Source organism: Alphaproteobacteria bacterium (genome assembly GCA_018667735.1).
Lineage (GTDB): Bacteria > Pseudomonadota > Alphaproteobacteria > Rickettsiales > JABIRX01 > JABIRX01.
Genome location: JABIRX010000049.1, coordinates 1 through 56,783, shown reverse-complemented (window position 1 = coordinate 56,783; position 56,783 = coordinate 1). Strand labels below are relative to the sequence as shown.

The following is a 56,783-nucleotide window of genomic DNA, read 5'->3' as shown; positions in this document are numbered from 1 at the left end:
TCTTTTAAATCTCCATCCGAAACAAAAATAATTTCAGAATATTTTCTTAACTCCTTAAGATAATCTATAACATAATCATCTATGATATTCTGTTTATCAAAATGAGCAAATATTGTAATTCTTTTCATAAGTAATTTATTTTATATTAAAATGCGCTAATTTTGCAACAAAGTTATAGTTAATAAATTTAAACTTAAACATATATAATCTTATTTTAATTTTTTGAACAAGAGCAAATTAGATATCCCCCCTTTAGCCCTGGCAAATCTTATAATAAATCTTCTAAAAGAAAAACATGCTAGATATAAGAAGGAAGATAATAGCTGAAAAACAAGACTAATAAATATATCTATATTTGCTTTACCCCTCTTTCTTTTTAAATAAACCCTACTCCAGCCCATATGACTATATCTTTTATATAGTAACAAATATTTTTCTAGCATGCCTTTTGTCTTAGTTGCACTATGTTCCTGGTGATACACAAAAGCCGTTTTGACTTGGATAATTTTATATTTATTAGCAATAACCCTATCACATAATTCTTCATCTTCGCCATATAAAAATAAATTTTCATCAAAAAAACCAAGCTTAATAAAAACAGACATATTAAGTAGCATATACCCCCCACAAATAAAGCTTGTTTCGATCAAATCTTGATTTTCTTTTATTATCTCTACTGTCTTTTTGTGATTATTTACCGCATTAATAATCTCATCTTTACTTGGATCTATTTTTTTTACATCAAATGCCCCAGCTAAAGCAATATTCTTATCTTTTTCCATATAATGGATTAACTTTTCTAACGCATCACCAATAATAAATGCATCTGGATTTAACAAAAAAGCATATTTTGTTTTAATCCTAGCAAGAGCAATATTATTTGCTCTGCCAAAGCCAATATTTTTAGGTAACTTTATTAACTCTATTTCTTTGTTGGAATATTCATCTGCAATAATATTCTCTAAATTATCCCTACTATCATTATCAATAATAATAATTCTAAAGCCCTTATTAATAATCTTCTCTAGTGCTTTTGATATAATGTGAGCACTCTTATATGTGACAATTATAATTGTAACTAGATTATTATTCACAGATAATCGTACAAATATTTATTATTTAAAAAATTTAGATACATAATTTTGGTATTTCTTTAGTCTTGATCTAATTTTATGCAACACTGTTTTACCACTATAAGTTTTAGCAGCTTTACCATTATAAAAGTCTCGCTGATATAAAGACGAATTCATTGATTTGTAACCATTTACAACGTAATCAGACAATCTTGAATCTTGTTTTATGTAACTTAGGCATTCAGTATTTTTCTGTTTGATTTCATCATATGTTTTTCTTAAATTACCCTTCTTATACTCTTCATATGCTTGCCTAATATGCGCTCCAATAGTATAGTTAAATCTAGGGTTCCTCTCTAATGCTTGCGCCCCATTTATAATCTTTTTCTTATAATGATTATATGACCTGACTGAAAAGTGAAATATAGTAATCTGAGTGGATATTTTAGCTTTACGAAAAAATGGAAACATTTTTACATTATGATTACCTTTATAAATTTTTTTATATCCTTTTGCTGCAAACATACATTTAAAAGGTCCTGAGGCTTTACCGGAAATATATTTGGGTATTTTAAATTCCCCTTCATAATCGACAGGATCAGAATGTAGAGCACATACAAATAAAACCTTAGTATTATCAATATAAGGTAATGCTAATTTTAGATTTCCTGAATCTGAATACCAAAACTCATCAGCATCAGAATTAATAATCCAGTCAGCATCATATTGCTTTCTAGCAATTTTAATCATTTTATCAACCCATTTATCCTGATTGTAATTATGATCTTTTTCTTCTATTAAATGTAGTACGCCTTTCTCCTGATACTTCAAAAAGATATCTTTTGTTTTATCGGTAGAGCCATTATCAGTTGCAATAAAAAAATCTACACCATGACTCAAATGAAATTTAATATGCTGATCTATTATGTCCTCCTCGTTACGAGCAAGAATTGTCATAACTAGCTTTCTTTTGAGCTGGTCTTTTAGCATATAAAAAAGTGAATAATTGAAAACAGTATAAATTAAGAAACTTCAATAACCAACTATTATTTCAAGCTACCAATTCCATTTTTCTACTTGTGTAAAAGAGTTAACAAATTCTCCTCAACTATCTTTAAAGAGAAATTTTCTTCTAAGGTTTTTTTAGCATTTTTAATAACATTATTTCTAGCCTCAAAGCTTAAATCATAGCATCTAAGCATTTCATTATGTAAACTAACAAATGATTTAGAATCATTATATAAAAAGCCATTATATTTATGCTCTATAATCTCTTTTAACCCACCAACATTTGAGCTTATCACAAACTTATTATGTTGAAATGCTTCCAATATAACTAGGCCAAATGCCTCCTTATTAGAGGAGTGAACTAGAACATCTATTTGCTGAAAAAACTTTTTGATATTTTCCTGATGACCAAGAAATACTATCTTATCTCCTAAATTATGCCTAGTTACATAATTTTTTAAGTAAGCATCTTCGGGCCCCTCTCCTGCAATTAATAATTTAGATTTGCTCACTTTTTTAGAAAATAGGGCAAAAGCTTTAATAGCCGTTATAATGTTTTTTTCTGCTGATAACCTCGATAATGTGCCAAATATGACATCTTTATTTTGATTAACAATTTGATTTTTAAAAGTTATTTTACCTAGCGAAATTCCATTATAAATAACTTTAATCTTCTCATGATTTATATGTGGGTATTTTTTAATTATCTTAGCTTTTAAATGCTGTGCTACAGTTATGATATAATCAAAATTGATTAGTCTTTTAGGGTTGCCACCATGACTAACTGCAATAGTTTTAAATGAAGCTTTTCTTATTAGTAATTTATATAAATTTAATAAAGCAAAACATCTACCATTATGCGCAAATATTAATTTAGGCTGATATTTTCTAACTAAAAAAGCGAATTTAACAAAAGCGAAAAAATCAAAATGACCTTTAATATTTAAGATTTCATATTTTATATTTTGCTGCTTTAATTCTTTAATATGCACAAAGTTTTTAGATACTAAACATATAAGTTCATATTTCTTAGCTATAATTTTGCTATAGTCTAAATACATATTTTCAAGACCACCATTAATATTGCTTTGTACAAGATTAAATATGACTTTCTTTTTGTGCATCTTTATTTTTATTTATAAAATTAAGCAACAGAGCTTTTATAATGCTCAACTATGTTTGAAGTTTCAAATAAATCTGTTTTTTCCCAAGCGAAAGCTCCATTATTAGCATTATAATTTCTACCAAAATGGCCATAACTAGCAGATTGCAAATAAATAGCTTGGTTTAAATTTAGCTTTTCTCTAATAGCTTTTGGGGTTAAATCTATTTTTTGTTTTATTAATTCCACAATTTTTTGATCTGAAATTTTGCCTGTACCGTAAGTGTCAACATAAATTGAAACTGGCTCAGCTACACCAATAGCATATGATAATTGAATTAAGCATTTATCCGCTAATTTACTTGCAACAATATTTTTAGCTAAATATCTCGCAATATAAGCTGCTGATCTATCCACCTTAGTTGGGTCTTTCCCTGAAAAAGCTCCACCACCATGCGGTGCCGCACCTCCATAAGTATCGACTATAATTTTTCTTCCAGTAAGACCAACATCACTTTCAGGCCCACCAATAACAAATTTACCAGTTGGATTAAATAAAAATTTTGTTTCACTAGTAATTAAGTTTTTAGGCACAGATTTATAAATAATTGGCTTTATTTGCCTAACTATATCATCTTGGGAGATGCTTTCTGCATGCTGTATTGAAAGTAATATAGTATCAACATAACTTATTTTACCATTATTATCATAAGCTAAGGTTACTTGACTTTTTGCATCAGGGCCAAAACCAATTATAGTGTTCTTTGCTTTCTCAGTATAAATATTTTCTAAAATTTTATGCGCAAAAATTATCGCAGCAGGCATATATTCTGCGGTTTCATTAGTTGCATAACCAAACATTATGCCCTGATCACCTGCACCCTCACTAATTCGATCACCCGCATCTACACCTATTGCTATATCTGCTGATTGCTCATTTAACAAAAACTCAATTCCTATATTTTTTGCTGAGAATTTACCTTTAATATAACCTATATCAGCTATTAAAGCTCTAATTTCACTTTCCAATTCTTCATGACTTGGAGTAAAATTCGCTCTTATTTCCCCTGCAACCACTACTTTATGAGGTGTAACTAAAGTTTCAGCTGCAACTCTTGCCTCACTATCTTTAGCTAAAAAATAATCTAATACTAAGTCTGAGATTTGATCTGCTATTTTATCTGGATGTCCTCTGGACACAGATTCTGATGTAAATAATTTCATAATTTGATAAAAATTACATTTTAATGCTTTATTAATTATATACAAGATTATAAAATTATACTAAAATAATCTTTTAGTTTTACACTTATCTGTGAAAAAGCTATACACTGCTTTAGCAAAAAAGTTATCAAATAAGCTTTTTATAATTCAATGTTTTTTTGTTTTTAATTATAAATTGTCAATTATGTATTTTATTAATAAACAGCCTCTTCCCTTTGTATTATTATGCAAAATATATCCTTTTCTTTTAAATTCTAATTATAATGTGCTACTTAGCAAATCTTCAAAAATATTTAACTTTCTCAATCTCTGTTATTTTTGCTTCTTTGGAAAAACAATCTCTACCTAATAAATTTGCTATTGAGCCAATTGCTATAGCTAATCTAATAACAGCTTGCTTTGGTTGTAGCTTAAATAAATATAATATGCTTAAAGCAAAGCGGTGTAAAATTTTTAGCCAAATTTTAATTATATTTTTTTTCTGCCTTTTTAAATAAGTTTTACCCCAACCCTGATGCCAATATCTAAAAAACAATAATTTATAATCTTCAAAAACATTCTTAGTCGCTACTGAATGTTGGTTTGCATGATAACAAAATGAATATTTAGAAATTGCGTTCTCAAAACCATTATTTAATGCAAGAGCAGATATTTGATCATCTTCTCCATATAAGAAAATTTTACTGTCAAAAAAACCTATATTTCTGTATATATTCATATTCATTAACATAGCCCCACCACACAAATATGATTTTTTTTCTATTTCTAATGACTCATTATTATTATTTTTACCAATCAAGTTTTCATTAGTAAATATAGGGTTAAGCAGCGCAATATTTTGCTTCTGCTCTGCTATTTTTACCATTAAATCAAGAGAATGTGGCATCATTATTGCATCAGGGTTTAGCAAAAATGCATATTTTGTATTAACCCTCTCCAAAGCTAAATTATTTGCTCTACCAAAACCAATATTATATTTTAATTTTATCAATTCGATATTACTAGATTTGCAGTTTTTATCCAAAACATCTTCAATATTATCTTTACTACCATTATCAACAATAATAATTCTATAACCTTGTTTAATTATATGTTGCAAAGCATCTATTACAATATGAGCGCTTTTATAAGTTACTATAATTACAGTAAGTTGCTTGTAATTATCAGTTATCTCAATTGCAAAATCTTTTTTTATTTTACCACTATCCAAAGCGCCATTCAAAGGTCTTGCTGCTTTCGTTTTAAATTCACTACTTGTAACTGGAATTATTTTTAAATTCTCTTTAGAGATAATCTTTTTACTTAATTCACAGTAAGAATAAAAGTTTTTATTTGCTAAATGATATATAGCTGATTTAAATTTGCTTTGCTCTTCAATCTTTTTTATTATTTCAAATGTATTAAATGCAATATCATAGCTATTGGTTGGATTGGTAATTTGGTCATTTACTATTTTTAGCTCTTTTCTACTTTCTGCTAATTTTCTAATTTTAGCGACAAAATTATTTTCCTTATTAAGATTAAAAACCGTAGCTACACGAAAAATCAAATAAGCACATTTTGACTTTTCTATTGCTTGCTCTCCTAATAATTTGCTTTTCCCATAATATGATAATGGTTTAAGATTTTTGTTATTAGTTTCTTTGTAAGGCTTATTACCCTCACCATCAAAGACATAATTTGTTGAATAATGTATTAACCTTATATTGTGCTCTTTACAATATTCTGCTAACAACTTTACTGCTAGATGATTAATATTATTTGCTCTTTCTTGCTCCTCTTCTGCTTTATCAACTTCATTATAGGCGGTAGCATTTATAATATAATCAGCTGGTGCTAAATTTTTTAATTTATGCTTTAGTGATCCAAGATCTGCAAAATCAAACTCTTTACTAGAATAATAATTAAAAGAAAATTCTTTTTGCTGCGCTAAGATTAAGCGAAGCTCTGTTGCAACTTGACCATTTTTACCAAAAATTATGATGTTTTTCATTTTAAAACTTTCTTCCATTACCATTATTATCAAAAGCAGACTTGCCCATTAAATAAGCAAAAGAGCCACTAATTACTGCCTTTTCCTTATTAGTTAATTTTCTAAAATTAAATAATTTAACTATAAAAATAATCATAATTCTAATAATATTTTTAGCAGCATTGAATTTTGCTATAAATTTATTATGTACACACTCACTATAATAACATTTACTATAGCCAAATCTATGCCAATTAATAGCTTTGTTCATACTACTATCTATTTCCTTGGTTGAATTTCCACTTAAGTGAATTTGCTTAGAGTTTTTAACTACTATAATTTTATAATTTTCTTTATTCATCCTTTTACATAATTCATTATCTTCACAATATAAAAAGAAACCATCATCAAACAAACCAATTTCCCTAAAAATATTAGTTTTGCCGAGCATAAAGCAGCCACTGATAAATTTAGCCACAAAATATAATTTCTCTTCTCCAATATAATTTTTTTCAGCTATTAAATCGGCTTCTACATTAGCAATATCATATTTATTATTTAATTTAGCGCCATAAGCTCTAGCCCCAGCAAGGGCAATATTTTCATCTAAATTAATTACTTTTATTAACTCTAAAATTGAATTATTATCAATAAAACAATCAGGATTTATTAGGGCAAATAAATCTGTTTTTACTTGCTTAAAAGCAATATTGTTTGCTCTTGCAAAACCTATGTTTTTTTTATTTTCAATTAAAGTAATATTTGGATATTTCTGTTTAATAATTGCTATAGTATTATCTGTACTACCATTATCTGAAATAATAACTTTATATTTTTCTTGATCAATTTTACTTAAAGCTAGGTCAATGATTTGCTCACTATTATATGTAACAAATATAAAGGTAAGTGCTGCCATTAAGCTAAAATATCTTTAATTAACCTTAAAATACCTTGACGAAAATTTATCTGCAACTCAAAACCTAGCTCTTGCTCAATTTTATTTGAATTAATTGCATATCTAAGATCATGCCCTTTACGGTCTGTTACATAAGTAATTTGCTTTTTGTAGGATAAACCATCTTTTTTAGGATAATTTTCATCTAAAGTTTCACAAATTATATTTACAACTTCATTATTATTTAATTCGCAATTACCTCCAATGCAATAAGTCTCACCTATTTTACCTTGGTTTAAAATCAAATGTACCGCCCTATTGTGATCATCTACATGTATCCAATCTCTAACATTCTTACCATCGCCGTAAATTGGAATATCAAGACCATTAACTGCTTTCCTTATTATAGTTGGAATTAATTTTTCTTCATGCTGCCTTTCACCATAATTATTACTGCAATTACTAATAGTTATAGGTAAATTATAAGTTCTAAAATAACTTCTAACTAAATGATCACTTGCTGCCTTAGAAGAAGAATATGGTGATGAAGGATTATAAGCGGTTAATTCAGAAAATTTACTTCCATCATTTAAAGGCAAATCACCAAACACTTCATCTGTAGATATATGATGAAAATGAAATTTATTATTTTCCTTAAAATATCTCAAACTAGCTGCAAGCAAAGAAAATGTGCCATTAATATTAGTTTCTATAAATTCAGTTGGATTTTCTATTGAATTATCTACATGGCTTTCCGCGGCAAAATGTACTAATTTATCAATTTTATGAGTAAATAATAATTCCTCAACTAATTTTTGTTCATTAATGTCAGCTACCACTAATTCATAATCTCCATTTATCCAATTGATATTCTCTTTTTTACCAGCATAAGTTAATTTATCTAAAATAATTACTTTATTACCCAATTTAGCTTGCTGCGCCACAAATGAGCTGCCAATAAAACCGGCTCCACCGGTAACTAATAAATTTTGTGTTTTTTGCATAATTTAGTTACTTATTATTTTTAAAAAAATACTGGATTTTTTATATATTCTTGTAAAGTCTGTTGTTTTTTATCACGCTTGGAAATTTGCGCATCAGCAACAGGCCAGTTTATATTTATCTCTGGGTCATTCCACATAATTCCGCCCTCTCCTTCTGGGTTATATTCCCCGCCAGTGATTTTATAATATAAATCAGCTGGTTCATCTGATATAGCACAAAAGCCATGCGCAAATCCAGCTGGAATCCATAGCAAAGTTTGTTGATCTAAATTAAGGCCAAACCATTTGCCAAAAGTTTTAGAATTAACCCTTAAATCTACGGCTACATCAAAAACTTCACCTTTAGTGCAACCAACCAACTTACCTTGAGCGGGTGCAAACTGATAATGTAAACCTCTAACTACATTTTTTTCTGATCTAGAGTGATTATCTTGTACAAAATTTGTAGGTAAATGATGTTTCTTAAAATCTGCTAATTTAAATCTCTCAATAAAAAAACCTCTATCATCACCATATTTTGCTAATTTGATAATTTTTAAATCTGGAATAAAGCAATCTTCAACTTTTAACATAATTTAACTATTTAACAAAATTACCTTTCTTAAGTAATCTCCGTAGCTATTACCTATTTTGAATTTATTTGCTAACTCTTCTAATTGAGCCAAATTAATAAAGCCCCTATTAAATGCCACTTCTTCTATACAACCTATTTTTATAGCCTGACGATTTTCTACCACTTCAATAAATTGTGAAGCCTGATAAAGCGAATTATGCGTGCCAGCATCAAGCCAAGCAAAACCACGATTCAAAGTAATAACTTTTAATTTTTGGGCTTTTAAATAATGATTATTAATATCTGTAATCTCCAATTCCCCCCTATCTGATGGCTTAATATTTTTTGCGATATCAACTACTTGATTATCATAAAAATACCAACCAGTAACTGCAAAATTTGATTTAGCTTTAGCTGGTTTCTCTTCAATCGACAATGCCATATTATTATTATCCAATTCCACCACACCATAGCGCTCAGGGTCTGACACTTGATAAGCAATAACATAAGCGCCATCCACATTTTGGCTAGCTGACTTAAATTTGTGATCAACTTCTTTACCGCTCACTTCGCTGCCATAAAAAATATTATCACCTAAAATCAAACTAACATTATCATTCCCAATAAAATCGGCGCCAATTATAAACGCTTCTGCAATGCCATTAGGCCTATCTTGTATTTTATAGCTTATATTTACGCCTATAGCACTACCATCACCAAGTAACTCTCTAATTCTTGGCGTATCTTCTGGCGTACTAATAATTAAAATATCTTTAATACCAACATTGATTATATTACTTAAGGGGTAATATATCATTGGCTTATCATAAACTGGTAATACTTGTTTACTTGTGATGTTGGTTAAGGGAGCCAATCTGGAACCGCTTCCCCCTGCTAATATTATTGCTTTCATAAAAAATTTAAAAGTTAATTATCAAGGTCTGTTACTAATGCAAATTGCTTCTCATATAAATTAGCATAATCTCCCTTTTTCTCAATTAATTCTTTATGCGTTCCCTCTTCTGTAATTTCACCATTCATAACCACACAAATTTTATTAGCATGCATCACAGTTGACAAGCGGTGCGCTATGACAATAGTGGTTTTACCTTTCATTAATTTTTGCAAAGCATTTTTAACTAAATGCTCAGAAATAGGATCTAAAGCCGAAGTTGCTTCATCTAATAATAATATTGGCGAATTATATAATACAGCTCTGGCAATTGCTATTCTTTGTCGCTGCCCGCCAGACAACATAATACCATTTTGCCCAACTAAACTATGATATTTATCTGGCAACTCATTAATAAATTCATGTGCCTCTGCTATTTTAGCGGCTTCTTCTATCTCTTTTTCTGTTGCTCCAGAATTTCCATATCTAATATTTTCTAAAATTGTATCATCAAAAAGCATTACCTCTTGATTTACTACAGACATTGCGCTTCTAAGTGACTTTAGACTAATATTCTTTAAATTATGTCCATCTAAACTAATTTTACCTGATTTAGGGTCATAAAATCTAAGCATCATACTCATAATAGTTGACTTACCTCCACCAGAAGGACCGACTAATGCAACCATTTCTCCTGGCTTAACTTCTAAATTAATACTATTTAGTGCTGTTCTGTCTTTTGTGTAATTAAATATAACATTTTCGAATTTTATATTACCTTTAGGGTCTTTTAATTTTTTAGCATTTTTTTTATCAGTAATAGCTGGCTTTTTATCTATTTCTTCAAAATATCTTTCTGTAGCACCAAGACCTAATTGAATACCACTATTCATACCAGATACAGATTTTAAAGGCTTATAAGCCATCATCATGGCTGTAAAAAATGAGAAAAATGCACCTGGCGTAGTTTCGCCATTTAAAACTTGAAAACCACCATACCAAATTACTGCAGCCACACCAACACCACCTAGCATCTCAACAAATGGTGAAGAAATAAGCGACAATCTTGATATTTTTCTACCCAATTTAGTAATACCAAAAATGATATTGGACATTCTCTTTGCTTCAAATTCTTCACAATTATATGCTTTTACTAGCTTGCCATACTGCAAACTATCATCCATTTGCGAAATAAATTTTTGCGCCATAGCCTGGTCACCAAAAGATAAATGTCTTAGTTTCTTACCAATTAAATAAACTGGATAGACAGCTAATGGAAAGCCAATAAAAGCAATCAAAGCAAGCTCTAAACTTTGATAAAACATAACCCCTACAAGAGCCACCAAGGTAATTAACTGCTTAAAAAAGCCATTCACAAAAGTTGAAATACCACCTGTTATTCTGTTAATATCCATCATTATTCTCGAGATCATTTCACCAGATGAGGTGCGGTTTAAAGTAGAAATATCACAATAAACAAAGTGGCGATAAAGCACATTCCTAAGACTTGCCGTTATATCTAGATTGATATAGCTCATAATGAGCAATTGGAAATAACTAGATAGTGCTTTAACAATAGTAATCAACATAATTACAACTGGTATTACAACTAAAAGAGCCGTATTTTGCTTTACAAATACTTCATCTAAAGCGGGTTTTACCATATAAGCATGACCTGCTGTGGTCGCCGCTACTATGATCATTAAAAAAATAGAGAAAAAGAACCTAATCTTGTGCGGCAAGACATATTCTTTGAACAGTCTTTTGCTGAGGTAAAAATTATCTTTGTAATTTGGTTGTTCCATACTGTTTTTTTTAAATAAAAAATTATAATAGTAATTTCTATATTTTTTGCAATCATTAGTTATTTCTACTAACTTTTATATTTCTTTAAGTCATTAGCTATTTAAAATAACCCTAGCTTGATCAGTTTAAGTCTATATGTTACTATTAACATACAAATAGATATTTTATAGCAATTAATATAACCATAGATATGTATGAATCTTACCCTAAACCAATACTAAAAATAATATCAGATTGTTTATTACAGTTAAAAAAAACAACACGCTTTTCTAAAGCGGAAGCTATATTATTAGAAAATAAAATCAAGGAGCTTAAGCCTTTGATAACATTAGAACAGCAAAAAAACAATTCTATGTTTTTATTCCAACAGGCTAATATAGCATTTAGAGAGGTGGCACAAGAATATGAAGAACATGGCCAGGAATTAAAAGCGCTAAAACAACAATTAAGCATAAACGAAACAAGTTTAGCTGAACAATTATATGAAGAGGAAACAAGTAGTTCTAGAGGGAGTCTGTCTCTAGATAGCGAGCAAAATATAGAATATATGCAAGAAATGAAAGAGCTCAAACTAGAAAGAACCAAGCTAAAAATTTCCAATCAAAAAGAAGACTTAGCTAAAAGACAAGAAATGATTACTCAAATAAATCTGAAATATCATAAGTTGAAACAAATAAATGATAGAGCGTATAAAAAACAGCAGAGCGCTCTTGAAACATTTAATAGAAAAGTTGATTTGGTTAAACAAATTTCTCTAATAAAGCATGAATTTACAGATAATGTAAGGGTCGAACTAAGCAACGCTAAACATATTAAAATGCTAGAGAATATTCGTGAAGAAATATCTTTTTTAGAAACGGAATTATTAGAATTTAATCGACAAAAAGAGATGTCAGTACAAGCATTCGTACAAGCAGAAAGTTTAACCAAACAAGCTAGTGCTGATCAATTACTTGCACAAGGAAAACATCAAAGAAAATCTGACTTTTCTTTGAGATCTTTGGCACCAAAAGGTAAAATTGCTTTACTTACTCAACCATCACATCACCCCGTTCAAGCTGACCTTAAAGGAGAAATTAAAAAAAAATTAATCGAGCATCGAGATATTGAATTTCTTATGGTAAATAATACTAGATATTCAATCACACACCTAAAAGAAGGTGACAAGCCAATAGTTAATATCAGACCTAAAATAGATCTTCAGAATCCAACCTTGATGCAACAATTACTAGATGCTGTAAACAAGAAAATAACTACCATAGAAGCAAGAAGAAAAGAACCACAATATTTAGAAAAATCAGCAAGTGAAGAACTCGATAAATCAGAATTTCCCAAGCAAAAACTAATTAAAGAGATAGATAAACTATGTCTTGGCTTATATGATATAAAATATTCAACATTACATGCTGAAGATTTGTATAAATTACCTAATGTAGATTTAGAAATAATAAAAGCACAGCTAAAAAGTGCTCTTACGGCAAAGAAAAACTATGTAGTTAATTTTATTAAAGCGCTTCTTCCAGAAGATGGTAGCGAAATTTCAATTGCTGGCCACACAATTCGAGACCAACAAGTTATTTTTCCTTTCAAAGCAAAGTTAATTGATCCTGTTTCAGGAGATATAACCAGAGAAAATGCCAAAGCAAATCTTAATCAACTAAAACTTACATCTCTAATCAAAATTAAAACTGCCTTAAGTAATAAATTAGAGGAAAAAACACAAAATCATCTTAAAGCAATTGACAAATTGATAGCACAAATACAAATATTGCAAACAAATATTGAAACAGAACTAATAACAATAGACCAAGTTAATGCAGCGCAAGATGTAGCAGGTGGAGGTTATGCATTAAAGCTAGATTTTTTAGAACAACAATTAGCAGAGCAAAAAAGAACCCTTGCTAACATCACAGAAGAATTGCAAACTGCATTAGCAAACAAAGAACAGCTGGTAGAAAAATCTGCAGATCCAGATTTACGGCAAGGATTAGCAGAAGAAGTAAAAATTTTAACCATTGCTAAAAATTATGCCTTAAACACCCTAGAACCCACAACAACAAAGCCAGATGTTCCAGAAGTGCCAAAAGAGAAAGATACACCTATTCAAAAGCCACAAGAAAATTCGCCAAAACCTAATTCTAGGCAAATAAGAAAAGCTACAAGATATGAAAAGGATAAACCAGTCACATTTGAGGAGCGTGAACAAGCTAGGCAAAAAAGCAAGACTCGTTCAATAGAATTATAAAAATATTTAATTCTACTAATTTTTATGTTACACTAAATATAAGAGAGTAATGAGGTAATGATGGCATTTAATGAGAGTGTAAGAACACAATTATCAGATCTAAAAACAAGCTTGGGTGAAATTAAAACAGGCTATTTTAAAGGAAACAGAATAACAAAGACAGCATCAATGCTAATCAGTAAGATAGATAAGGTACCAGCAGATGGTGAGATAACTATAGACATAGCTCTTAAGCTGAGAGAAACTCTTCAAGAACCAATCAACGCCAAACAAGTTGAAAGCCCAAAAAAATATACAGAAGTATCTGAGGCTTTTGAAAGTTTCAAACTTCTAGTAAGCGAAGAAGAACAGCGGATAGAATTAGAAACAAAAATTACTTTATCTCAAGAAATTAATCAGTTATCTGCTCAGCTACCAAACAACCCTATTAGCATTGACCTAAGAGCTCAAACTGTTACAGTAATGCACGCTGAAAGCAATGAGAAAAGCTCCTTAGCAAGATTTTCACTTTCAGATTTATCTACTATAAAACTAGATCTAACAGCAAAAATTACAGCTATAGCTGAATTAAAACAAAATTTAATCGAGCATCAAGATATTGAGTACTTAATGGTAAAGGGCTCTCCATATACAATAACACGCACAAACGAAGCAGGAAAACCAGTAGTTGAAATTAAACCTAGAATAGATACCAATAATCTAGAAAAGATAAATGAATTATTAGATGCTACAAAGCAGACAATAGTAGAAAAATATTCTCTGTTAAGTAGAGCAGAAATAGAGGCACCCTCTAAAAGAGTAAGAATAGAGCCATCTTCTGCATTAGTAGCAGCAAGAAAATTATGGCAGGAAAATCAACTAAAAGCAGAAATTATTGGAAAAATTAGTGCAAATGCTGAAATAGATACTCTAATAACCTCTGATGACTTCTTTAAAATAATAAAGCATGATGATGAAGTCTCTTTCACAAGCATGACAACGGATACAACATCACAGCTAAACTCTGCACCAAAGAAATTATTGGAAAAGCTTAATAGTGCTTTAGATACTGTAATTAAGCAAAAACAAGATATCAGTACTACATCTGAAAGGCAATATCGTGATGATAAAGTTGAAGCTGTATTAGAAAGTTATGCCGAAGAAAACACTCATATAAAAATATGCAAACCAATTACAAGTGACATGGATGAAGATTTTAAAAAAATAATAATTAACCCATATACAGATTCGTTAGCTGAAGGACAAACTTTATTTATCCCAGAACTAACTGGTACATCTGAGCTGGATTCTCACTTTGTATTAAATATAGTAACCAAGGATAGTTCTAACAATATATCCATAAAGCAATATGATCCTTTACATGGTATAGAGGGTGAATTTGATAAATTTCCACCATTACAAGCAAGAGGAACTAATGTAGATTGTGGTCCATTAATATGTGAAGCTGCTTTGCAAATTATATTAGATGGTCAGATTACAAACCCTAATGTAAATATAGACGATTTAAGGGCTGAGCATACAGAAATTTTAGCAGCTGGAGCTGAAGCTACAAAACCAACAAAAACTGCCCTAGGACCTCATACCGCGAAGTTACATGAACAACAAAAGCGAGCAGAAGAAAAAGGGATTAAAACATATCCTATATAAAATAATATTTTGCTACAAAGCTAGAAAATGTTATAGTTAAATTATAAGATATATTTGAGAGATAAGATGAATGATTTTTTTAACAAAATCTTGGTAAAAACCAGTGAGCTATATAACAAAATCACAGGAAAAAACGAAATTAATCCTATCTTTAGTGGTGAAGATCCTCAAGAACATGGAAATTCAGAAAGCTTAGAATCTAGTCGAGGAGATAAAATAATGAAAGGCATGCAATTTCCTAGAGAAAATGAACCCGAAAGCCAATTGGAAAATACAAGAGAGCAAGATGTTTTTCCGAGAGAAGCAGGAGAGATTTTAAAAGGTTTAAAAATAGAATCTTCTATAGCTGGTGATCAAGTATCAGCTCCAAACACACCATCTGAGCCTAGTGCAGGTCGCTCCATTAATCTCTAATGTAAAAAGAGCTAGCAAATAACTAAGTAACTTGCTAAATTAACGTTATTTTAAATAACTGATATCATAAATTTATGTTAAATAACCAAAATAGCTTAAGCAAATATTTAGAAGCGCACCATGCTGGACAAATTGAATTTCATCAGGCAGTAGAAAATTTTTATCAAGATATTGCAGAAATCTATAATGACAACTTAAATTACCAACAAGAAAATATTTTAGCTCGTTTGATTGAGTCTGATCGTATTATAAGTTTCAGAGTGAATTGGCGTGATGATAATGGTATAGTTAGAGTAAATAGAGGCTATAGAGTGCAACAAAATAACGCCCTCGGCCCTTACAAAGGTGGTTTGCGTTTTGACCCTTCAGTTAATCTTAGTATTTTAAAATTTTTAGCTTTTGAACAAATTTTCAAAAACTCTCTTACTAACTTACCTTTAGGTGGGGGTAAAGGTGGCCTTGATATTGATCCAAAAAATTTATCTTTTGCTGAAAAAGAGCGAATTTGCCAAGCATATATGCAAGAGCTACACAAATATATAGGTGAAAACCGAGACATACCAGCAGGTGATATTGGAGTATCTGCTACAGAAGTTGGCTTATTATATGGTCAATATAAAAAAAATACTAATCAAGTTACAGGCAGCTTAACTGGTAAGCCGCTTTTATTTGGTGGTAGCTTGGTAAGAACTGAAGCAACTGGTTATGGCTGTATTTATTTTCTTAAAAATATTTTAGAGGCACATGATCTTGAGCTTAAAAATCAAAACATAACTATTTCAGGAGCAGGTAACGTAGCAATTTTTGCTGCTGAGAAAGCCATTATGGAAGGTGCTACTGTGCTTACTTTATCAGATTCTAAAGGTATGCTTTATTGCAAACATGGCCTTACTTTAGCAGAATTAAATTCTTATAAGGCGGCTAGAGCCAAGGGCAAGAGATTAGCTGATTTTTGTCTTGATAATAAAAATTGTGCATATGTAGAAAAGCAAAAACCTTGGGTTATAGAATGTGATGTTGCAGTGCCATGCGCAACACAAAACGAACTTAATCTTGCAGATGCTAAAATATTAGCTAAAAACGGCTTAAAAGCTGTATCTCCAGGTGCTAACATGCCGTTAACTTCAGAAGCGGCCACATATCTTAGCAACAATCAAGTAATAGTAGCGCCAGCAAAAGCAGCTAATGCAGGTGGAGTTGCGGTGTCTGGTCTTGAAATGAGTCAAAATGCACAACATTTGAGTTGGGAATTTGACGAAATTGACCAAAAACTAAAAAATATTATGTCCAATATTCACGCAGGCTGCATTGCAAATATTAAGCGTGAAAATGGTATTTATCCATATAAGAAAGGAGCAAATATTGCAGCTTTCATTAAAGTAGCAGACGCAACTATTGCACAAGGAAGTTAACATTAATGAAACTGTAACAAATAGGAAATAAATATATTGGCTAAATTAAATGGTTAAGGGCTAATATATAATAAAAGAACCAAGCTTTCTTACTTATAAAGCTAAATAAGACAATAGAACAACACTTAATGAGTTTTTAGCACAAGAAGGTTCTCCAACCATAGCAGAAAATTTTGGAGTTGATGTAAATCAGGCTAACACTTATGGAGTAACACCTTTATATGATTGCAGCACGACAAGGTCAACTCGATGTAGTAAAGCTATTACTAGATAACAGAGTAAAGGTAAATCTGCCTCCAGCTAATGAACCTTTTGGAGGAACAACGCCTTTATTTATTGCAGCACGACATGGTCAACTCGATGTAGTGCAGCTATTACTAGATAACGGAGCAGAGGTAAATCTGGCTCCAGCTAGTGGGGTTTTAAAAGGAGCAACGCCTTTATTTATTGCAGCACAAACAGGTCAACTCGATGTAGCACAGCTATTAATAGAAAGAGGAGCAGTGGTAAATCAGGCTAACACTAATGGAGTAGCGCCTTTATTTATTGCAGCACAACAAGGTCATCTCGATGTAGCTAATTTAATCAAAAAGCAAATAACTAAACAAATCTTACCTAAAATTAACCGAGAGTCTGTATGCTGCATATCTAATGAAGTTATATCTGAAGATGGAACAATAGATAGTGAAATAGCATATTCTACAGGTGGACAACATTTATACAAAAAAACTCAAATAGAAGAATGGCTTAGAAGAGGAGAAGGACAGGCGCTTGATCCAATTACTAGAAAACCTTTTAGAGTAGAAGATTTAATAGACCTAACAGATGAAATAAAACAGCATTTTAAAGCAATAAAGATTCAAGCTTTAGTTAGAGGAAGACAAGGTCGAGATACAGTAAGAGCTTTAACTCAAGAAAGAAGATTACCAGTAGAAGATCTTCAACCAGACTATCCAGCAGAACTAATCACTAAATTAAATGTTTTATTGGAATCAAACTTACCTGATAATATAACTAAAAATGGCGATGGAACATATACATATCATTATGATGCAGGAAATGGAGCAGCTGAATTGGCTGAAAAACCATTACATGAACTTACAGAAAGTGAGTTAACTGAGCTTAATAGTCAAATAGAAGCTAGATTGGCAGGACAGCAAGCAGCAGCACAAGAAGCAGAGCAAGCAGCAGAAGATAGCCAACAAGATCCCACTCATGTTGCAAGACTAGCTGAGCAAAGAGCACAATCGGCAGCAACAAAGATTCAAGCCTTAGTTAGAGGAAGAAAAGGGCGAGAAAAAGCGCAGGAAGCAAAAGCACAAACCGCACAAAACGAAGAACCTGATGATAGCTGGTTATTTGGCCCTGTAGAGCAAAATGAGGTAACAGTGCAAACTGGCCAAACTCGTGCAGCAATGCTAGATGCACAAAGATCTGCAGAATTAACAAAAAGCTGGTCACTATAGCTCAATTTTAGATAAATCATAAAAGTAAAACTCTCTAAATATTTCATCATTTTTAGAGAACTGCTTTATTAGATGAGTGAAATTTATAAATTAATAAACTAGTAACTAACTCTTAAGTTATAACAATATAACAAGGCTCTACTCGCTTATTTTTATATAAAAAAACATAGAAAAAGTAAAATTAGACTATATTAGCATGATTTTTGCTTTTCCAAACTATATAAGCATCTTATAATTTCTGCATATTTTGCCTTACAAATAATCTTTCTAGGCTGGATCTATATGTATAATTACTTCAGCATTATCTGCCAAAGCTTCTATTTTTTTCTCTAAATTATCCGCAACATCATGCGCTTCTTTTAAATTTAAGTTGGCTGACATTTCAATATGAAGTTGCACAAACTTTTTACTACCTGATCTTCTAGTTTTAAGCTTATGGTAATCAATAATATTTTTTTCTTCTTCAATTAACTTAATAATTTTCTCTGTAAAAACAAGAGGTAGCTCTTTATCCATTAAATTATCAAATGCTCTAAAACCAATCTTAAATGCAGCACTTAAAATATAACAACCAATAAAACAAGCCATTAAAGGATCTGAAAAAGCATAATCTGTTTTACTTGCAAAATATAAAGATACAATTATTGAGCCATTAACCACAAAATCTGTTGAATAATGCAATAAATCAGCTTTCAAAATTAATGACTTAGTTTTTTTTGCAATAATAGTTTGAATTATAATAATTGCTAAAGTTGCAAGCATTGATAATAGAATAATTTTGATTCCAATTTCTGCTTCCTGGATAATTTGCGGGTTATTAAACCTTGATGCAGCTTCATAAAACAAAAACAAACCAGATGCTGCTATAAAACTGGCTTGCACTAAACCTACAATATCTTCTATTGAATTATGGCCGAATTTATGATCTCTATCAGCAGGTCTAGCAGCGTAAATGACTGCTAAAATATTTAAAACTGAGATTAAAACATCTAAAGATGAATCTAACAAAGATGATAAAAAGCTAACTGAGTCAGTTGCAAACCAACCATAAGCTTTAAGTAAAACCAAAAAAATTGAAACTAAAATTGAAAAAATTAAGGCTTTGCAATTTAGTTGATAATTATGACTTTGTTTTTTTTTACTCATTGAAAATAATCCTATCTTTATTTTTTATAAACGTAATAATTATTATAGCAAAGAATTTAGTTATATCATGGATCCACTCTCACAAGCATTTTTTGGCGCTGCAGCTGCCACCGCAATTAGTAAAAAAACTGAGCTAAAAAAAGCTTTTTGCTGCGGTATAATTGCAGGGCTTGCCGCTGATTTGGACATATTTATTAAATCTAATACAGACCCCCTACTTGGCCTTGAATTTCATCGCCACTTTACCCACTCACTTTTCTTTATACCATTTGCAGCATTATTAGTGGCAGCTTTTTGCTTTTTATTTTATCGCAAAGATTATAAAAAATTATATTTATATAGCTTTGTTGCTTATGCTACACATGGCTTCTTAGATAGCTGTACCAGCTATGGCACAATGTGGTTATGGCCATTTTATACTAGTAGAATAGCTTTTGATAATATTTCTATTATTGATCCATTATTTACTCTACCCATAATTATCTTAACTATTTTTGCAGTAATAAAAGTAAAACCTAAAATAGCTAAATATGCCTTAATTTATGCGTTTGGCTATTTAGCTCTTGGCTATCTACAAAAATTACGTGTAGAAAATTTTATCACTAATATTGCCAAAGAAAAGCAACAAGTAATTGAAGCTCTAAAGCTCAACCCAACTTTAGGTAATATAGTTTTATGGCGTAGTGTTTATGAAGTAGAAGGAAAATATTATGTCAATGCAGTAAGGCAACCTTTATTTGGTGAAGCTAGAATCTATCAAGGTAAAGTTATCCCTAAATTAAACCTGAATGAATTACTTAAAAATATGCCAAGTGACTCTAAATTAACAAATGATATTTTAAGATTTCACCATTTTTCACAGGGTTTTATTTACTATAATGACCAACAGAAAAATATTATAGCTGATTTAAGATATGGAACTTTACCCAATAATTTAGACTCTCTTTGGGGTATAGAAATAAATAAAGCGCAACCAGATCAACATGCTAAATATTTGTTTTTAAGAAATTTCAATAAAGAGAAAATTAATATCTTTAAAAAAATGCTCCTAAATAAAAAGCTTTAGTTTTTAAATTCTTGCAGGTCAGGAATACGTGTAAAAGCTATTTTGGTACCAGAAAAACTCTCTGCCTGTTCTGGCAAGCCACCCATTATAATACTATCTTTACCAAATTTGTGATTAATGCCATCCATGGCTAATGAGAGTTTTTCAAAAGTTTTTTGCTTTTTGAAAGATGAATCTCCACTTAATTCAAAAAAATTATTTTCTATTTTATCCTCCGCAACTAAATGATCGAAAGTAACTGAGATTTTCTTTATAGCTCTGGGCTTATGTATCTGCACTAATGCCGACCATAATTTACTTGCTTCCCTACTTAAAGTTACATTATCACATGAACGATAAAAACTGGTTTCTAATTTTAACTTTTGCCCATTTTCAATTCTTACCCCTAAAATCATATGTTTAGTATAATATTTTTTACTTCTAAGTCTGGTTGCAGCTTTTAACAATAATTTGCGCATTACATGTCTTGCCTTTACAACTGGACGCCAGCTGGGCTCCAAAACATGGCTATGACCTAATGAACTACAGCTAGTTTGAACATCTGGTAAATTATAACCTCTTAATAAGTACCAAAATCTTTCACCTAAAACACTTCCCCAAATTCTCCTCATATGTTTTGGTTCTAACGTAAAAAGCTGCTTAATAGTAAAAATACCAGCTTTATTTAATCTATGTTCCATCGCCTTACCAATTCCAGTTAAGTCACTTAATTTAAAGTGAGCTATACGCTCTGGCATATCCTTAGCATAAATAACTTGTAAGCCATCTGGCTTTTCTAAATTACTTGCTGTTTTAGCTAAAAATACATTTTCAGCAAGACCAATAGAACAGCGTAAATATTTACCTATATTTTTACTTAAACCTAATTTTATCGCTTTAGCTAGGTTAAGAGCATTAGTTTCATTAGTTTGACTACCTAATAATTTACACGCAACTTCATCAATAGAATATGATTTTTCTATAGGTATATATTTATTAATTTCGTTTAAAATAAGATGGTGATAATGCACATAATTTTCATGCTTACCAACCACACAAATTAAATCTGGACATTTAAGCTTAGCTTCATAAATTTTCATACCTGTTTTGACCCCATAGGCTTTAGCTTCATAGCTAGCCGCAATAGCTGAGGTACTATCTGTTAAGCTTGGAACAATAGCAACTGGTCTGTGCCTTAATAAAGGCTGCAATTGCTGTTCTACACTAGCAAAATAGCTATTTAAATCTAAATAAAGCCATTTAAGTGACATGATTTTTATAATATTATAATGGAATATAGATAATATATTGTAAAACTACTTATCTAAATTGGCAAAATAATTTATATTTTTTTTATGTTGATGATTTTTTAGCTGCAATATAGCTTCGATTCATTACTACTTCATAATGTGGATCTGAAGCTGTAGATCTTTCAATGATGCAGCCTGACTTTTCTAGTAAATTAGCACAATCTGGACTTAGCTTTTTAAATCTAATAACCTTGCCTATTTTACTATATTTCTGTGCTAACTTTTCTAATGCCTCTATACCAGAATGATCCCAAACTCTACTATGCTCAAAATTTACAGTTACATTTTTAGGATCAGTTTTAGGATGAAACAAATCTTTAAATGATGCTACAGAACCAAAGAAAATAGGCCCATATAAATCATATGTTTTAAGTTTTTTTTGGTTATCTCGATCAGTAATTGCTGTAATGTGATGTGCATTATTCCAAGCATAAACTAATGCTGATACAATCACTCCAACAAATACGGCAATTGCTAAATCATAAAATACTGTAGTTGCTGACACTAAAATAATTACAAAAGAATCGCTTTTAGGGATTTTATGCATAATCCGCAAACTAGACCAAGCAAAAGTACCAATAACCACCATAAACATCACCCCAATTAGAGCTGCTATTGGTATTGCTTCTATTATTGGTGCTGCAAACAATATGAAGCTAAGTAAAAACAAAGCGGCTACAATACCTGATAAGCGTTCTCTTGCTCCTGAACTAATGTTAATCATAGTTTGACCTATCATAGCACAGCCGCCCATACCACCAAAAAAACCAGTAATTACATTAGCAAAACCTTGTGCCTTGCACTCTTTGCTATTTTTTCCTCTCGTTTCTGTTATTTCATCAACCAAAGTTAAAGCTAATAAACTTTCAATAAGACCAATACCCGCTAGAATAAAAGCATAAGGAAAAATTATCTTTAAAGTTTCCAAATTAAATGGAACTTGTGGCAAAGCAAAATTTGGTAAGCTTCCTGCAATATTTGCCATATCTCCTACTGTCTTAGTATCAATAGCAAAAAACTTACTTAAAGCGAAAACACTAAAAATAGCAACTAAGGCAGATGGTACTGCTTTAGTAAGCTTTGGTAAAAAGTATATTATAAGCATAGTAAGCAATATTAAGCCAAGCATAATATATAACTCAGACCCAACCAACCAACTTAATTCTCCCATCTGATTTGGCGCTTTATATTGATTTAATTGTGCTAAAAAAATTACAATTGCCAAGCCATTAACAAAACCAAGCATTACGGGATGTGGCACAATACGAATAAATTTTCCCAATCTAAATATACCAGCTAAAATTTGAATTACTCCCATCAAAATTACAGTCGCAAATAAATATTCCACCCCATATGTTTGCACCAAAGAAACCATAACTACAGCAAGCGCACCTGTTGCACCGGAAATCATGCCAGGTCTGCCACCAAAAATAGAAGTAACTAAGCCAACTATAAAAGCTGCATATAAACCAACTAAAGGATGAACATGCGCAACAAAGGCAAAAGCAACAGCTTCAGGTACCAAGGCTAAAGCTACAGTTAAACCAGATAATATTTCTGTTTTTGTTTGTTTTTTAGTTAAGTTTAACATAATGCAAATAAATTTTTAGAATAATTAACAGAAAATTTTAAAAAACCAAGTTTGTTAAAAAAGTTTATTTTATTTATTACCCCCCAAATTTATCAAGAAAATACTCATAAACAACTATACTCACTGTATTTCTTGCATAGGTTGCATAAGGATAATTTTTATGCTATTATTAGTGAAACTTTCAATGAGGCATTAATGAGAAACACCATAACAGCAACAAGAAAATTATATCTAGCAACTGAGAATTCCTTGACCGCTAAAAACCTAAGCTTTGCATTTAGGCAGTTAGAAATTTCACCAGATAATTTTTTTTATAACCTCCCTATATTAGCAAAGTTTGGCAGCATAGGTGAAAAAGAGTTATATAGTTTGTTTCAAGAAGATGCTGCGCAATTAAGTTCATTAAAACAAAAATTTAAAAAAGTTAGTACATGCAACTTAACAACAAGAGCTATTGAACATACAGATTTTCTAAAAACTGATATAGCAGAAATTTATTTAACATCTAGTGGTGAGCTGTTTAAACAAAATATAGATGGCACAGAAGAGTTTGCCGCTAAAAAAGCACATTCAAAACAAATTAGCACAGCACTAAAGCAACCTTATCCCGCTTTTATTGACAGTGGCATAGAAAATATAAAAGCAATCAACCTTCACTTAAATAGCTATAATATGGCTAGTAAAGGCTTAGATGAAAGCCAAATTGAGAAATTAGAGGAAACTCTTTCTAAGCCAAGACAAGATCAAGATTTTTGGCAAAAACATATTACTAAAAATGAAGCATCACAATTAATTAGATAATTTTTAAAATAGGTTAAAATGAGAAATATATTAATAAATCAGCACCGTTCAATCAAAAACATTACAACAAGGGGATCATCAACAAACAATAATGTCGTTTGGCCATTATCTACTAAATTCTCTTTTTCCTTGATCGCTCCACCCGCATTATCAGCACAAGTAGAAGAGTTTCTTGGTAGCAAAACTTACTTAGAAGGCGTTTGTAAATGTAAAAAAATTATCGAATGCACGGACATAAATTCTACATTTAAAAAAACTTATGATTTAAAATCTTCTACTGCATCAAATGATCTAAAAATTATAAAAGCACTAGAAAAATATCAAACTGAAGAAAATAAACTTTTAATATCAGATGAATTTAACCCAGAACAATTAAACACAAATACTTTCTATAATAACCCAAAGCATGCATTACAGGCAATTGATAAATGTGTAAAACACGGCTTACCTTCAGAAATAATCTTACATCTAAATCCAGAATGGCTTGAAAAATTAAAGAGTAAATTACCTAAAACAAATATTGCAGGATTCTTTAATAGTAAAAGTTTTGTCAAATTAAGTGAAATTGCAAAATATGAACAAAAACATAGTAATAGTTTATGGCAAGATTATCTACAAAGTGAAGTAAAGTCACCAGAAATTACACGATAAAATTGCTAATGATTTCACTCGCTTCTTTTACTTGATCTGCCACAAATAAACTATGATTTCAAGCTACTAATTTATAATTTTTACTATTTAAAAAAGCAATTTGCCCTTTGCTATCGATCAGTTTCTAGGCTACACTATATATAAATAATATTTGCTCTGATTCAAAATAATTTAGAGTACACTTAGTTGATCTAATATGATTATTTATAATTTTGTAACTTTCTATATCATAATATTTAATATTCTTAACAATGTTTCTATAAGTTTTGCGATCTGAATTAATAATTTGCTTATAAAATATTTTTGCTAGTTTTTTATTATCGTAAAATAATTGCTTACAAATTGAGCTAGCTAAAATTTAAAAGGGCAAAATAAAACTGAAACAATATTTAAATATATACCTAACCGTTTAACTTTATTAGTTCTAACTAAACTAATTAGCGTGTTAATTAAAATAATTTTTATTAATTGTTCTAAATTAAATCGTTTGTGGCTTTAACTTTTACCAAAACCAGCAAGGTCAAATAAAATTATCCTGTAAGTAGGAAGATATATTAAAATAATCTTGAAAACAGCTATTATCGCTACCCAAACCGTGCATAAGAACTAAGGTTTATCGCTTTTTTCATTAATCACTCGATAAAAAATAGCACTTTTTTCGCTTTTCTAATACATTTAATTTTTAATTTTCTAGCTAGGGTTGTTATTGGTCTAATTTTATGTTATAATATGTTCTAACTAACTTACGGTAATTATCATGAGATCAACTTTAAAATTATTAACAAAAAAACTTCCCAATGCAACTAATATTTCACCTGTTATATTTGGCTTAAAGTTGGAACATGATTTTGTAAAACAATTACAAAATGCATTACAAGGACAAGCCCTACAAATAACAGACCCAGTTATTTATAGACCAGCTTTAGGGCTTGAAACAGTAAAAGGTGAGGTTGACCCAATCATCCATGTTAAAGATGCTTTAAAAAACAGCTCCAAAAAAAGAATTTATATAGATGCTACAAAATTAACTGAAGCCGAAATTAATCAAACTTTACAGCGCGCTAAAACTATTTCGCCAAATAGTAATATTGGGTTATTTAATGCTGACCATATAGATGCTAAAGCAAATAACGCAGTGCCATTGGATAAAATAAAACCATTAATAGAGAAGTTTTGCGGAAAAGAATTTGATAGCAAAACACTGGATGTACTAGCCAGAGGTGATAAAATATTTAACCCAGAAAATAACCCTTTTGCGTCACCAGAAAATATTTCACATACTAGACCAGATCCCTTATCAGCACTTAAAAAAGACTTAGCAAAAGCTCTTACCAGAGAGTTTTCCAGAGTTAAAGAGAAAATTATTTCAGAGCAAGGTCTTAGTTATGTAGAAAAATTAAATGCAGAGAATATCAGAGACGAATCTTCTTTAAAAAGATAAATAAGTTATATATAATATAACTGCTTCATGCTTCATTCACAACTAACATATTATACAAAATGAAAGAAATACAAATTAACAACAGGGATTTTGGGGCTGATATTGTTAAAGCAATTGAAGCCGGAATTAATAAGCATTTAGCAAAATCAATAAAATACTCCCCTTTCAGATTAGCATTTAATTTGTTTAAAAATGCTAACCCTAAGCTAATGTATCAGCTTAGAGAAATGGTAAAAAATGATCTGAATAATTCTTTTGTCAATATTGCCGAATATGATGCTACTATTTTTATATCTGGCACAGATTTTACAGCTAAAGGCAAACAAATGCTTAATATAGCTTACAATATAGGCATCCATTTACTAAGAGATCAATTAAATGTTAAATTAGCTTTTAAGGCTTTATATAATAATAATGTAAGGTTGCAAATTTATGATTATGTATTAGATGCCACTTACAGATCGGTGAGTAGAGTCACACATAATACCAATTAATGTATTTCGTGCCAATTATCACCACTATTTACTTCAACTATCAATGGTGTTTTTAACTTAACAGCATTTTCCATATATTCTTTGATTAACTTTTTAGCCTCTAAAACAAAATCTTCTTTAACTTCATAAATTAATTCATCATGTATTTGCAAGATAAGACGCATTGGTAAATTATTGGCCTTGATATGACTTGCTAGATTTATCATGGCAAGCTTAATAATATCAGCTGCACTTCCTTGCAATGGTGCGTTAATTACAGCTCTTTCAGCAAAGTTTCTGAGAGCAAAATTATTAGAGTCTAAATTATTAAAAAATAATCTACGCCCTAAAATTGTTTCCACAAAACCATTTTCTTTACAAGTTGCAACAGTCCTTTCCATATATTCTTTTATCTCTTCATAGCGCTTAAAATATAGCTCTATATATTCTTTAGCTTCCTTTCTAGAGATATTTAACCTTTCAGCTAAACCGAAGCTACTTATGCCATAGATAATGCCAAAATTAATCATTTTGGCTTTTCTTCTAAGCTCTGCATCCACATCTTGTGCAGGGACTGAAAAAACTTCACTTGCAGTTGCGGTATGAACATCAATATTATGCCTAAAAGCATTTTGCAACTTACTAACTTCACCAATTTCTGCTAATAAACGTAGTTCTATCTGCGAATAATCTGCTGAAATTAACTTATAACCATTCTCACATATAAATGCTGCTCTAATTCTATCCCCCTCTTTACTTCTTACCGGTATATTCTGTAAATTAGGGTTATTTGAGCTGATACGGCCAGTTGAAGTGGTGGTATTAGAAAAACTGCTATGTACTCGTTTAGAAAGTTGGTTTATTTGCTTTGGTAAAGCTTCACTATATGTGTTTTTTAATTTACTAAAACGCCTCCATGCTAATATTTTAGCTGCAATTTCATAGCCTGCTATGCTTAACTCCTCTAACACTTGCTGAGAAGTAGAGAGATTTTTGGTTTTTTTACTTTTCTTTTTTGCGCTAATACCTAATTTTGTGAATAATATATCACCTAATTGTTTTGGTGAAGCAATATTAAATTCTTCACCAGCTAGCTCAAATATTTCTTTTTGCACCACTTCGATCTGTTTAGAAAATTCTTGTGTTAAGCTATATAATTTATCTATCGATATTTTAAAGCCTGCTTTTTCCATATCGGCCAGAACCTCTAAAAATGGCAAATCTAGATTATGAAAGAGCGCAAATTGTTTATTTTCACTTAGGATATTTTTATATTTAGCTAATCTTACATATATTGTGGAGAAACGCTTTTTAATTAGCTCTGCCGACAATACTGCTTTCTCAGGCAAAAATTTATCATCTGGTTGATTTGCTAAAAATGCTAAACTTTTATAATCCAGAAAATTTTCTGCATATAAATTTAACTTTTCATGCAAATTAGGAAAAATATTCTGATGCTGATAATTGCGATAGAAATCCTTAAAATCAAAAAAATTCTTTTTTATGGTTTTGTCTAACAAAACTCTTTCTAAATCTATCTTTAATAATTTATCACTGAAACCGGTTATATTCTCTCCTAATAAATCATGTGTTATTTCACTTGGTATGAATGTAAAAATCTCAGAATTTGTTGAAATATACAAATTATTTAAAAATGTTGTGATAAAGATTTCGCTTGCTTCATTTATTTTTTTAAAGGCAGCATGCAACTCATTTTCTTTAGTGATTTCTACATAATTAAAATTAAAATTATCCTCTTCATTATCATTTTGCGCTTTATTGACAATTTCGCTTCCTATTTTACTTACTAAAGTTTTAAAGCCATGCTTATTAAAAAAACATGCCAACTCTGTTTTGTTAATTTCTTGCACCTCTAGCTCTGAAAACTCATTTATGATTTCTACATTTTCTTTAAGCTTAACTAAATCTCTAGATAAAAAAGCCTGCTCCTTATTATGTGCTAAAGTCTCTCTTCTTTTTGGCTGCTTAATTTTATGAATATTTTGATAGATACCCTCTATCGAACCATACTCATTAATTAACTGAGCCGCGGTTTTGGGTCCTATAGATGGTACACCTGGTATATTATCTGCACTATCACCACTTAAAGAAAGTAAATCTAGAATTTTATCTGGGTAAACTGCGAATTTTTCAAACACCGCATCTCTATCTATAATTTTTTGCTTCATTGGATCATAAAGCTTTATTTTATCACTCACTAATTGCATTAAATCTTTGTCAGAAGAAATAATCGTTACGTCCATATTGCGCTTTTCTGCTTTTAAAGCCAATGTTGCTATAATATCATCTGCCTCAACACCACTTTGATCTAATGTAGCGATATTCATAGCTGCAGTTACATCTCTAACTAAAGGAAATTGCGGCTTCAAATCCTCTGGCGCAGGTGGCCTATTAGCTTTATATTCTTGGTAAATTTCAGTTCTAAAAGTTTTATCACCATGATCTAAAACCACCGCAAAATGTGAAGCGTCTAACTCTTTGCGAATTCTTAAAATCATATTACTATAGCCATATAAAGCACCAACTACAACTCCATCTGGATTAGTTAATGGCGGCATTGAATGGTAAGCTCTAAATAGAAAGCTATATCCATCTACTAGAACTAGTCTGTTATTTTGCTCTGCTTTCATTTTGCTGTTTTTAAATTTTTATAATTTTCTAAAGCAGTATTTCGGCTTTCTTTTAGATCTACAATTTCAGGAAAATATTCTTTTACATTTTGAGGCTGATGAATTTTGTCATTTGCAAGATGAGCAAGCTCTGGCACCCATTTTCTTATATAATGACCTTCTGGATCAAATTTAACACTTTGCGTAATTGGATTAAAAATTCTAAAATATGGCGCAGCATCAGCTCCACTTCCAGCAACCCATTGCCAGGATGCTGCATTTGCAGCTAAATCTGCATCTACTAAACAATCAGCAAACCATTTCATACCATAACGCCAATCTATTAATAAGTTCTTAATTAAAAATGAAGCTACAACCATTCTAATCCTATTATGCATCCAACCAGTCTGCCATAATTGCCTCATACCCGCATCAATTATTGGAAATCCTGTTTGACCTTTTTGCCATTTTTTCAATTTCTCCATATCATTTTGCCATTTAAAACCATCAAATTTTGCATTAAAGTTTGCTGTTTCTAATTTGGGGAAATGATATAATAAATAATATGAAAATTCACGCCAACCAATTTCACTAAAAAAGTGAATAGCACCTTTACTATCATCTAAATATGGAATTAATTTATAATATAATAATTTAGGACTAATTATACCAAAATGTAAGTAAGGGGATAATTTACTTGTGGCATCAAGCGCCGGGAAATCTCTTTCTGTTTTGTAATTTAAAATTTTATCACTAATAAAGCGTTGTGCTTTTTCATGTATATCATCTTCTGAAACCTTATATATCTCTGGCCAGTTTTTGGCCCAATTTGGCTCAGTTGGCAGCAAGTCTAATTGCTCCAAGCTTATTTCTTTAGACTCTTTTAATGTGATAATTGACAGTGATTCTGGTTTTTTATATGGCTCGGTTATTTGCTCTAGCGCACTAAGACACTTGCGCCAAAAGGGGGAAAATACTTTAAAAAACTCACCTGCGTTATTTTTAATAAAACTAGGCTCAAATAATAATGAACTATTAAAAGTTTTAACAATTATGTTCTGATCTTTTAACTTAGCTTTTATTTTACTATCTCTTTTAATAGCATGTGGTTCATATACTCTGTTCCATAATATTTTTTGAATTTTATATGTTGCAATTAAGTCAGTTAGAACCTCTTCCTCCTCACCTATTTTAATTAGCAAATGGGCATTATAATGACTATGTAAGTCTTGTTTAAAAGAGTTTAATGTTTGATGTAAAAACCATTTTGTAGCTGCCCCCAATTCTTGCTCTTTATTGTGGATATATAAAAAGATTAACTCATCTCCATTTTGACTAGCCTCATTTATAGCTGCGTTATCAGTTAAACGAAAATCATTTCTTAACCAAATGATAGTTTTTTGCTTCATAATAAAAAAATTATAGTGAGCTTTAAATAATAAGCTTAATCTAATTTATTATCTAGAAAAACCCTTATTATTTTTCACCATATCACTTAATTCTGTTTTTTTTAATAATCTTTTTACTCGCTTCACAGAATTTTCTGGTGGGTCTAATAATTTGCTTAATAATCTTTGTTTTCTTCTATTAATTTTTTCTTGATGTGTTTGATAATCTTCAAAATAAATCATTTTATGATCAGTTTCTAATTCAAAATGCTTACTCTCTGTTAAATCTAACTTAAAGCGGATGGCATTTGTAGTGGCATCTATCATTAAGTTGACACTATCTTTTGCCGAAAAAACATTATTATTAAATATAAAACCACCACTATAATTTATCATAAATAAAACCTCTAATTAGATATATTATAGCATAAAAACACACAAATTTAAAGGAAACAAATGAATAATAGTGATGTTTAGGTAGAAATTAGACTTATTACAAGAAGTAAAGGGTAGAAAAAGAAAAAAGCCTTTAAAATAAGAAAGGCTTTTTCCATAGCAACTTGTTGCACGTTTTTTATAACAATAACTAATAATTGGCAATAGTGACTTCCTTGCTAACAAGTAGTATTGCAACGCTAAATACCACCATACTTACTTTAATATCTCATATTTATTTCTACTCTATTACTGTAACACGCAAAATATCTTGCAAGATGTCAATTTTTAATTTACAAGGTTTAGCAAATAAGTATCTAGGTATAAATATGGTAAAATCTGCAAATTTAGGCTTCCCAAGAATCGGTCATAACAGGGAATTGAAAAAATCAGTTGAAAGTTATTGGAAAGGAAATATTAGCCAAAGCGAGTTAAAAGCTAAGGCAAGTGAAATAAGACAAAATAATTGGAAAATACAAAGTGATAGTAAAATTGACTATATTCCGTCTAATGATTTCTCATTTTATGATCAAATATTAGATACTATCTGTTTAGTTGGTTCAATACCAGAAACTTATCAAAATACCAATCAAAATGTATCCTTAGATACATATTTCTCTATGGCTAGAGGATTACAAAAAGATGGTATTGATGTGCCAGCTATGGAGATGACAAAATGGTATGATACAAATTATCACTATATAGTTCCAGAATTCACTAAAGATCAAAGTTTTAAAATCTCTAGTAGCAAAATCTTTGATGAATATCTAGAAGCAAAAGAATTAGGTTACGAAACCAGACCAGTTTTAGTTGGTCCAGTTACTTTACTTTCTATAGGAAAAACTAAAGGAGAAAGCTTCAATAAATTCGACTTGTTAAATAAACTTGTCACTTGCTACCAAGAAATTATTACAAGACTTGCTACAGTTGGTGTAAAAGATATACAAATTGACGAACCTGCTTTAGTAACAGATTTGGATGACGATATTAGAGCTTGTTACAGAAGCGCTTATGCTATTATAGGTGCATGCTGCGCAGAAAATAATGTTAATTTACATATAACAACATATTTTGCAGCTGTAGAAGAAAATCTAAAAACATTTTTAAATATACCAGCTAAATCACACCATATAGATTTAGTTAGAGCAGCTGAGCAATTAGACATTGTTTTGGAAAATTTCCCAGCGGAAGGGTCATTATCTCTTGGCCTGATAAATGGTAGAAATATTTGGTTAAATAATTTAGAAGAATCTTTGAACCTGGCAAATAAAGCGATTGCTAAATTGGGTGCTGACAGAGTAATAATCGCTCCAAGTTGTTCATTATTACATAGTCCCGTAGATTTAGCTGGCGAAAGCAAAATTGATCCAGAAATAAAAGAATGGCTTGCATTTGCCGTGCAGAAGCTACAAGAGGTTTCTTGCTTAAAAGACATTCTAACTGGCAGTAATGAAGCAGAAAATGAGTTCTATCAACAAAACAAAGCAGCTATTGAGCGAAGGAGAACTTCAGCTAAAGTTAATAATGCAGCTGTCAAAAAACGTGTCGAATCTTTGTCTGAAGCAGATTATGATAGAAGTAGCCCATATGAGTTAAGAGCTAATAAGCAAAAATCTATTTTTAACTTACCTTTATATCCAACTACTACAATTGGTTCTTTTCCACAAACTACAAATGTGCGAAAGCATAGAGCGGCTTTGAAAAAAGGTGATATTTCACAAGAAGAATATGATGAATTTATTGCAAATGAAACAAATTCATGTATCGAAAGGCAAGAAAAATTAGATATTGATGTTTTAGTCCATGGTGAATTTGAAAGAAATGACATGGTTGAATATTTTGGTGAGCAGCTAGATGGTTTTGCTTTCACTAAAAATGGCTGGGTTCAAAGTTATGGTTCAAGATGTGTAAAACCACCGATAATTTTTGGAGATGTTTCTAGACCAAACTCAATGACAGTAAGATGGTCTAAATATGCACAAGAGCAAACTTCTAAACCAGTAAAAGGAATGTTAACTGGACCTGTTACAATTTTACAATGGTCTTTTGTAAGAGATGATCAACCAAGAGAAACTACTTGTAAACAAATAGGTTTTGCAATTCAAGATGAAGTAAAAGATTTAGAAACTAATGGTATTGGCATTATTCAAATTGATGAGCCAGCAATTAGAGAGGGCTTACCTATTCATCGCGCTAAATGGCAAGCATATTTAAAATGGGCTGTTGATTCATTTAAATTATCCCAAGCAACAGCTAATGATGAAACTCAAATTCATACACATATGTGCTATTCTGAGTTCAATGATATCATTAATTCTATCGCAGCTATGGATGCTGATGTTATTTCTATTGAAACATCAAGGTCACAGATGGAGCTCTTAGACGCATTTGTTGATTTCAATTACCCTAATGAGATTGGGCCAGGTGTTTATGATATTCATTCACCAAGAGTACCAACCAGAAATGAAATGAAAGACTTATTAATCAAGGCGTTAAAAGTACTTCCAGCAGAAAAAGTCTGGGTTAATCCAGATTGTGGTCTAAAAACTAGAGGATGGCCAGAAGTTGAGCTTGCTTTGAAAGAAATGGTTTTAGCAACTAAAGAGCTAAGAAATGAAACAGCAGCTAAACAACAAGCATAATTTCTCTTTTATCATTGATAACAAATATGCTTTAGCAGAAAATATTGGGCAAAATGGTTTAAGTTCTGCCCTTATTTCTGAAGCACAGCATGAAATTGACTCCGCTTATCAGAGAGTTATTGCAGAGCAGGACAAACTCTCATTGCTTGATATATGCAATAATACAGAGCAAATTGACCTAAGTATCGATGTAGCTAAGGAAATCAAAGAAAAATATAACAAGCTTTATGTTTTTGGTATTGGTGGTTCATCCTTAGGCGGGCAAACCCTGTGTGGTACTAAATTTTATCAGTTTTTAAATAATGATAATTTCCAGATTATTTTTATTGATAATATCCACTACCATAATTTTAATATTTTTTTAGAGAATGTAGATTACAAAAACACCGCTTTTTTAACTATTTCTAAATCTGGCGCCACGATCGAAACTATAGCCCAAATTCTAGTAACTAAAGATCTTTTTTCTGCAGAAATAAAAAAATTTGGTGCAGAAAATTTCTATTTTATTACAGAGACTAACAACACAGCTTTAGCTAAAATCGCTTCTAGTTTAGGGCGTCCAATTATTAAGCATCATAACAAAATTGGAGGTAGATATTCTTGCTTTCTGCCAGTTGCTTTAATACCAGCTAAACTTGCTAATATAGAACTTGATCAATATGTCTTAGGGGGCAAATTGATGGTAGAGGATTTTTTAGCTGCAAAAAACAAATCTTTAGTATTTGGCGGGGCCACAATTATGTTAGCAATCATGAAAAAAGGTTATAGCAATCATGTTTTTATGCCTTATATGCAAAGATTATATCAATTAATTTATTGGTATTCTCAGTTATTTGCTGAATCTTTAGGTAAAAATAATAAGGGCATGATGCCTGTTAAAGCTCTCGGTAGCGTTGATCAGCACAGCCAATTGCAATTATTTCTTGATGGTCCTAAAAACAACTTCTTCACCTTCATTACACAATCTAGCAACAACTTAGGAAATAAGATAAATCTAGATCAAGAGCTAAAAGAGATTAATTACTTCCAAAATAATACAGTAGGAGATGTTATAAATGCCAATCAAGAAGCAACTATAGAGACTTTAGCACAAAGCTCTGTTCCTTTAAGAAGGTTCCACTTCCAGAAATTCCATGATACGGCATTAGGTGAATTAATGATGTATTTTATGCTAGAAACTATTTTGCTTGGCTATGCGCTAAACATAAATCCTTTTGATCAACCTGCTGTTGAAGCTGGTAAAATCAAAGCAAAAGATATCTTGAGAAGCAAAAATAAATTAATGATATAAAGACGCTTTAACTTTATATTTAGAAAGTATTAAATTATCCCTATCATAAGGCAGTACATCAACTTTACCTCCAATCTCTTTTATGATAGCCTTTCCTGCTGCAAAATCCCATAAACAAGTAGAATCATCGTAATAAAGATTGATCTTTTGTTCAGCTAGCATTGTAAATTCGTAACTTGCTGAACCAAAATTTCTGAAATGGGTAATGTTCTTCAACTCACTATTTGCTAATTTACTACCTCTCCTATTACGCATTACTGCAATACTCACATGGTTATTTGGCTTAAGTTCGATTTTATTTTCATTTAAAAACGCCCCTCCTCCATTGTAAGCGCTTATAGTTTTCTGATAGAAGGGTAAATTTATAACTCCTACATAACTAGTAAAATCTTTAAGATTAATTAAACTAACTGCACAGGCAAATATTGGAATATTATTTATAAAATTAACTGTGCCATCAATTGGATCAATAGCCCAGACTATATTCTGATTTTGGTGGTCAAATAGATTCTCCTCGCCAATAATTGGATATGATGATTCTGAGCTTAATATCTCTCTTATAATTTGCTGCGCTGTTAGATCAGCATCTGTTACAAAATCATTAGGTAGCTTCTCTATGCAAGCAAAATCTCTTTGATTAAATTGTGCTAAAATATAGGTGCTAGCTTTGTTTACAGCTTTAAGCGCTATATTATATTCATTTTCAATTATCATGTTTTTCTAATTGATGTTTTAACTCTTCGTCCCACTCTGGGATATTAATGGTTAAATCTTTGGATATTTTACTATTATCTAACACTGCAAATCTTGGCGTTAATATATTATCCGAATCTGTAGTGGTTTTAGCTTTAATTTTAATGTTTATTCCACATATTTTTACCACCTCCTTCGCAAAATCATATTGTGAAGCAAAGCCTGAACATGAGACATTATATATACCTGTTAAATTCTTTTTAATAGATCTTATAACCAACTCTATTAATAAGGAGACTGATGTAGGTGTGGCAAGTGCAGATGCAGGATAATATGACGCTTGGCTTTGCCCACTATTTAATTTTAACTCAGAAATAAGAAAGTCATCATTAGCCGCATAAATCCAACTTGTCCTATATAACAAATATTTAAGGTCTGGACTATTTAAGATCTCATTTTCTCCTTTTAACTTGCTTTTCCCATAAATATTTAAAGGGTCCGCTCTATCGGTTTCAACATATGGCTCAGTTTGGTTACCAGTGAAGATATAATTAGTACTAAAATGAATTAATTTTATATCATAATCCAAGGAAATATTAACTAAGTTCTTTACTCCATATTGATTTACTGCGTAAGCTTTCTCTGGGTTACTTTCAGCTTGCTTGAGATCATTTAAGGAGGCGCAGTTAATTATCATACTAGGCTTCTCTTTTATGACCACTTCTTTAATTTGCGCTATATCAGTTATATCTAACTCTGCTTTGTTGTAAGCAACCACCTTATTTTTTTTTAGTCTTCTTAGTAACTCCTGCGCGATTTTACTATCTTTTCCTGTAATTAATATTTTCATTTAATTAATTTTACAATTTGGTTGATCTTAACTAATGTTTTTATGATATAAAGACTTTACTGCAATTGGAACAAAAATAATATTTATTAAATATGAAATTAATATTGTACTAATGGCTAAAATCGCAAATTTAACAAAAATCAACAAATCCGAACATAGGAATGCTGCGATGCAAACTATAAAAAATAAAGTAATCTCAGATACTGCATATGAAGTGTAATCATGACTACCTAATTTTTGTTGATTATGTGTATAATCATTTAATATATGTATCGAGCAGTCCACCCCAATACCTAAACATATAACTGTAACCAGAACAAATGAAAAATCAAAATTCACTCCAAATAAGGAAGCTAAAGCCGTAATAATTACTAAAGGAAAAATATTGGCCAAACTCGCAATAATGGCAAATCTAATATTATAAATCATCGTAATTAAGCAAAAAATCATTACTATTATAAATAATAATGAATAGAATTGCGTCTTGATTAAATTTTTTATAATACCATCAAAGTAAATGTTAGTGCCAGCTAAAGCTATATTTTCATTATGAATATTAATTTTCTGCAGATTGTCACGCAACTCTCTTATTTGCGTGCTAGTTAAATTGTTGCTGAACAGCTTAACTCTCTGCATAGAGTAATCAAAATTAACATAATCTGCCAAAACATCATAACTTTGATCACTTTTTGAAAATTCTAAAAACAGCAAAATTTGGGCTAATTCTTCGCTATTTTGAAATTGACTATTAGCTGATAATTTATCTAATGCATTAAGTGTAATATCTTCATATGATCTTGTGGCCTTAACTTCTTCTAATGCTTTTGCCTCTTTTATATAATTACTTAAGAAATCATAGAATTCTTTATTTTTAAATTTTTGTTTTGATTCATCAGAAAATATAATAGACAAGTCTGATGAACCAGCAAAATTTTGATCAAATTTTTTAACATCCTGTACTATTTTTTCTGAATTAAAGAAAAATATATTTAAGAAATTTGTTTCACTATTGATTAAAAATATTCCTGGAAAAATCAAACATATTCCTACACATAATTTCCATAAAATCTTACTATTTTGCGTTTTTATAAACTCAGATACTTTTTTTACAACTATAGAGATAACAGAGATTGTAATTGTTTTTTTGGCACATAAGAAAATCAACAAAAAAGGCGTAACAAATATAACCCAGATCAAATTCAACATAATTGCCAAAGCAGAAACTAAAAATAGATCATATAGCGGTTTTATTTCTGAAAAATAATATGATAAAAATGCAAATGCTGTAGTTAAACTAGTTATTAAGCATGGCTTATAAATTTTTTTGACTATCACCTTGTAAAGAAAGTACTTATTCTCCTGTAAAAAAAAGTTATATTTATTAAAAATAAATATTGTATCAGATATTGTTACGACAATCGCTATTATAGGAAGACAGAGGCTTAATAACGAAAAATTAAGCTTAAATATTACGAATAAAGATAATGTGACAATGAGTGAAAATATACTATTAATTACCGTAATAATAACGCGATCTAAATCACGGTATAATAGGCCAATATATATCATGGCGAATAAAATAGTTAATATAGATAAAAGAAATAAATTTTTTTTATTCTTAAGGTCTAAATTATAATATAAGTTAGTTTTTCCTGTTATGTAGTAATTAGTTAATTGATTATAATCTGCGATCAAATAATCCATCTGTTTAATGAGATTCTTTCTAATATAGTTTTTATCTCCAGAAAAATTTGGCGTAATTATGATATTGAATTGCTTAAAATCAGCACTAAATAAAATTCCTTCATAAAAACTATTTTCTATAAGATTTTTTACTTCTTCAATATTAATGATATTTTTATCTAAAGCATATTTTAGTGAAACATTATTTATAATTTCTTGGTGCTCTATCAGAAAAGCTGAATTTAAAATAGTCCGTACTTTCTTAATCTGCTGCAGTGATTCTATTTTAGCAGAAAATATATCAAGCTCAGCTAAACTGTTAGCACTTAGAAAATCTCCCACCGTTTCTATGGTTATAATTAGATTTTCTTCCTCATTAAACTCCTTCCGCAATTTATCTTTATTTACTTCATATTGGTTTCCCTCCTTCAACCAAATAGTATTCTCTATTTTTAAGTTAACTGTTAAATAAAATAGAATTACTAAGGAAAAAAAAATCAGAATATAAAAGAGTACATATCTTAACATCTGGCCAGTATATTTAAATTTGAGTTTTTTAATAATTTCTAGCTTAAGCTAGAAATTATATTGTATCGAGGCTCTTAAACCAAACATCATATCGTCTTCAGCTTCAAAATTACCATCATCATATGCTTCATCTATCATCATATTAGCAAAATATTCAAGATATTCAGCAGCAACCATCCATTTAAAAGACTCATTTATGGTTCCAGTTACATAAGTGGCAGCACCCTGCCCTACACCTAAAACTCCAACTGCAAGACCTGCTTTAGTGTTTTTTGCATCTGTAATATATCTAGAAATATTAAATGAAGGTAAAAAACTACCTATGCCAGTAGGTCCTTCTTCATCATCATTATTAATAATTTCATCATAATCAACACCTTGTTGAGCTTCTTCATCATATTTAATTTCATAGTAATAAACCATAAAATCATAGTTCCACAAGCCAGAAGCAAAATCTATACCAGCGGCACCAAAATGTAGATCTCCATCAACATATAATTCATTGTTGTTCTGATTAGTTACCCATGATTGATAACCAGAGTTACCCGCAATATTATTAACTAAATCAGTTACTGTATCTGAAATAGAATATTCAAATTTCAAACCATATTTGCCTAACTTCTTGCTAAACTCAAAACCAACCATTTCATTTTCAATTAAGAAGGGGTTTTTCTGATAAGAACTTGTTGACGAATCATAAATATACCCTTTTGAATTATCCATATGGCTAAAACCATTAAAATAGGTAAAACCAAAGGTAGCAAATTCAGGATAAAACATTAATCTTCCTGCCGATTGGTGCAAACCCGACCCTATTGGCATTGTGACCTCATCATCTTGATTAATACGCTCAATTATTGGATCAACTTCATATTCTGGAAAAAAATAACCAGATAATTCTATTTTTGGGTGGGGAAAATAAGTTAGACTGTAAGTTTCTTTAGGAACCCTTCCTTCTTGCTTAGTATATTCAACAAAATTTCTAGAAAAATAAATTGGTAGAGAAAAATCAATTGGGGAGAAGGGTTCAAATTGTCCCCAAACTATCTTTCTAACACCAGCTGATAAGGTTAAATTTTTCATTAATTTCAAATCTATGTAACTCTCTAATATCTCAGGGTCATCATAGCTATATGCCACTGTTCTCTCCTCAGCACTTAAGCTGTTTTTTTGATTAAGCTCTATTTCAGAATCAACAAACTGACCAGCCAAAACTACTCTTGAATATTTATTATCATTATCAAATCTTAATTTTGCAAAACTATTTTTTCTTTCACCAGAATCTGATGAGACATAAGAAGAACCTATTGCTCCACTTATGTTTTTATCAATAAATTTTGACACCTCACTTTGTTTAACTCTTGAATCATAATTACTGTTACTGGGTAAGTAACCATCTAATAACGATCTTGCCTGTAAATTAAAAGAACTTAAAAATGCGATTAAAAAAATTAGTTTTTTCTTCATAATATATTTCCCATTATCTAAATATTTGTTAACACTTCTTGAAATTAATGCAATGATTTTATACCAACATCATTATCAAAAATTTTACTGATAAAATCATATTCTAATATTTCAATCACAGTTGAAGAATTTGTTTGTTTATTTTCCATAATTGAGATAGTAGCAAAATACATATTTTCTTCGTGCTTAATTTTTTGATTGGTGAGAGTTTTTAATAATAGCTTTTGTTGATCATAAAATTCTACCATGATGGGTAAGTTAGTATCTTTTTCAATCAAATAAACCATATAACCATAATTATCGGCTTTATCTTTTGGTGTTGATTTAACCAAATAATATTGCTCATCTTCCTTCACTAATTGATGTTCATCTTTTTCAGCTGCCCTTCCAGCCATATCTAAGATAGTAAAATCAGAACCCATAAAACTATTATTTTTATGCTCTGAAGAAATTTGCTGAACTGTTCTAAGAGAAGGTAAAAATAGCCATTGCGTAGGATCTGCGCTTGAAGCTAATTTACTGTGGCTTAGTAATGAAGTATTTTTAATATTTGCTGGTTTATAGAATTTTACTAAGCTCTTGCTATATGTAGTTGAAATCTTTTTCTTCAGCTCAAAAAATCTTTCTCTTTTTTTGCCCTTCGCATCAGTTAATAGCATAAAAATTTCATAATTTTGATTTTGCACTATTTGGCTTTGCTCTTCCACTTTTTTCATAATGTCAAAAGCACTTTTAGCATTTAATTGTAAGGAATAAAAACAAAATAAAATTAGATAATATTTTAGCATCACTTAGCTTTGTGTTATCTAATTAAATTATATCTTTACACATAACTTTCAACTAGACATATTTCTTAAGATGGTGCGAACAAAAATATAGCAGAAAATTAGCTAAAATATCTCAGATAAATTAGCAAATCAGGCTTTTCAGGTAGGATTGCAAATAGCTCTGTACAAAAATTAGTATAGCAGCTTACAATATTATTTATCAGTAGTTGCCTAAATTAATTTTATAGCAAAGAACTGCTCAAGCTCTATATAAGCAAAGCTAACAATGATTACTTTATTAATTTAACCCCATAAGGAGAAAGGTGAATGAATATTGCAATATTTTAGCAACTGGCTTTGCATGCCAAAACCAGGTAAGATTATTAGCGGGTAAAAAGATTAAACATCTAATTTAAGTTTAAGTTTCTTTATTATTTCTGGTAGGTCTATAAGAATTTCACCTAACTCACTAAGCTTGTCTGTTGCAATTGCTTTATGGCTCAAATTATCCTTAGCCCATTTAGTCATAAATGGCTCACCTAAGCTCCACATATTTAATTCAGGATTAAGAGTTAAACCTACGCCTTCAATTAATAATAGGGTTTTTTGCAATAACAATAATTGTGGCTGAGTTTGCATGCCAAATTTTTCTGTAATAATAAATAACTGTGTCATTAATTTTGATATAGAAATATCTTTAGCATTTTTACCAAATATTGGCTCACCAATTGCACGACATGCAAGAGAAAATTCTGTTATATTTGCAGCTTTTGGTATATATCCTGCCATTTTATGAATCTTAGCAACTAGATCATAATCTCTTTTTATAAAACCATATACTATTTGCGCTACTGCTATACGATCTTTTTTAGCTAGATAACCCATGATTCCAAAATCAATTAAAGCTATTTTATAATCAGCAGTAATTAAAATATTACCAGGATGCATATCAGCATGAAAATATCCATCTCTATATGCTTGTTCGTAATAACATAATACTAAATTATCACCTAACATTTTTAGATCCTCTTTTTTACCTTGTAGCTGATTTATTTTTACACCTTCTACCCATCTAGAAACCATTACTTTCTCACTAGTTAGCTCCCAATAAATCTGTGGTATAATTATATTTTTATTAGTATGTAAATTCTCTGCTAATTTACTAGATTGGGCTGCCTCAAAGCAGAGATTTAGCTCTTTCTCTACGGTTTGCTCAAATAATTTAACTACTTCCAGTAACTTTAGTCTTTTAAGCCTTTGAAAACAATTTAAGATAATTGCCATATAATATAACAATCTTACTTCACTTAGAAATTTTTTCTTAATAGATGGCCTTAATATTTTAACCGCAACATCATCACCTAGCATAGTTTTAGCTTTATGTACTTGTGCGATTGATGCAGCTGCAACTGGCTCTTTCGCAAAGTAACTAAAATTACTTTCTATAGTTGAACCTGTTTCTTTTTTTATTATATGGCAAACTTTTCGATAAGAAAAAGAAGGCAATTTATCTTGCAAGAAACTAAGCTCACATGATAGTTTATCGCCTACTATATCACTTCTAGCTGACAGTAATTGACCAAATTTTATAAAGGTTGGTCCTAAATGCGCAAGCAGCTTTCTAAATCTGACCCCCTTACTATCCATAATTCTAGGTAAAGCAAAAAGCTCTAATGGCCAAAAAAACAAACCTATATATGGAATTTGTCTTAATAAGAAATTACAACCAAAAAATTGGACATAAAAGAAAATTTTTATTGGCACAAAAATAGTTAATAATTTCATTTCTCCGCATAATATAGAGTGGTTAGTCCCAAAGTTAGTTTTTCAAACTTAACTTCTTTAAAACCATTAGCTTTTAGCATTTTGGCAAATTCATTAGACTTTGGAAAAGTCCTAATTGATTCTACGAAATATTCATATGATGCTTTATCGCCTGTAATTAATCCCCCTATTTGAGGTATGAAATTAAAAGAATAAAAATCATAAATCTTTTTAAGCATCTCATTTTCAACTTGGTTAAATTCTAGACAAAAGAATTTACCATTTTGCTTAAGAATTCTGCTGGCCTCTTTAACACCCTGTTCTAAATCAGCAAAATTTCTTATACCATATGCAATGGTATATAAATCAAATTCATTAGCTTTAAAACTAGTTTTTTCTCCATTTTCATGATGCCAGCTTACATTACTTCCTATAACATTCTGATCTATAGCCCTATCTTTGCCAGCTAAAATCATCTCTTCATTATAATCTGCTATTTTCAGCTGAAACTTAGTCTGTAATTTGTTGTATTTCTGGAAAATTTTAAAAGCAATATCCCCTGTTCCACCTGCCATATCAATTATATTGGCATTTTCAATTACTGGAATCTTATTAATCAAATGATTTTTCCAGAGCCTATGTATACCAAGACTCATCACATCATTCATCAAATCATATTTACTTGCAACCGATGAGAAAACCTCTTCGACTAAATTTGTTTTTATTTCTTGTGTAACTTTTCTGAAACCAAAATTAGCTTCTTTATTGCTTTTACTCATAATAACATTTAATTATCTGTCACATAATATAGTATAAATATCTTCATGCCAGAACTTCCTGAGGTAGAAACCGTAAAAAATTATTTAAGCCCCTTAATCAAAGGCAAAGAATTTAATGCTATAGATGTTTTAAATGACAAATTGCGCGTCAAAGTTCCAAAAAACTTAGTTAATCAAGTTACTAATAGTAACATTGAAAAAATTACGCGGAGAGCTAAATATCTCTTAATTTACCTAAAAAATGACCAAGTTCTTATTATACACCTTGGTATGACTGGCAAAATATTTGTCGAAAAAAAATTAAAAAATGAAAAACATGATCATGTAATTTTTACTCTTAATAATGGTGATTTTATGCGTTATAATGATGTAAGAAAATTTGGCTTAGTAACATGCCTAAATAAAAATAAGCTCGCTATTTCTAAGTTTTTCTCTCATCTTGGCATTGAGCCCTTAAGTGATGATTTCACGGGTAAATATCTTCAGGAAATATGCAAAAACTCTAATATTGAAATTAAAAAATTCATCATGGAGCAAAAAAAACTAGTTGGAGTTGGCAATATTTATGCTAGTGAAGCCTTATTTTCTAGCAAGATTCATCCAGAAACACCAGCTGCCTCCCTCAGCCTCAATGATGCAACCTCTCTAGTAAAGAATATAAAATCTATATTAATTCAAGCAATTGCAAAAGGAGGCTCTACTATTAAAGATTACCGCTTAGTAAATGGAGAATCTGGTTATTTTCAACATGAGTTTAAAGTGTATGGAAGAGAAAATAACCCTTGTAAAATATGCGCAACTCCAATAAAAAAGATGGTACAAGCAGGCAGATCAACTTTTTATTGTATAAAATGTCAAAAAAAATAGTTATTTTATTAAGCATTCTCATATTTAGCTTTTATGCAAAAGCACAAAATAACTTTGTTCCAGGCATAACAGATTTACCAGTGCCAGCAAATTTTCATTTAGAAGAAGATAGCTCAAGTGTTTACAATAATGGTTTTGACCGTTTAGTAACAGCTAGCTTTATAGGTAAAGCGCAAGAAGATGCAATTATTGATTTTTATTACAAAACTCTACCAGCCCTAGGTTGGGCAAAGCAAGCAAGGCTACTTTTCACGAGAGATGACGAAATTTTAATGATAAGAATATCTCGTAAAAATAAAGAAGAGTTAGTCATCAGCTTTAAGCTAACTCCAGCAAGATAGCTAATTATCACTTTAGCCTTTAGCTAGCCTTAAACAGAAGCTCTTAATTATAAATAATAATATTAGCAAGTGAAGCGTCAGTAGTTAAAATCACTTTTCATTGCAAAACCATATTAGAGCTGCTCTAATTTCTAACACAAGCATAAGGATAGAGTGACAAGTATTATACAGCCAAACAATCAAATATAAGTATATTTTATGTTTACTACATATTATATAATGACATTTTTGCTTGAAAGATTTATACAAAAAATCATATATAAACTAAACTAAATTAAGACAGCTAATGAATAAAAATATTATTACTAATATCTCAGCTTTATCAATTATATTAGTTAGCCTAATTATCCCCTTTTTTTCTTACAATATGCTTATGACTGGTTTATTTGCTTTATCAGGTAGTATAACTAACTCATTGGCAATTTATATGCTATTTGAAAAAGTTCCTTTGCTTTACGGCTCTGGGGTAATACCAGCAAGATTTTCTGAATTTAAACTTGCTATAAAAAATTTAATTATTACAGAATTCTTCAACCAAGAAAATATTGCTAGATTTTTTCAAGATAACAATAAAACAGCCGTTAAATTAAATGATAATATTGACTTTGAACGTATTTTTCACGAGTTAGAAGAAGCTATATTAAGCTCATCATTAGGCAGTATGATAAATATGATGGGTGGCAAAGAAGTTCTAGCTCCTTTGAAGGAACCAGTGATCAATAAATTAAAAGACATATCAGCAGAATTACTCGAAGAATTTCAGCATAATGATGAGAAAAGCAATATATCAAATATTATATTAGAAAAAGTAGAACAAATTATAGATAAGAGACTTGCAGAATTAACACCTGATATGGTAAAAAACATTGTCCAAAATATTATCAAGCAGCATTTAGGCTGGCTGGTAGTTTGGGGGGGAGTTTTTGGCGGTCTAATTGGCTTAATCTTTAGCTTTATCAGTTAAAATTTCCACCCATCTCTAATAAAATGACAATTATAACCATTTGGATTTCTTTTTAGATATTGCTGATGAAACTTTTCCGCCTCAAAAAAATCTTCCACTTTGACTAACTCTGTTACTATTTTATTTGGAAAAACTCCAGATTGACCTGCTTCTGTGATCAATGCTGAGGCTACACGCTTTTGCTCTTCATTCAGATAGAATATCGCTGAGCGATATTGACTTCCTATATCATTACCCTGCCTATTTTTAGTCATTGGATCATGCATTTGTAGAAAATATTTCAAGATCTCTTTATAAGAAATTTTATCTGCCATAAATGAAATCTCCACCGCTTCTGCATGATTTGATTTTCCCTCTTTAACTGTTTCATAAGTGGGGTTTTTAATTTTGCCACCCATATAACCAACTCTAGTTTTAATCACATGTTTTAACTCAGAAAAATAATGCTCTACTCCCCAAAAACACCCCCCTGCTAGATAGGCTTTACTTATATTTATTGTAAAATATTCAAGATATTTGGCATAACCTTTACTAGTTAACTCAGCTTTAGGGATAAAATCTAAAGCGGCTGAGTTAATACAATATCTAAGCCCCCCTTCTTCCTTTGGTCCATCTGTAAAAACATGACCTAAGTGAGCATCTGATAATGAGGATCTTACTTCTGTTCTAGTTGTATTAAGTGTGTTATCTTCTATCTGTGCAATTAAGCTTTCTTTGATTGGCTTAGTAAAGCTTGGCCAACCAGAAAAAGAATCAAATTTATTAATGGATAAAAATAAGGGCTCTCCAGTTGTGATATCAACATATATACCCTCTTCATTATTATCCCAATATTTATTGTTAAAGCTAGGTTCTGTTGCGTTATTTTGCGTGACTTCAAATTGCAATTTTGTTAATTTATCTAAAATTTTTTCATATTTGTATATTGCCATAATCTATTTAGTTCTATAAGCCCTTTTACATTAAAATTAGAATTGCATAATGCATCAGGTTTTAGGTATTGTAAAATAAAAAACACTTCCTACACCCAGTTCAGATTCGATCCATATTTCACCAGATAATTGTTGTATAATTTTCTTGCAAATTGCAAGACCAATACCAGTGCCAGCATATTCTTCTTTAGCTTCTAAACGCTTAAATGGTTCAAAAATTTGCTTAAAATATTCAGCTTCAACACCTATACCATTATCCGCAACAGAGATTTTATAATCATGTTCTTGTTCAATTGAGTTAATTTTAATTATAGGTTTATCTCTATTTTGTGAATATTTTAACGCATTACTAAGCAAATTTTGCATTAAACTTAATGTGGCTGGAAAGTTACCCCTAATAACAGGTAGTTGATCAAAAATAATTTCTGCATCATTTAGCCTCGCACTTTCCTTAAGATTATTTAATACATGTTGCAAAACATTATTAAGATCCACCTGTTCAGATATTAAGTTTGCTCTATTATCAATTTTAGAATATTCTAACAAATCGGAGATTAGATTCTTCATGTTAGTAGCTGCATCCACCATAAAATCCAAATATTTATTTGCCTTATCATCTAATTGATTGGTATATTTGTTTTTTAGGATTTCGGTTAAACTTAAAACTGTTCTAAGTGGCTCTTGTAAATCATGTGATGCAACATAAGCGAACCTTCCTAGCTCTTTATTTGACTCAGTCAATTTTTCCACTGAGGATTCTAATTTTATTTCTGACTGCACTAATGCATCCAAATAATTATGACTAGATATTTGCGCCGAAATCCATTCTGAAAATAGCTTTACTATTGCTATTTCCTCATCAGAAAATTTAACTCTATTATTGTGACCAAAGAATATTATGGAGCCATAAGAGCGATTATTAATTTCTATCTTTGCGGCTATAACATTGTTAAAAATGACTTTATTTTCATTGTTTTCATAGATTCTAAAATCTATTGCAATACCATTTTGATAATTATTTTCATTTAAGCATATAGCATATTTTTTGTAATCTGACAATTTGACTTTGCCACTATGATATCTATATTTAATGATCTTATGTTTTTTCTTTTCTTTAAAAATAAAACCACTATTTAATTCTAAATAAGTTGAAATTTCTTTTATTAAATCAGAGAATTTCTCTTTTAATGTTAATTTTGAATTAGCACTAATTGCACATATTTTCTCTAATATTCGGTAAGTTCTAGTTTTAGAATTTAAATCCCACAAACTTCCTACAACTCTTTTTACTCTTCCAGAAGCACTTCGTTCTGCTATTTGCCCTGTTATTAACACCCATTTAAAATTTCCTGCTTTATCTCGTAACCTAACCTCTAAAGAGATATTGCTTTTCTTATTCTTAATATGTTTGTTTATATGGCTATATAATCTATACAAATCCTCATGATGTACAATCTTGCGCCATACCCTTTTAGTTAGCTCTATATAGTTAGCTTGATACCCTAATATATCCTTCCATTTGTTACTTATATACAAACTATTACTAACCAAGTCTATATCCCAAATACCTGTATCTGCTGAGCTTAAAGCAAGCTCCAATCTTCTTTCATTTTTTATAATTTCTTTTTTATCAGCAATGATATGAGTGATATCTTGTATTTGTGATAAAAAATACAAAGGTTTATTATACTCATCCCTTACTAGAGATACATTCAAAAGAGTATATATAATATTGCCATTCTTTTTAACATAACGCTTTTCTATTTGAATAGCCTTTTTCTCTTCTCTAATTAACTTATTTTTTAAATCAGCTGAATTGCCTAGGTCATCTGGGTGGGTAATATCTTGAAAAGTTAATTTAAGTAATTCACTTTCTTTATAGCCTAGTAAATCACACAATGCTTCATTTACTCTATGCCAGTCTCCATTTATAGATACGATAGCTCTACCTATCAAAGAATTATCTATATAGGCCTTAATATATTGTTCATTTCTTAAAAGTAGACTATTTATGCGTTTACTTTCAGTAATATCTTCTATAGTTCCAGATAAATATTTTAATTTATTATCACTAGATTTTTCTATATTTATTTTAATATCAACCCATATATATTCTTTCTGCTTATTTAATATACGAATCTCAAAGTTTAAATTTTCTAATAAACCAGTTAATTGTAATATTTGCTCTTTAAAAAACTTTACATCCTGCTTATGAATATATTTTAGTAAAAGGGGTAGAGTTAGCTTTTCATTAAAAGTAAATTTTTCACCAAAATCAGCCGACAGATATAAGAGCTTGTTTTTAATACACCAATCCCAAACTAAATTATTATTGTTTTTTGTGGCTAACTCATAACGCCGATTAATTTCTTTTAACTTATCATTTTGTTTGACATAATCTGTCAAGTCGTAAAATGTGCCGTATAATTCTGTAATCTCTTTCGTATTATCATTGATAGCGACATTTGAATGAACTTCTATAAATTTTATTAGACCATCTGGCGTAACTATTCTTACTTTTGCAGAACAGACTACTCTTGTTTTGAGGCATTCTTTTAGCACGGAAATAACTTCAGATCTGTCCTCAGGATGATAAAAATTTACTGCACTGTCAAAGTCAGGCGTATATTTTGCTTTTTCTACACCGTGAATTTTGTAAACACGGTCTGACCAGAAAACCTGCTGAGTTAAAATGTTGTATTTCCAATAACCAACATGTGATAACTCAGCCGCTTTTTTTATCCAATCATCATTAGAATTTAAGTTTATGGCATTACTCATGCCCTAAACTTAACTTCCAATCACTTTTAAATCTGGTTGTGATGAACAACTAGAATCATCATCCAGAAAACCAGCTTCAAGATTAACACTACATTTAATAGTTAGGTCATTTGAAGTTAAATCAAATTTAATACCATTTTCTTTAAATATCTTCTCTATTTTGTAAAGCACATGGCCTTTACCATCACATATACCATCAGTAGATTCTACGTTTCTAATTACTACGTAGCTTACACCCACTAATTCGGCCAATTCTACTTGACTCATTTTTAATATTGCTCTCGCTGCTCTTACATAAGGTCCGGTTAACATAATTCCTCCTAAAATGTTAGTTAATAAATTACAAAAAATTATAATAATAATCTTTGTGACATAATTATAACCTATTTACAGTTTAAACATAGCTAAAATTTTATTTAACTGTATTTTTTATGTTTTCTGTAAGTTTTCTTTTGACTTTTAGAATGTTATGCTTATTTTTCTTTTCCAGGTTGTATTTTTTTAGTAAAGCTTTGTTTTATCAATTTTAAAAAGACATAAGCAACTGAATAGAATATTACTTATAACTTTTATTTAAAATTACTATGCAAGAAACCTTAAGCTTAATTGAAAAATACCTGGAAACATTAGATAGAGACTTAAAGCTTTTATTAAATATTCATGCTAATCAGGACAACCTAGATGATGTGCTTTCTTTTATAGAAGAGGCAAAGCATAATCTTGCTTTTATCCTAAACTCTTTAAACCACACCGCAACAAATATCAGGGACCTAAATGACAAACAGTTTGACAAAACTAATTGATAATGATAATTAATATCAATTAAATAATTGTAATAAAATGAAAAAAACCATATTCACACTCTTAATATTAGTTTTAAGCAAAAATTGCTTTGCGCTTAATGAATATTTTATAGAAATAAAAAATCATGAGTTTAAACCAAATATTTTAAATATTACAGCAGATGAGAAATCTAAAATTACAATAAGCAACCTAGATAATACTCCTGAAGAGTTTGAAAGCCATGATTTAAATCGAGAAAAGCTTATAATGGGTAATAAAAAAGTAGTTGTTTTTCTGGGTCCTCTAAAAAAGGGCGAATATAGTTTTTTTGGTGAATTTAACCCTAAAACCGCGCAAGGTAAGATAATAGTAAAATAGGTACGTAAAATGTTTTTTTCAGCTTTTATAGTTTTTAGAGAAATCTTTGAAATAATGCTAATTACTGGGATTGTAATAGGCGCAACTAATAATATGAAGAATAAGAAAAAAGCAATATCCCTAGGTTTTGCAGCAGGTATAATAGGCTCCATTATTTTTGCGATGCTAACCGACAAAATCACTGATTTAGCAGGAGGTTTAGGGCAAGAAATTACTAGCGCAATTATATTATTTATAGCATCATTTTTTATAGGTTGGACATTATTATGGATGCAAGCTCATGCAAAGGAATTAAAAATTAATTTTAATAATATTAGTCAGGAAATTAGCAAGGGAGAAAAAACCTACTTTATATTATCCTTAATTATTGCCCTTACTATATTACGCGAGGGGGCTGAAATTATCTTATTTACTTATGGCATGATTGCATCTGGAGAAGCTATACATAATATCATCATAGGTTCAGTAATTGGCTGTATTGCAGGACTAATAATTGGCTTATTAATGTATTTTAGTTTAGTAAAAATTCCACTGAGATACTTTTTTAAAGTAACTACGATATTACTTACCTTTTTAGTAGCCGGTATGTTCTCACATGCACTAGGCTATTTAACTTCGGCTGGTTATTTAAACGAACTTTCTAATGTAGTGTGGAATAGCTCTCACATTATTAGCAATGATAGCGTTATAGGACTATTCTTAGAAACATTATTCGGCTATAATGCAAATCCAAACCTTGCTCAGTTAAGTGGTTATTGTTTTATATTGCTTAGCTTCTCGTGTTATTTTAAACAAGATTTTATTGTAAAATCATTAAGGAAAGTAAAAATCCTTAATTAATAGTACAATATATAACTCCAAAATAAAACTCACCTTTAGTTATGAATTTAATTATCATCTTAATTATTAAATCTCCTATAAATCTAAGATTAGCTCAATAAAACTTAGTCTATTTCTGATCTAAACATTTATAGAGTAATTTTGACTAACTCATATAATAAATTAAACTTCTAATAGGCTATTCTTGAAAAAGATCTAAAAACAAATTTCATTCTTTATGCACACTCTTAGAAGAAAAACCTAACAAAATTATTAAATTATAAGCGCTATCTATCTATACTTTATGATATATTGTAAGATCTAAGTAAAGCTTAGACATTTTTCTATATATGAAAAATGTCCTGCATGGCATATTATCTGGTTGTTTTAGCTGTGACACAGCTCTAATTAGGCTATTTTTTTCTTTGCCAGCTCTTGAAAGATGGAGCGGTCATTATTAACATCAATTATGTTTAGTGGAAAATACATCACAACTTGAGACATTCTTCTTAAATCATCTCCATAATCTAAATATCCACCATTATAAGTTGTTAAATATTTCAAATATTGCAATTTTGCCCTAAGTAAATGTACATCATTTTGGTACTCTCTATGTTTTTCTAAAATATCCGCTATATCCTGCCCCAAGAAATCAGCACAGGTTATTTCAACTTTTAAACCTTTTGGTTCAATATCATTGTTAATAGTTAGGTTAATCTTGAAAGTTAAATCTGATTTGCCTAGAAATTTTATATATTTAGAGAAAATAAAAACTAGATTATGCATAATTTCTTTTACTATTATCTTGTCCAGTAATATCTCCTCTCTATCACAACCATATATATTATAATCTAAATTAAGGTCATTAAGAAAATCTAATTTTTCCGTCTTTATTTCACTCATAGCTTCTCCAAACAATAAGTTAGGGCTTACTTCTTTCACACCATCTCTGACTGAGCGCAAGTGATTCTTATAAAAACCCATAGTGTCATTTATGATGCCATAATAATAAAATACATTTAAATACACATCATTGTAATATGAAACATATTCTGGATCAATATCACCTATTGCTCTGCTGCTAATTATATCACCAAAAGCTAAAGTTGATTCTAATGGCTGCTTCATCTCATTAGTTAAATAATTAAATGTTGAAACTGAGTTTTTTATAACCTCGTTCAATTCTTTATTTCTTCTGACTACTTCATGCTCAAGAAAATTCATATGCTTACACATTGAGTTCATCAAATATTCTAATTTAGTAAGCTCGTTTGGGCTGGTATAATATAAAGACCCTTGCGAAATATACCGCTCAACATCTCCTTGCTGAGTAACTAACATTGAAATTGGCTGAGAAATAATATTTTGTAGTTTTTTAGCTAGAATGTAACCAATAATTAGAGCTATTAACATAATTATTAAAGCTATGATAGTTTGCTTAAACATATAAGATGACACACGACTTAGATCCGACTCTATATATAAAATACCTATTAATGACTGGTCAAAAGTGTCATTAATTTCTCGATATAATTGAAGTTTATCACTGGTAAAAAATATTCTGGGGCTTTTAATTACTGGACACTTGGTATTTGACCTAGTTCCAGAATAATATTTAGCAAAAATATTACCTTCCGTATCATAAACACACGCCAGCTGAATAGCTTGATTAGCACTTAATGCGTTTAAAGTCTCTAATGCTACTGAATTATTTCTAAAAACTAAAGCAGCGTTAATTCTATTACTAACTATAGTTCCTGTGATAGACAAATCATCTCTCATTTGTTTTTTTATGTTAATAATACCAGAAGTGGAGAATGCAACCACCGTCATGAGAATACAAATAATGGTTACAGATAAAATAATAAACATCAACTTACTCTTAACCGGAAAATGAGAGAATTTTTCTTTATAACCTAATATTGAGCTTAAAATTTTATTCATTGTCCTACTTCAGATAATTCCAATAATTTAGCATTAAAAAATATACCTTTCTCCTTGGCTTTATTATCATCTATGTCAAATCTTACTCTACCTCGGTAATTATAGAATTCTATAACACCACCCTGATCTATAAAATATTTTATGTCTCCAACCGATAATACTGCCTTCTTACATTTTTGGAGTATTTGCTCAATTTTATGTTTAGAACCATTTGTTACATATATAATATCACTATTTATAAGATCATCAATATCAGAGTTAACCCTTATTTTGACTGGTAAATTCTTAATTCTATTACGTTCAAAATTTTTTAATAGTACCGCCTTTTCTTTGTCCACCTCACCTATAATATCAATAATAATGATATTATCTTTATAAGCTTCCTGCCAGCCTTTATCAATATATTCGATAAATTTGTTAATAAAAGCAAATTTAAGCTTAATTTCTGCTAGCTCAGATCTTTGCTTAGCACTTACCTTTTCACTTGCTTCCAATGAAAATGAGCATAACAGCACAAAGCATAAAGCAAATGTAAAATTTTTAGCTATGTTAAAATAAATAAGCTTATTCATAAATAATCACATATTTTAGAAATCATAAGTTAATTTTAACAACATAGTTCTGCCAATCTCTCGCTGCATAGAATATAAGGCAGAACCCCACTCTCTATGTCTTGAATCTGATAAATTCTTTCCCATCAGAGAAACTTCTATTTCATCAGTTAGAGAATATGAAACTTTACTATCTAATTTTATATAAGCATCAACATCAACACCAAATAACTTATCTGACAGATTATCAGAGTAATAAAGATTACTATCCCATCTTAAATCATTCGTAAAATTATAATAAAATCTAAAATTGAGTAAATTTTGTGGCACTCTATTTTCTACAAAATGACTATAATCATTAGCTAAACTAGAGTGCAGAGCCATTTTGATAAATGAATAATTAAGTGTTAATCTTAATTTTTTGGTTGGCTCATAATTAGACGAAAATTCAAAACCATATGACTCACCATAAGCTGAATTATCTAAATTATAATTATAACTATCATCTAAAATCAACCCCCTTAAATTATCATAGTCATTGTAAAAAGCAGTTATATCATAAGAAACCCTTTTGAATGGCTTAGCCTTGTAACCTACTTCATAAGAGATAGTGGACTCATTATCAAATTGTTGGTTACCATTCATAGTCTTGCCAGTTGCACTATATATTCTGCTGTAACCATCCTCCCATCTTGTGGGGGTTCTAACCGACCTAGAAATAGCAGACCAAATATGATGATTTGCGTTAGGTAAGAATGATAGCCTTATAGTGGGTTGTATATTTTTATGTGTAAAATCATTATATTCAAATTTTGAGCCAAGTGTTAAAAACAACTTATCATGCTTTAACTCAGTTTTGTTTTGAAAAAAAGCACTGTAAATATTATAAGATAGTTTTGGTCTATCAAAACTTATATATTTTGCACCATTTATGGTCTGATCTTTTAAATTATCCTTAACCGCCCTATATCCTACACCATATAATAATTCATTTTTCTTACTATAGTCATATTTGTGCTGAATGCTAAAATCTATTGTGGAATTATCTAAATTTAAATATAAATCATTTCTATCATCATAATCAAAATATAATTGAGCATCTAATTTAGAAACTTTACTTATAAGGTTAGTATATTTACCTACTATATTTCCACCTTTTATTTCAGATTTATAGTTATAAATCTTTGCATGATCGGGGAATATAAACTCTTGTCTAGATTCTCCTTCATAAATTTCTGCTTGCAGCGTAATATCTCGATTATTTTCAAGTTCTTGCTCATATTTAAACCCCAATCTTTGCATGTTCCAATTATCGTCGGTAGGGTCTTTTGTATCTACATCATATAATCCGGCATAATTTCGATTTTTAAGAAAAAAACTATAATATTTATCATCATCAAGCTTACCACCATAGCGTATTGCTGAATCATTTTTAATATGATTTCCATTTGCTAACTCAAAATAATTACCTTGTGTATTTTTTGCACTTTTGGTAATAATATTTATAATACCATTTACCGCATTCGCACCCCACATTGCTCCGCCTGAACCTCTAATTACCTCTATTCTCTCAATATCATTTAATAAATAATCTAAGCTATTCCAATATACCCCCGAAAATAACGACACATAAGCAGATCTACCATCTACCAAAACTAGTAATTTATCTGAAAATCTATCATTAAATCCCCTGATACCAATTGCCCATTCATCTGTATCAATTTGCGACACCTGAATACCTGGAGCAAGCCTTAATGCATCAGGAATAGAGGTGGCACCTGACCTTTTTATATCTTCATGGGTAATTACATATGTTGCTGCGGGACTTCTAAAAGCATTCTCTTCATTTTTTGATACAGAAACTATCTCTATATTCATTAGCTCTTCTAGAGTCAGATTAAAATAATCTGTAGCATGGGCTTTAATGCATATGATGTAGAATATTAGACTATATAAAATTTTGTTTTTCATGGCAGCACTGATATTTATTTAACATTTTAGTAATATAATTTCGAGGCTTAAATACAATATTATATTTAATAACAAGCTATACATAACTATTTTTAGATTAAATTAGACATAAAAAGAAAAAAAAATCTATCTTTACTTGCTTTTTTTACTTAAGTGTAGTATTCAGCAATGTATTATTAATATCTGCTGAAGACATCTGTTATATTAATACATTTTACCTTATATAGTGAAAAGCAAGAATTTATTTAAGAGTTTTAAAGCAAGCAAAGTTAAAACTCTAACAGGCAGCTTGTTTCATGCCGTAAATCTCAAGCCTAATGCAGAAATTTACAAATTACTGAGCAAGGGGCAGGAGATTGGCTCC

The 56,783-nt window shown here is 30.2% G+C and carries 48 protein-coding genes and 1 other annotated feature; of the genes, 18 read left to right on the top strand and 30 right to left on the bottom strand.

Going from position 1 to position 56,783, the window contains the following annotated elements; genetic code table 11:
* The 11 genes from HOH73_05415 to HOH73_05365 all read right to left on the bottom strand — a co-directional run.
* The coding region (locus tag HOH73_05415; GenBank protein MBT5828295.1) for a lipopolysaccharide biosynthesis-like protein at positions 1 to 128 on the bottom strand (128 nt) is incomplete at its 3' end.
* An 81-nt stretch (positions 129 to 209) separates the two neighbouring features.
* Positions 210 to 1,094, bottom strand: coding sequence for a glycosyltransferase family 2 protein (locus tag HOH73_05410; GenBank protein MBT5828294.1), 885 nt, complete (start codon positions 1,092 to 1,094; stop codon positions 210 to 212).
* A gap of 21 nt (positions 1,095 to 1,115) precedes the next feature.
* The gene (locus HOH73_05405; protein ID MBT5828293.1) at positions 1,116 to 2,030 is read right to left on the bottom strand and encodes a glycosyltransferase family 92 protein; all 915 of its coding nucleotides are present in this window, start codon (positions 2,028 to 2,030) and stop codon (positions 1,116 to 1,118) included.
* 116 nt (positions 2,031 to 2,146) lie between these two features.
* Positions 2,147 to 3,205 carry a glycosyltransferase family 4 protein gene (locus tag HOH73_05400; protein ID MBT5828292.1) on the bottom strand — a complete coding sequence of 353 codons (1,059 nt, stop codon included), beginning with the start codon at positions 3,203 to 3,205 and terminating at the stop codon, positions 2,147 to 2,149.
* Between the two features lie 20 nt (positions 3,206 to 3,225).
* Entirely contained in the window at positions 3,226 to 4,407 is a 1,182-nt protein-coding gene (locus HOH73_05395) for a methionine adenosyltransferase (protein MBT5828291.1), read from the bottom strand.
* A 283-nt stretch (positions 4,408 to 4,690) separates the two neighbouring features.
* Positions 4,691 to 6,418 (bottom strand): dTDP-4-dehydrorhamnose reductase, encoded by a 1,728-nt coding sequence (gene rfbD / locus HOH73_05390; protein MBT5828290.1) that lies wholly within the window; start codon positions 6,416 to 6,418, stop codon positions 4,691 to 4,693.
* Positions 6,402 to 7,295: a glycosyltransferase family 2 protein gene (locus HOH73_05385; GenBank protein MBT5828289.1), complete on the bottom strand. Its 894-nt coding sequence runs from the start codon at positions 7,293 to 7,295 to the stop codon at positions 6,402 to 6,404. Before HOH73_05385 ends, rfbD begins: the two co-directional genes overlap by 17 nt.
* Positions 7,295 to 8,278 carry a dTDP-glucose 4,6-dehydratase gene (gene rfbB, locus HOH73_05380; GenBank protein MBT5828288.1) on the bottom strand — a complete coding sequence of 328 codons (984 nt, stop codon included), beginning with the start codon at positions 8,276 to 8,278 and terminating at the stop codon, positions 7,295 to 7,297. Before rfbB ends, HOH73_05385 begins: the two co-directional genes overlap by 1 nt.
* A gap of 20 nt (positions 8,279 to 8,298) precedes the next feature.
* Positions 8,299 to 8,850 carry a dTDP-4-dehydrorhamnose 3,5-epimerase gene (gene rfbC, locus HOH73_05375; protein ID MBT5828287.1) on the bottom strand — a complete coding sequence of 184 codons (552 nt, stop codon included), beginning with the start codon at positions 8,848 to 8,850 and terminating at the stop codon, positions 8,299 to 8,301.
* Between the two features lie 3 nt (positions 8,851 to 8,853).
* A complete protein-coding gene (gene rfbA / locus HOH73_05370) occupies positions 8,854 to 9,744 on the bottom strand; it encodes a glucose-1-phosphate thymidylyltransferase RfbA (GenBank protein MBT5828286.1) in 891 nt (296 codons plus the stop codon).
* 14 nt (positions 9,745 to 9,758) lie between these two features.
* Positions 9,759 to 11,528, bottom strand: coding sequence for an ABC transporter ATP-binding protein (locus HOH73_05365; protein ID MBT5828285.1), 1,770 nt, complete (start codon positions 11,526 to 11,528; stop codon positions 9,759 to 9,761).
* Between the two features lie 191 nt (positions 11,529 to 11,719).
* Between HOH73_05365 and HOH73_05360 the strand changes: the two genes are divergently transcribed.
* From HOH73_05360 to HOH73_05340, 5 genes are all read left to right on the top strand, one after another.
* Positions 11,720 to 13,774 carry a hypothetical protein gene (locus tag HOH73_05360; GenBank protein MBT5828284.1) on the top strand — a complete coding sequence of 685 codons (2,055 nt, stop codon included), beginning with the start codon at positions 11,720 to 11,722 and terminating at the stop codon, positions 13,772 to 13,774.
* Positions 13,775 to 13,831: 57 nt separating this feature from the next.
* The gene (locus HOH73_05355; protein ID MBT5828283.1) at positions 13,832 to 15,421 is read left to right on the top strand and encodes a hypothetical protein; all 1,590 of its coding nucleotides are present in this window, start codon (positions 13,832 to 13,834) and stop codon (positions 15,419 to 15,421) included.
* Between the two features lie 66 nt (positions 15,422 to 15,487).
* Positions 15,488 to 15,835, top strand: a complete 348-nt coding sequence (locus tag HOH73_05350; protein ID MBT5828282.1) for a hypothetical protein — start codon at positions 15,488 to 15,490, stop codon at positions 15,833 to 15,835.
* A 74-nt stretch (positions 15,836 to 15,909) separates the two neighbouring features.
* Positions 15,910 to 17,247, top strand: a complete 1,338-nt coding sequence (gene gdhA, locus HOH73_05345) for an NADP-specific glutamate dehydrogenase (GenBank protein ID MBT5828281.1) — start codon at positions 15,910 to 15,912, stop codon at positions 17,245 to 17,247.
* Positions 17,248 to 17,468: 221 nt separating this feature from the next.
* Positions 17,469 to 18,713 (top strand): hypothetical protein, encoded by a 1,245-nt coding sequence (locus tag HOH73_05340; GenBank protein ID MBT5828280.1) that lies wholly within the window; start codon positions 17,469 to 17,471, stop codon positions 18,711 to 18,713.
* Positions 18,714 to 18,980: 267 nt separating this feature from the next.
* Here HOH73_05340 and HOH73_05335 read toward each other — a convergent pair whose 3' ends face one another.
* Complete coding sequence (locus tag HOH73_05335) at positions 18,981 to 19,859, bottom strand: cation diffusion facilitator family transporter (GenBank protein ID MBT5828279.1); 879 nt, start codon at positions 19,857 to 19,859, stop codon at positions 18,981 to 18,983.
* 67 nt (positions 19,860 to 19,926) lie between these two features.
* On the opposite strand from HOH73_05335, the gene HOH73_05330 reads away from it, so the two are divergent.
* Positions 19,927 to 20,925: a metal-dependent hydrolase gene (locus HOH73_05330; protein MBT5828278.1), complete on the top strand. Its 999-nt coding sequence runs from the start codon at positions 19,927 to 19,929 to the stop codon at positions 20,923 to 20,925.
* Here the strand turns inward: HOH73_05330 and HOH73_05325 are convergent.
* Both HOH73_05325 and HOH73_05320 read right to left on the bottom strand, forming a co-directional pair.
* Positions 20,922 to 22,175 (bottom strand): impB/mucB/samB family protein, encoded by a 1,254-nt coding sequence (locus HOH73_05325; GenBank protein MBT5828277.1) that lies wholly within the window; start codon positions 22,173 to 22,175, stop codon positions 20,922 to 20,924. The two genes, HOH73_05330 and HOH73_05325, sit on opposite strands and share 4 nt — an antisense overlap.
* An 82-nt stretch (positions 22,176 to 22,257) precedes the next feature.
* The gene (locus HOH73_05320) at positions 22,258 to 23,805 is read right to left on the bottom strand and encodes a SulP family inorganic anion transporter (GenBank protein MBT5828276.1); all 1,548 of its coding nucleotides are present in this window, start codon (positions 23,803 to 23,805) and stop codon (positions 22,258 to 22,260) included.
* Positions 23,806 to 24,000: 195 nt separating this feature from the next.
* On the opposite strand from HOH73_05320, the gene HOH73_05315 reads away from it, so the two are divergent.
* From HOH73_05315 to HOH73_05300, 4 genes are all read left to right on the top strand, one after another.
* Entirely contained in the window at positions 24,001 to 24,606 is a 606-nt protein-coding gene (locus tag HOH73_05315) for a hypothetical protein (GenBank protein MBT5828275.1), read from the top strand.
* Between the two features lie 18 nt (positions 24,607 to 24,624).
* Complete coding sequence (locus tag HOH73_05310) at positions 24,625 to 25,257, top strand: hypothetical protein (protein MBT5828274.1); 633 nt, start codon at positions 24,625 to 24,627, stop codon at positions 25,255 to 25,257.
* A 757-nt stretch (positions 25,258 to 26,014) separates the two neighbouring features.
* The gene (locus HOH73_05305) at positions 26,015 to 26,698 is read left to right on the top strand and encodes a hypothetical protein (protein MBT5828273.1); all 684 of its coding nucleotides are present in this window, start codon (positions 26,015 to 26,017) and stop codon (positions 26,696 to 26,698) included.
* Between the two features lie 59 nt (positions 26,699 to 26,757).
* Positions 26,758 to 27,192 carry a hypothetical protein gene (locus tag HOH73_05300; protein MBT5828272.1) on the top strand — a complete coding sequence of 145 codons (435 nt, stop codon included), beginning with the start codon at positions 26,758 to 26,760 and terminating at the stop codon, positions 27,190 to 27,192.
* Here HOH73_05300 and polA read toward each other — a convergent pair.
* From polA to HOH73_05285, 3 genes are read right to left on the bottom strand one after another with little or no spacing between them, the layout of a single operon-like run.
* Positions 27,189 to 29,822, bottom strand: coding sequence for a DNA polymerase I (polA, locus tag HOH73_05295; protein ID MBT5828271.1), 2,634 nt, complete (start codon positions 29,820 to 29,822; stop codon positions 27,189 to 27,191). The two genes, HOH73_05300 and polA, sit on opposite strands and share 4 nt — an antisense overlap.
* The gene (locus tag HOH73_05290) at positions 29,819 to 31,210 is read right to left on the bottom strand and encodes a deoxyribodipyrimidine photo-lyase (protein MBT5828270.1); all 1,392 of its coding nucleotides are present in this window, start codon (positions 31,208 to 31,210) and stop codon (positions 29,819 to 29,821) included. Before HOH73_05290 ends, polA begins: the two co-directional genes overlap by 4 nt.
* A gap of 48 nt (positions 31,211 to 31,258) precedes the next feature.
* A complete protein-coding gene (locus tag HOH73_05285; protein MBT5828269.1) occupies positions 31,259 to 31,585 on the bottom strand; it encodes a hypothetical protein in 327 nt (108 codons plus the stop codon).
* A 368-nt stretch (positions 31,586 to 31,953) separates the two neighbouring features.
* Between HOH73_05285 and metE the strand changes: the two genes are divergently transcribed.
* Both metE and HOH73_05275 read left to right on the top strand, forming a co-directional pair.
* Positions 31,954 to 34,266 carry a 5-methyltetrahydropteroyltriglutamate--homocysteine S-methyltransferase gene (gene metE, locus HOH73_05280; GenBank protein ID MBT5828268.1) on the top strand — a complete coding sequence of 771 codons (2,313 nt, stop codon included), beginning with the start codon at positions 31,954 to 31,956 and terminating at the stop codon, positions 34,264 to 34,266.
* Positions 34,238 to 35,557 (top strand): hypothetical protein, encoded by a 1,320-nt coding sequence (locus HOH73_05275; protein ID MBT5828267.1) that lies wholly within the window; start codon positions 34,238 to 34,240, stop codon positions 35,555 to 35,557. Before metE ends, HOH73_05275 begins: the two co-directional genes overlap by 29 nt.
* On the opposite strand, the gene HOH73_05270 is transcribed toward HOH73_05275, so the two are convergent.
* From HOH73_05270 to HOH73_05240, 7 genes are all read right to left on the bottom strand, one after another.
* On the bottom strand, positions 35,546 to 36,271 hold the full coding sequence (locus tag HOH73_05270) for an inositol monophosphatase (GenBank protein MBT5828266.1): 726 nt from the start codon (positions 36,269 to 36,271) through the stop codon (positions 35,546 to 35,548). The genes HOH73_05275 and HOH73_05270 overlap by 12 nt on opposite strands.
* Positions 36,261 to 37,100 carry an NAD(P)-dependent oxidoreductase gene (locus HOH73_05265; GenBank protein ID MBT5828265.1) on the bottom strand — a complete coding sequence of 280 codons (840 nt, stop codon included), beginning with the start codon at positions 37,098 to 37,100 and terminating at the stop codon, positions 36,261 to 36,263. The genes HOH73_05270 and HOH73_05265 overlap by 11 nt, the downstream gene beginning before the upstream one ends.
* A gap of 27 nt (positions 37,101 to 37,127) precedes the next feature.
* Positions 37,128 to 39,215 (bottom strand): hypothetical protein, encoded by a 2,088-nt coding sequence (locus HOH73_05260; protein ID MBT5828264.1) that lies wholly within the window; start codon positions 39,213 to 39,215, stop codon positions 37,128 to 37,130.
* Positions 37,932 to 37,989: a sequence feature (possible 23S ribosomal RNA but 16S or 23S rRNA prediction is too short), on the top strand. (Overlaps the previous gene by 58 nt.)
* A 144-nt stretch (positions 39,216 to 39,359) precedes the next feature.
* Positions 39,360 to 40,778 (bottom strand): hypothetical protein, encoded by a 1,419-nt coding sequence (locus tag HOH73_05255; protein MBT5828263.1) that lies wholly within the window; start codon positions 40,776 to 40,778, stop codon positions 39,360 to 39,362.
* Between the two features lie 44 nt (positions 40,779 to 40,822).
* A complete protein-coding gene (locus tag HOH73_05250) occupies positions 40,823 to 41,566 on the bottom strand; it encodes an outer membrane lipoprotein-sorting protein (protein MBT5828262.1) in 744 nt (247 codons plus the stop codon).
* A 378-nt stretch (positions 41,567 to 41,944) separates the two neighbouring features.
* Positions 41,945 to 43,330 carry a 2-polyprenylphenol 6-hydroxylase gene (gene ubiB, locus HOH73_05245; protein ID MBT5828261.1) on the bottom strand — a complete coding sequence of 462 codons (1,386 nt, stop codon included), beginning with the start codon at positions 43,328 to 43,330 and terminating at the stop codon, positions 41,945 to 41,947.
* Positions 43,327 to 44,088, bottom strand: a complete 762-nt coding sequence (locus HOH73_05240; GenBank protein MBT5828260.1) for a class I SAM-dependent methyltransferase — start codon at positions 44,086 to 44,088, stop codon at positions 43,327 to 43,329. The genes ubiB and HOH73_05240 overlap by 4 nt, the downstream gene beginning before the upstream one ends.
* Before the next feature lie 45 nt (positions 44,089 to 44,133).
* On the opposite strand from HOH73_05240, the gene mutM reads away from it, so the two are divergent.
* From mutM to HOH73_05225, 3 genes are all read left to right on the top strand, one after another.
* Positions 44,134 to 44,955, top strand: a complete 822-nt coding sequence (gene mutM / locus HOH73_05235; GenBank protein ID MBT5828259.1) for a bifunctional DNA-formamidopyrimidine glycosylase/DNA-(apurinic or apyrimidinic site) lyase — start codon at positions 44,134 to 44,136, stop codon at positions 44,953 to 44,955.
* A complete protein-coding gene (locus tag HOH73_05230; GenBank protein MBT5828258.1) occupies positions 44,940 to 45,296 on the top strand; it encodes a hypothetical protein in 357 nt (118 codons plus the stop codon). The genes mutM and HOH73_05230 overlap by 16 nt, the downstream gene beginning before the upstream one ends.
* Positions 45,297 to 45,582: 286 nt before the next feature.
* Positions 45,583 to 46,260, top strand: coding sequence for a DUF445 domain-containing protein (locus HOH73_05225; protein ID MBT5828257.1), 678 nt, complete (start codon positions 45,583 to 45,585; stop codon positions 46,258 to 46,260).
* Here the strand turns inward: HOH73_05225 and HOH73_05220 are convergent.
* Genes HOH73_05220 through HOH73_05210 form a run of 3 tightly spaced genes read right to left on the bottom strand, consistent with a single transcriptional unit; the run spans position 46,257 to position 50,285 of the window.
* The gene (locus HOH73_05220; protein ID MBT5828256.1) at positions 46,257 to 47,192 is read right to left on the bottom strand and encodes a bifunctional methionine sulfoxide reductase B/A protein; all 936 of its coding nucleotides are present in this window, start codon (positions 47,190 to 47,192) and stop codon (positions 46,257 to 46,259) included. The genes HOH73_05225 and HOH73_05220 overlap by 4 nt on opposite strands.
* Positions 47,193 to 47,246: 54 nt before the next feature.
* A complete protein-coding gene (locus HOH73_05215) occupies positions 47,247 to 49,973 on the bottom strand; it encodes a PAS domain-containing protein (protein ID MBT5828255.1) in 2,727 nt (908 codons plus the stop codon).
* 9 nt (positions 49,974 to 49,982) lie between these two features.
* Entirely contained in the window at positions 49,983 to 50,285 is a 303-nt protein-coding gene (locus HOH73_05210) for a helix-turn-helix transcriptional regulator (GenBank protein MBT5828254.1), read from the bottom strand.
* A gap of 272 nt (positions 50,286 to 50,557) precedes the next feature.
* On the opposite strand from HOH73_05210, the gene HOH73_05205 reads away from it, so the two are divergent.
* From HOH73_05205 to HOH73_05195, 3 genes are read left to right on the top strand one after another with little or no spacing between them, the layout of a single operon-like run.
* Positions 50,558 to 50,776, top strand: a complete 219-nt coding sequence (locus HOH73_05205) for a hypothetical protein (protein MBT5828253.1) — start codon at positions 50,558 to 50,560, stop codon at positions 50,774 to 50,776.
* Between the two features lie 37 nt (positions 50,777 to 50,813).
* Complete coding sequence (locus HOH73_05200) at positions 50,814 to 51,134, top strand: cupredoxin domain-containing protein (GenBank protein MBT5828252.1); 321 nt, start codon at positions 50,814 to 50,816, stop codon at positions 51,132 to 51,134.
* Between the two features lie 9 nt (positions 51,135 to 51,143).
* Complete coding sequence (locus tag HOH73_05195) at positions 51,144 to 51,974, top strand: hypothetical protein (GenBank protein MBT5828251.1); 831 nt, start codon at positions 51,144 to 51,146, stop codon at positions 51,972 to 51,974.
* 387 nt (positions 51,975 to 52,361) lie between these two features.
* On the opposite strand, the gene HOH73_05190 is transcribed toward HOH73_05195, so the two are convergent.
* The 3 genes from HOH73_05190 to HOH73_05180 are packed head-to-tail and all read right to left on the bottom strand — an operon-like array spanning position 52,362 to position 56,419.
* Entirely contained in the window at positions 52,362 to 53,897 is a 1,536-nt protein-coding gene (locus HOH73_05190) for a hypothetical protein (GenBank protein MBT5828250.1), read from the bottom strand.
* Positions 53,894 to 54,469: a YfiR family protein gene (locus HOH73_05185; protein MBT5828249.1), complete on the bottom strand. Its 576-nt coding sequence runs from the start codon at positions 54,467 to 54,469 to the stop codon at positions 53,894 to 53,896. The genes HOH73_05190 and HOH73_05185 overlap by 4 nt, the downstream gene beginning before the upstream one ends.
* A 15-nt stretch (positions 54,470 to 54,484) precedes the next feature.
* Positions 54,485 to 56,419: a TonB-dependent receptor gene (locus tag HOH73_05180; protein MBT5828248.1), complete on the bottom strand. Its 1,935-nt coding sequence runs from the start codon at positions 56,417 to 56,419 to the stop codon at positions 54,485 to 54,487.
* Between the last annotated feature and the right edge of the window lie 364 nt (positions 56,420 to 56,783).

Excerpts from the sequence above, each read along its gene's own strand:
- HOH73_05275 (MBT5828267.1), top strand. The coding sequence starts at position 34,238 with ATGAAACAGCAGCTAAACAACAAGCATAATTTCTCTTTTATCATTGAT.
- HOH73_05335 (MBT5828279.1), bottom strand. The coding sequence starts at position 19,859 with ATGAGTAAAAAAAAACAAAGTCATAATTATCAACTAAATTGCAAAGCC.
- HOH73_05195 (MBT5828251.1), top strand. The coding sequence starts at position 51,144 with ATGTTTTTTTCAGCTTTTATAGTTTTTAGAGAAATCTTTGAAATAATG.
- mutM (MBT5828259.1), top strand. The coding sequence starts at position 44,134 with ATGCCAGAACTTCCTGAGGTAGAAACCGTAAAAAATTATTTAAGCCCC.
- HOH73_05190 (MBT5828250.1), bottom strand. The coding sequence starts at position 53,897 with ATGAATAAAATTTTAAGCTCAATATTAGGTTATAAAGAAAAATTCTCT.
- HOH73_05215 (MBT5828255.1), bottom strand. The coding sequence starts at position 49,973 with ATGAGTAATGCCATAAACTTAAATTCTAATGATGATTGGATAAAAAAA.
- gdhA (MBT5828281.1), top strand. The coding sequence starts at position 15,910 with ATGTTAAATAACCAAAATAGCTTAAGCAAATATTTAGAAGCGCACCAT.
- HOH73_05305 (MBT5828273.1), top strand. The coding sequence starts at position 26,015 with ATGAGATCAACTTTAAAATTATTAACAAAAAAACTTCCCAATGCAACT.
- rfbC (MBT5828287.1), bottom strand. The coding sequence starts at position 8,850 with ATGTTAAAAGTTGAAGATTGCTTTATTCCAGATTTAAAAATTATCAAA.
- rfbD (MBT5828290.1), bottom strand. The coding sequence starts at position 6,418 with ATGGAAGAAAGTTTTAAAATGAAAAACATCATAATTTTTGGTAAAAAT.
- rfbB (MBT5828288.1), bottom strand. The coding sequence starts at position 8,278 with ATGCAAAAAACACAAAATTTATTAGTTACCGGTGGAGCCGGTTTTATT.
- rfbA (MBT5828286.1), bottom strand. The coding sequence starts at position 9,744 with ATGAAAGCAATAATATTAGCAGGGGGAAGCGGTTCCAGATTGGCTCCC.
- HOH73_05290 (MBT5828270.1), bottom strand. The coding sequence starts at position 31,210 with ATGAAGCAAAAAACTATCATTTGGTTAAGAAATGATTTTCGTTTAACT.
- HOH73_05320 (MBT5828276.1), bottom strand. The coding sequence starts at position 23,805 with ATGTTAAACTTAACTAAAAAACAAACAAAAACAGAAATATTATCTGGT.
- metE (MBT5828268.1), top strand. The coding sequence starts at position 31,954 with ATGGTAAAATCTGCAAATTTAGGCTTCCCAAGAATCGGTCATAACAGG.
- HOH73_05310 (MBT5828274.1), top strand. The coding sequence starts at position 24,625 with ATGAGAAATATATTAATAAATCAGCACCGTTCAATCAAAAACATTACA.
- HOH73_05340 (MBT5828280.1), top strand. The coding sequence starts at position 17,469 with ATGATTGCAGCACGACAAGGTCAACTCGATGTAGTAAAGCTATTACTA.
- HOH73_05210 (MBT5828254.1), bottom strand. The coding sequence starts at position 50,285 with ATGTTAACCGGACCTTATGTAAGAGCAGCGAGAGCAATATTAAAAATG.
- HOH73_05405 (MBT5828293.1), bottom strand. The coding sequence starts at position 2,030 with ATGACAATTCTTGCTCGTAACGAGGAGGACATAATAGATCAGCATATT.
- HOH73_05315 (MBT5828275.1), top strand. The coding sequence starts at position 24,001 with ATGAGAAACACCATAACAGCAACAAGAAAATTATATCTAGCAACTGAG.
- HOH73_05185 (MBT5828249.1), bottom strand. The coding sequence starts at position 54,469 with ATGAATAAGCTTATTTATTTTAACATAGCTAAAAATTTTACATTTGCT.
- HOH73_05240 (MBT5828260.1), bottom strand. The coding sequence starts at position 44,088 with ATGAGTAAAAGCAATAAAGAAGCTAATTTTGGTTTCAGAAAAGTTACA.
- HOH73_05400 (MBT5828292.1), bottom strand. The coding sequence starts at position 3,205 with ATGCACAAAAAGAAAGTCATATTTAATCTTGTACAAAGCAATATTAAT.
- HOH73_05365 (MBT5828285.1), bottom strand. The coding sequence starts at position 11,528 with ATGGAACAACCAAATTACAAAGATAATTTTTACCTCAGCAAAAGACTG.
- HOH73_05200 (MBT5828252.1), top strand. The coding sequence starts at position 50,814 with ATGAAAAAAACCATATTCACACTCTTAATATTAGTTTTAAGCAAAAAT.
- HOH73_05205 (MBT5828253.1), top strand. The coding sequence starts at position 50,558 with ATGCAAGAAACCTTAAGCTTAATTGAAAAATACCTGGAAACATTAGAT.
- HOH73_05360 (MBT5828284.1), top strand. The coding sequence starts at position 11,720 with ATGTATGAATCTTACCCTAAACCAATACTAAAAATAATATCAGATTGT.
- HOH73_05225 (MBT5828257.1), top strand. The coding sequence starts at position 45,583 with ATGAATAAAAATATTATTACTAATATCTCAGCTTTATCAATTATATTA.
- HOH73_05395 (MBT5828291.1), bottom strand. The coding sequence starts at position 4,407 with ATGAAATTATTTACATCAGAATCTGTGTCCAGAGGACATCCAGATAAA.
- HOH73_05265 (MBT5828265.1), bottom strand. The coding sequence starts at position 37,100 with ATGAAAATATTAATTACAGGAAAAGATAGTAAAATCGCGCAGGAGTTA.
- HOH73_05300 (MBT5828272.1), top strand. The coding sequence starts at position 26,758 with ATGAAAGAAATACAAATTAACAACAGGGATTTTGGGGCTGATATTGTT.
- HOH73_05325 (MBT5828277.1), bottom strand. The coding sequence starts at position 22,175 with ATGTCACTTAAATGGCTTTATTTAGATTTAAATAGCTATTTTGCTAGT.
- HOH73_05255 (MBT5828263.1), bottom strand. The coding sequence starts at position 40,778 with ATGAAGAAAAAACTAATTTTTTTAATCGCATTTTTAAGTTCTTTTAAT.
- HOH73_05355 (MBT5828283.1), top strand. The coding sequence starts at position 13,832 with ATGATGGCATTTAATGAGAGTGTAAGAACACAATTATCAGATCTAAAA.
- HOH73_05330 (MBT5828278.1), top strand. The coding sequence starts at position 19,927 with ATGGATCCACTCTCACAAGCATTTTTTGGCGCTGCAGCTGCCACCGCA.
- HOH73_05350 (MBT5828282.1), top strand. The coding sequence starts at position 15,488 with ATGAATGATTTTTTTAACAAAATCTTGGTAAAAACCAGTGAGCTATAT.
- HOH73_05270 (MBT5828266.1), bottom strand. The coding sequence starts at position 36,271 with ATGATAATTGAAAATGAATATAATATAGCGCTTAAAGCTGTAAACAAA.
- HOH73_05220 (MBT5828256.1), bottom strand. The coding sequence starts at position 47,192 with ATGGCAATATACAAATATGAAAAAATTTTAGATAAATTAACAAAATTG.
- HOH73_05250 (MBT5828262.1), bottom strand. The coding sequence starts at position 41,566 with ATGCTAAAATATTATCTAATTTTATTTTGTTTTTATTCCTTACAATTA.
- HOH73_05230 (MBT5828258.1), top strand. The coding sequence starts at position 44,940 with ATGTCAAAAAAAATAGTTATTTTATTAAGCATTCTCATATTTAGCTTT.
- polA (MBT5828271.1), bottom strand. The coding sequence starts at position 29,822 with ATGAAAGCAGAGCAAAATAACAGACTAGTTCTAGTAGATGGATATAGC.
- HOH73_05285 (MBT5828269.1), bottom strand. The coding sequence starts at position 31,585 with ATGATAAATTATAGTGGTGGTTTTATATTTAATAATAATGTTTTTTCG.
- HOH73_05385 (MBT5828289.1), bottom strand. The coding sequence starts at position 7,295 with ATGGCAGCACTTACCTTTATATTTGTTACATATAATAGTGAGCAAATC.
- ubiB (MBT5828261.1), bottom strand. The coding sequence starts at position 43,330 with ATGAAATTATTAACTATTTTTGTGCCAATAAAAATTTTCTTTTATGTC.
- HOH73_05180 (MBT5828248.1), bottom strand. The coding sequence starts at position 56,419 with ATGAAAAACAAAATTTTATATAGTCTAATATTCTACATCATATGCATT.